Here is a 55888-nt window from a genome sequence, read left to right on the forward strand (position 1 = left end):
AGGCCCTGCAGACCCACACCGCCTACCCGGGGACCGGCTGGAACCCGGCGGCGACGCCGTCGCTGTGGAAGGACCTCGGGACCTGCGGGGGGACCGGGCCGACCACGCCGCCGCCGACCACGCCGTCGGGCGTTCCGTCCGCGCCCGCGAACCTGCGGATCACGGGAACGACCAACACCAGCCTCGCGCTGGCGTGGAACGCATCCACCGGTACCGTCACCGGCTATCGGGTCTATGAAGGCAGCACGGTCCGGGCCACCGTCACCGGGACCAGCACCACGGTGTCCGGGCTTTCGGCCGGCACCACGCACACCTACACGGTGAAGGCCTACAACGCGCAGGGCGAGTCCGGCGCGTCGAACAGCGTCACCGGCACCACGACTGGTGGCACGACCAACCCCGGCACGGGCACGGCGGCGCCGTACCTGTACATGGGCTGGGGTGACCCGCCGAACCCGCAGACGGTGCAGCAGGCCACCGGCATCAAGTGGTTCACGATGGCGTTCGTCCTGTCCTCCGGCGGCTGCACGCCGGCGTGGGACGGCAGCCGGCCGCTCACCGGCGGCGTCGACCAGACCGCGATCAACCAGATCCGGGCCGGCGGCGGGGATGTCGTCCCGTCGTTCGGTGGGTGGCAGGGCAACAAGCTCGGCCCGAACTGCTCCACCCCGCAGGCTCTGGCCGGCGCCTACCAGACCGTCATCAACGCGTACGGGTTGAAGGCGATCGACATCGACATCGAGAACACCGACGAGTTCGAGAACGACGCGGTCCGCAACCGGATCGTCGACGCCCTGAAGATCGTGAAGCAGAACAACCCGTCGATCAAGACGATCGTCACGTTCGGCACCGCGACCACGGGCCCCGGCTACTACGCGCAGCAGCTCATCTCGCGGGCGCAGTCGACGGGCGCGAACATCGACGTGTTCACCATCATGCCGTTCGACTTCGGTGGCGGCGCGAACATGTACCAGAGCACCGTCTCCGCCTCCGAGGGCTTGAAGAACATGCTCAAGTCGTCGTTCGGGTGGGACGACGCCACCGCGTACCGGCACATGGGCATCTCGGGCATGAACGGGCTGTCCGACCAGCAGGAGAACACCTCACCGGCGCAGTGGCAGCAGATCCGCGACTACGCCCAGAACAACCACCTGGCCCGCCTGGCGTTCTGGTCGGTCAACCGCGACCGTCCGTGCCCGGGTGGCGGCGTGGTGTCCAACTGCTCCGGGGTGTCGCAGAACAACTGGCAGTACACCCAGATCACGGCCACGTTCACGGGCTGAGCGCAACCGCACGAAGGGGGCTGGCGCCACGGCGCCGGCCCTCGCTTTTTATGTGAACGCGGCGGCCATCTCGGTGAACGACTCCTCCATCACCGACGAGAGTGGCGTCCCCTTCGGGCGGTCCAGCCACTCCCGCACCGCCACCCGCATCGCGACCAGCAGCGCCGCCGCCATCACGCGGGCCCGCACCGGCGGCACGCCCGAGCGGGCGATGACCGTGGCCGTCAGGTCGTCCTCCATCGCGGCGTACGTCGACACCTGGTGGGCGGCGAGGGCCGGGTGGCGGCGGACCAGGCGCACCTGCGTCACCCAATGCGGGTCGCGGGCGCCCAGATCCTCCTGGATCTCCAGGGCCGCGGCCGTCAGCGCCTCCCACGGCGGCTCGGCGAGGGGGCGGTCCCGCACGGCGTCGACCAGGCGGTGGACCCGCTGCCGGTCGCCGTACAGCAGCGCCTCCTCCTTGCTCGCGAAGTAGTTGGAGAACGTGCGCCGGGAGACCTCGGCGGCGTCGGCGATCGCCTCGACGGTGACCTTGTCCAGGCCGAGCTCGATCGACAGCGCCACGGCGGCCTCGTGCAGGGCCTGCCGGGTGGCCACCTTCTTGCGTTCCCGCAGGCCTGTTCCCACGTCCACGATGTTACCTAGTTCTCACTGGGCAAACTTGCGCAATGGGCAAGTTTTTTGGATGCTTGTATCAGGCAAGTATTGAGGGGAGGGGCGATGGAGCACGTCGACGTGCTGCGGGACGGGGTGCGCGCGCTGATGAAGGTCGTGCGCCTGCTCAAGCAGCAGCATCAGCACGAGCCGGGAGCCCTCGCGCCCGGCGTGGTCGGCCTCCTGGCCGTGATCCACGGCCAGGAGCGGCTCCACCTCAAAGAGCTCGCCGCGGCATGCGCGCTCGACCAGTCCACCACCAGCCGGGCGGTCAGCGCGCTCGTGCAGGACGGGCTCGTGCGCCGGGTCGCCGACCCGTGTGACGGGCGGGCGAGCTTCCTCGAACTGACCGAAGCCGGCATCGACGCCATGCGGCGCTCCGACGACTGGTACACCGGCCTGCTGACCGCGGCCCTGCGCGACTGGACCCGCGCGGACGTCGAGCTGTTCGGCGGCCTCCTGCAGCGATTCGCGCAGTCGCTGCTCGAAACCAAGGCACAGCAAGAACCACTGGAGGCAGCACGATGAGTCATCCCACCCATACCGAGGAGCCGATGACCCATCGGCAAGTGCTGGAGGCGCTCAGCGGCCTGCTGCTGGCGCTGTTCGTCGCGATGGTCAGCTCCACGATCGTCTCGACCGCGCTGCCGAAGATCATCGGGGCGCTCAACGGGACGCAGACGCAGTACACCTGGGTCGTCACGGCCACCCTGCTGGCGGCTACCGCGACCACGCCGATCTGGGGCAAGCTGGCCGACCTGTACAGCAAGAAGGTCCTCGTCCAGATCTCGATCCTGATCTACGTCGTAGGCTCCATGTTCGCCGGCATCGCGCAGAGCGCCGGCGAGCTCATCGCCGCCCGGGCGTTCCAGGGCATCGGCGTCGGCGGCCTCCAGGCCCTCGTGCAGGTGGTCATCGCCGCGATGATCCCGCCGCGGGAGCGCGGGCGCTACAACGGGTACCTCGGCGGCGTCATGGCCGTTGCCACGGTCGGCGGCCCGCTGCTCGGCGGCGTCATCGTCGACACCGACTGGCTGGGCTGGCGCTGGTGCTTCTTCGTCGGCGTGCCGGTGGCGATCCTGGCCCTCATCGTGCTGCAGAAGACGCTGCACCTGGTGACGATCCGGCGCGACAACGTGAAGATCGACTACGCGGGTGCGTCGCTGATCGCGGCCGGCGTGAGCGTGCTGCTGATCTGGGTGTCGTTCGTCGACGGATCGTTCGCGTGGGCGTCCTGGCAGACCGCCGTCATGGTCGGAGCCGGAGTGGTACTGCTGGCCGTCGCCGTGTGGGTGGAGTCCCGGGCCGCCGAGCCGGTCGTGCCGCTGAGCATCATCAAGGAGCGGACCACCGCCCTTTCGATCCTGGCGTCGCTCGCGGTCGGCATGGCCATGTTCGGTGGCGCCGTCTTCCTCGGCCAGTACTTCCAGATCGGCCGCGGCTACACGCCCACCGAGGCCGGCCTGCTCACCATCCCGCTGATGGCCGGCGTGCTCATCTCCTCGATCGTGGTCGGGCAGCTCATCACTCGGACCGGCAAGATCAAGCCGTACATCATCGCCGGCACCATCGTGCTGGTCGCGGGCTTCGGCCTGCTGGCGACCATCGACCACGAGACATCGCTGGTGTACGTCAGCGCCGGCATGCTCCTGGTCGGCATCGGCGTCGGCATGTCGATGCAGAACCTGGTCCTCGCGGTGCAGAACACGGTCCAGCTCAAGGACATCGGCGCCGCCAGTGCGACCGTCGCGTTCTTCCGCTCCCTCGGCGGCACGATCGGCGTCTCGGTCCTCGGCGCCGTCCTGGCCCGGCGGGTCACCAGCAACATCACCGAGTCGGTCACGGCCGCGGGCGGACAGGTCCCGGCCGGCGGCGAGACCAGCAACCTGAACCTCAACGCGCTGCCGGAGGCGTTCCAGCACATCGTGCGGGCCGCGTACGGCGACGCCACCGGGCACATCTTCCTCATCTCCGCGGTCATCGCGGTGGTGGGCGTGATCGCGGCCCTGTTCATGAAGCCGGCCACGCTGCGCAGCACCCTCGACCTGTCCGCGAAGCCGGACGAGGAGCGGGTCGGCGCGAACCGGTAAGAAATAAGACCCGATCGGGGCCGGCTCACCCCCTGGAGCCGGCCCCGATCGCTGCTATAAACAAACATGCCGCTCATCGCGCATCTCAGCGATCCGCACATCACGACCGGCGCGTTGTCCGCCGAGCCGGCCTCCGGCCTCTATAGAGCCCTGACCCGCGTGCTCGCGCTGGAGCCCGCCCCCGACTGCGTGATCATCACGGGCGACCTGGTCGACCACGGCCGGCCGGGGGAGTACGAGGTGCTCCGCGAGCTGATCGAGCGGTTCCCGCTGCCGGTCCACCTGGTCCCCGGCAACCATGACGGCCGCGAGGCGCTCCAGCGGGCGTTCGAGCTGCCGGAGACCTTCTACGCGGCCGAGTACGACGCCTTCTCGGTCGTCGTGCTGGACTCCCTCAACCCGACGCTCGGCGACGCCGGCATCCTCGGCCCGGACCAGCTGAGCTGGCTCGACACCACGCTCGCCAAACGGACGGATCGGCCGGCCTTCGTCTGCCTGCACCACCCGCCGATCCGCGTCGGCATTCCCGGCATGGACGCGATCCGGCTGGTCGACGGGCCGGAGCTGGCCGAGGTCGTGGGCCGCCACCCGCACGTCAGCCGGGTGCTCGCCGGCCACCTCCACCGCGTCGTGACGGCCGGCTTCGGCGGGACGATCCTCAGTGTCGCCCCGAGCACCTACCGTCAGGTCGACCTCGGGATGCGGGCCGACCGCCCGGTCTCGTTCGTCGCCGAGCCCACCGGGTTCCTGCTGCACCGCCTCGAAGGCAGCGAGTGCGTCACGCATTTAGTACAAGTCAGTCATACCGGAGCGCCCGTAACCGCCTATTAACCCCTGAAACGCGTGGCACGTTTCCCTATTTGGCCCATAACGCGTGGCACGTTTCCGGGATTTGGCGCTGGGCGGCGGACCGTACCTTGAATGCAGCGCACCTGAACCTGAACCCCGAGAGGAACCACCCCCATGAGCGACTTCGACATTCACGGCTCCGGCCACGAGCTGCACGGCGGCGAGGAGCACGCCTCGCTCGAGGCCGTCGACCAGAACCAGGGTCACGAGCTCGACCACCAGTCCCAGTACGGCATCCTCGAGCGCGACCACCAGAGCTTCGAGCACGAGGAGTTCGAGAACCTCAAGCACATCGAGTACACGGACGCCCAGGGCAACCACTACGAGATCACCGAGTACACGCACTACGAGCACACCGAGATCGAAGAGGACCACACCCTCATGGCCTACGGCCAGGAGAGTGGGGGCGACGCGGGCTTCGGCGCGGCCGACGGCACCGACGCCGGCTTCGGTGAGGCGGGCTTCGGCGAGTCCGGCTTCAGCTCGCACCTGGCCTCCAACCTGGACAGCATCACGTCCCGGTTCGAAAACTTCCTGGGCTCGGGCGTCTCCAGCGACAACGAGATCAACGACGCCAGCGCGTAGCCCGGAGCTCCTCTCTGGGTGAGATTGCGCTCACGGCGCCGGCCGGCGGGACCCCCGCTGACCGGCGCCGTTTCGTCGCGCGGGCGTTGTCAACCGGATTCCGCCCCGGAAATGGCCTGCGAACAGCGCGTTTCCGACGCAGACTGGGTCGCCATGAGCCTCGACGACGACTGGCACTACCTGCCCACCCGGACCCGGGCCGGCGCGCTGCAGCGCGGCCTCGGCCGGGGCGCGGTGCGGGCCGGACAGGACCCGGCCGCCCCGGAGCTGATCTACGCCTGCATCCGCCGCGACCATCGCTGGCTGCCGCTGGACGATCGCGGCGTCTACCTGGCCCGGCTGGTTCGCGACCTCGACCTGCCGGTGGGCCCGATCGTGGCCCGGCTGTTCACCGCCACCGACGAGACCGGCGAGTTCACGCACGTCCTGCGGGTGGCCGAGGCTCTCGCGCGGAGCGGGAGCGAGCCGATGGTGGAGAGTTTGCGGCGGTACGTCCAGATCGGCCACTACTGGCGCGAAGCCCTCACCGCGATCGCCGCCGGGGGCCGGCGCTGGCCGACTGCGTCTCTACCGACTGCGTCTCTACCGACTGCGTCTCTACCGACGAGGCCGGTGTCGCTGGAAACGCCCGCGAACTGGTGGGACGACCTCCTGACGGTCGCCGCCGACCGCCTCGCCTGCTCCGGCCGCCCCCTGCACCTGCCGCCGGGCCCGCCCTGGGGCGACTGGGCGGCCCGCGACGAGCGCATCCAGGCCGCCGTCGCCCACGGCCCCGAACCGCTGCGCGGCCTCGGTGAGCTGCTGAGCGCGGCCGATCTCTACGACGACGACCCGGCGGACGCCGACTCCGAACCATGCCTGGCCGAGCCGGCCGCCGACTCATTGGCTTCCGCCCGGCGCGCGGTCGAAGATCCGGCTTCCGGGGGGTACTGGCGCGGCCTGTGCGTGCTGGCCGAGCACGGGGACGAATCGGACGGGCCCGCGCTGCTGGCCGGCATCGACTGGCTGGACAAACGGGCCGACGACATGTGCGGCTACGACCGGCTCGTCGACGGGCTGGCCAGAGTCGGCGGTGACGCCGCCCGCCAGGCGTTGCCGAAGATCCGGTCGCTGTGGTTCAGCCCGCACTCCTACGAGCGCGCGGCCTACCTGCGGGCCCGGCTGGCACTGGAGCCCGACGCGTGCGCCGGCGCGCTCACCGAGGGGCTGTGGGACTGCGAGGCCGACGTGCGGCTGATCTCGGTCCGGCAGGTGCCCCTCGACGCGAAGCTCGAACGGCGCCTCGAATACCTCCGCGACGACCCGATCGAGCTCCCGGACGTCCGCGCGGCCGCCGCCGAGCGCCTGGCCCTGGAGGCCATGTTCCAGGTGTCGCCGGGCTGACACATCGGCGCAAGTGCGTGCCAAGTGGCCGCCAAGTCCGGTGGTGCAAGCTCATGCCAGCGCCACCGAAGAGGGCCCACCGCAAGGAGTCCTTGCACCACCTAGCTCGAGCTCGCGCTCGGTCCATATAGATATCTGAGCCAGCCCGGCGACACCCTTTCCTCCCCCGGTGTCGCCGGGCTCTCAGTTACTTCGCCTGGCCGCACGTCGCCTGCACCCGCTGGGTCAGCCGGTCGGCGAACGCCGGGTCGCTGATCACCCGCTGCTGGAACTGCTCGACCTGCGCCGCCGTGAGGTCCGTGTAGAGCGGCTGGGACGCGTACGCCGAGGCCATCGCGGCCGGGTCCGTGTACACCTGCGACTGCACCGAACACAGGTGCTGCGCGGTCGCGTCCAGGAAGGTCGTCTCGGGGCGGTCGGCCGCGGTCGCCGACGCCTTCGGAGCCTTCATCTCCTGGTTGGTGTTGTCCGGCCCATTGTTCGACGCTGACTTGCCACACGCGGAAATGCCCGCCGCCACGACGGCCAGGGTGGCCGCGGCGAGCAGGGCCCGGGAGCGGATCATCGAGTGTTGCCACCTCTCTGTGGACATGACGGCGGGCCGGCCGGTGCCGAGGCGACACCGACCGGCCCGATGCCGTTAGGCGACGACGAGCGTGAGCTCGTTCGTGTCGGTGGTGCTGCCGTACTTGAGGCTGACCGTCAGCTTGTAGGTCCCGGCGGCCACGTTCGTCGCGTCGAACTTGACCGCGGCGAAGTCGTCGGTGCCCACGGCCAGGCTGCTGCCCTTGCTCAGGGACGTGAAAGTGCCGGTGTTCTGCGGGTAGCTCACGACCAGGCCGGTCGGCCCACCGGAGACCGTCACCTGCAGGTTGTCCACGCCCGCCTTGCGCGACTGGAAGACCAGCTGCGACCAGACCGGGGTCGCCTTGGGCACGGTCACCTGGGTCGTCTTCTGCACCACGGCGTCACCGGAGACCGACACCACCGGGAGCGTCGCCGTGACCGAGCCGGTCTTGGCGGTACCGGTGCAGTCCGTCGCCCCGTCGGCCTTCACCGTGTAGGAGTAGCTGAGCTTCAGCGGCACCAGGGCGAGCAGGGTGTTGGAGTTCATCGTGACGTTGAACGCGGCGTAGTCCAGGTGCCCGGTGGCCAGCGAGTCGCCCTTGGACAGGGAGCTGTAGGTGGCGGTGTTGGTCGGGTACTTCACCGTGACGCCCGTGCCGCTCGCCGTGACCTTCACGTTGCAGATGTCGTCGCTCGCCGCCCACATCGTGCCCACCCAGCCCGTCTGCCCCGGCAGCATCGGCGCGAGCACCGGCACCACCAGCCCGAGCTCGGGCGTCGCGGCCGCGGCGGGCGTCGCCGCCGGGAGGATGGCGGCCGCACCGGCGGCGCAGGCGAGGGCGATGGAGGCGGAACGGCGCATCGGAGGGGTCCTTCCCAAGATGACTTGCTGTCGAGTGGCTGATCGGCGCGGCGGCCGGGCGGTTGAGCGAAGGCCGTGGTTCGGAACCGGTCCGTCGGGGCTCAAAACCGGTGCGGGAAGTCAGCTGCTCAGAGCGACCCACGACTCGTACTGGTGGACCGCGATGCCGGCGAACGCCGGGTAGCGCTGGGCGGCCGTGTCGACCGCCGACAGGGTCTTGTGCAGCTGCGCCTCCGTGGTGCCGTGGAAGCTGCAGTAGGAGCAGTCGCCGAGCGCCTGCGTCTCCGCGCCCAGCCGCACCGGTTTGGCCAGGGCGCCGGCCCGCCGGAGCAGGTCGTCGGCGACCCCGACGATCGAGTTGGCGCCGGTGGCGGTGTTGCGGTAGCTCATCACCGTGATCCCGGCCACGCGGGCGAGCACGGCGTCGGCGAGGTTCTGCCCGTCCGTGAGCGTGACCGTCGGCAGCCAGAACGGCACGTCGGCCTCCACCGGCAACTCGGTCGCCGCCGACATTTGCTGCAAAAGCGCCAGATATGGGGGTACCAATGCCGCCTGATCTGTTTGCCAGGACGGCAGCAGATAGGGCTCCACGTCCACGTGCAGGGCGTGGAAAAGGCCCGCCGCCGCGGCGCTGTTCGCCCAGGTCAGCGCGGTGGCATGGTCGTTGGTCCAGGACGGGTCGCCACCGAGCGCGTCGAGCATGATCCCGGCCTCGTCGCACAGGCGCTTCAGCGTCGCCAGCCGTTGGAGCTCGGCCGGGCCGGCCGCCGGGTCGTAGTACGCGAACAGCGCCCGCACCCCGTTCGCGGCCGCCCACTCGACCACCGGCCGCGGCGGCTCCGGCTTCCACAGCCACATGGCCCGCGTCCCCGGCGGCGCGACCGCGGTCTCCGGGGCCAGGCCCGGCAGCCGCAGGGGTGTGGCCGCGATCAGCGCGATCCACACGAGGAGCACGCAGAGCCCGGCCTGGGCGGCCGAGTCGAGGACGCGCCGCATATCCGCATCATCGGCCGGTCGTGGGGCATTGTGAGGGTCACGTTGACGATCCGGGGCCGGTGGGACAGGATTGCGCTGCGGTATGTGGAGGAACCCGGTGCGATTCCGGGACGGTCCCGCCACTGTGACCGGGGAGTTCGCACCTCAGCGCACGGACCACGGCCGGCGACGGCGGGAAGGTCGAGGGGCGGCGGCGATCCGGCAGTCAGGAGACTCCGGCCGCTGCGATACCAAGCCACCTCGCGGGCGCGGACCCGCCGAAGGGAAGAGTGCCCGTGACCCCGCCATACCCGTTCTCGGCCGTCGTCGGCCTGGCCGACCTGCGCCTGGCACTGCTGCTCACCGCCGTGTCACCGGCCATCGGGGGCGTCCTCGTCCGCGGCGAGAAGGGCACCGCCAAGTCGACCGTCGTGCGCGCCCTGGCGTCGCTGCTGCCCGACATCGACGTCGTCGCCGGCTGCCGCTTCGCCTGCGACCCGGCCGGCCCCGACCCCGACTGCCCCGACGGCCCCCACACCGTCGACACCGCGCTGACCTCGATTCCGGACGATCCCGGCCTGCCGACCGTCACCGTCGGCGTTGAGCTGGAGCTGGACGCCGTCGGGCCGGGCTCCCAGCGGCGGCGCTCGGCGCTGGTCGAGCTGCCCGTGGGCGCCACCGAGGACCGGGTCGTCGGCACGCTCGACCTGCAGCGGGCCCTCGGCGACGGGGTCAAGGCCTACGAGCCGGGCCTGCTCGCCGCGGCCAACCGCGGGGTCCTCTACGTCGACGAGGTCAACCTGCTCCCGGACCACCTCGTCGACCTGCTCCTGGACGCGGCCGCGATGGGCCGGGCCCACGTCGAGCGGGACGGCGTCTCGGTCAAGCACGCGGCCCGGTTCCTGCTCGTCGGCACCATGAACCCCGAGGAGGGCGAGCCCCGCCCGCAGCTCGTCGACCGGTTCGGCCTGGTCGTCGGGGTCGCCGCGCCGCAGGAGGCCGCACCGCGGGCCGAGGTCGTGCGCCGCCGGCTCGCCTACGAGCTCGACCCGGCCGCGTTCGCCGCCCGCTACGTCGCCGAGGACGCCGCCCTCGCCGAGCGGATCGTGATCGCCCGTTCGCGGCTGGCCGCGGTGTCCCTGCCGGACAAGGAGCTGGACCGGATCGCGAGGATCTGCCTCGCGTACCGCGTCGACGGCCTCCGGGCCGACATCGTGGTCGCCCGCACCGCCGTCGCGCTCGCCGCCTGGCACGGCCGGACCGTCGTCACGAAGGCCGACGTGCGCGACGCGGCCCGCCTCGCGCTGCCGCACCGCCGCCGCCGTGACCCCCTCGACCCGCCGGGCGCCGACCGCGACCGCCTCGAAGAGGTCCTCGAGCAGGAGGCTGGCCCCGACGACGACCCGCCGGACGGCGACGGCCCGCCACCACCGGACGACGGCCCCGACCCCACGCCCGGCCCGCTCGACAATTCGGATATGTCGGAATCGTCGGCGCCGCCGACCGTGCCGGAGCAGTCCGGGCCGCCGCCCGGGCCGGTCGATCCGCCCTCGCCACCCGTGCAGCGGCCACCGGTCGAGACCGACTCATCCGATAAGTCCGACTCGCTGCGCGAGTCTGACTTATCGGATTTATCGGATATGCCCGGTGTTAGCGCGCCGGGACAGCTGGCGTTCGCCGGGCTGCCGTACAAACCGAAGCTGCTCACCATCGCCGGCCGGGCCAACCGCCGGCCGGGCTCCCACGCCGGGCGCCGCTCGCCCGCCGTCTCCCGGCACGGCCGGGTCGTGCGGTCCCGGGCCCCGATCGGCGGCAAGCTCACGAGCCTCCACGTCCCCGACACGATCCGCGCCGCCGCCCTGCGCGGCGCCCGCCGGGCCGAGGCCCGCGACGTCCGGGAGGCGGTCAAGGTCGGCCGGGAGGCGAACCTCGTCCTGTTCGTCGTCGACGCCTCCGGCTCGATGGCCGCGCGGCAGCGCATGGCCGTGGTGAAGACCGCCATCCTGTCGTTGCTGCGGGACGCCTACCAGCGCCGGGACAAGGTGGGGCTGGTCTCGTTCCGGGGCCGCGACGCCGAGCTCGTGCTGGAGCCGACGGCCAGCCACGAGGTCGGGGTCGTGCGCCTGGCCGAGCTGCGCACCGGGGGCCGCACCCCGCTCGCCGCCGGCCTGCGCCGGGCCGCCCGCACCCTGCACGGCGAGCGCCGCCGCGACGCCCGCCGCCGCCCGCTGCTCGTCGTCGTCACCGACGGCCGCTCGACCAGCGGGCCGGACCCGCTGACCGTCGTACCGCTGCTGGCCGGGGTGCCCGCGGTGGTCGTCGACTGCGAGCACGGCCCGATCCGCCTCGGCCTGGCCCGCCGCCTGGCCGCCGCGCTCGAGGCGTCCTGTATTCCACTCAGCAGCCTGGGAGCCTGACAAAGTGCCGCAAGGGAAAGTCGAGAACGTTCCGGACGACGGGCTCACCACGCGCCAGCGGCGTCGGCAGCACGTGCTGGCAGTACACACGGGGCAGGGCAAAGGCAAGTCGACGGCGGCCTTCGGGATGGCCTTGCGCGCCTGGAGTGCCGGCTGGTCCATCGGTGTCTTCCAGTTCGTGAAGAGTCCGAAGTGGAAGGTCGGCGAGGAGACCGCCCTGCGCGCGCTCGGCGCGACCGGCCAGGGTGGCGGCGTCGTGTGGCACAAGATGGGCGAGGGCTGGTCCTGGATCCAGCGCCCCGGCACCGAGCGCGACCACGCCGCCGAGGCGGCCGAGGGCTGGGCCCAGATCAAGCGCGACCTGGCCGCGGAGACCTACCGGTTCTACGTGCTCGACGAGTTCACCTACCCGATCAAGTGGGGCTGGGTCGACATCGCCGACGTCGTCGAGACGCTGCGCGAGCGCCCCGGCAACCAGCACGTCGTCGTCACCGGCCGCGACGCCCACCCCGACCTCATCGAGGCGGCCGACCTGGTCACCGAGATGACGAAGGTCAGGCACCCGATGGACGCCGGGCGAAAAGGCCAGCAGGGCATCGAGTGGTAGCCCGGATCGTCATCGCGGCCCCCGCGTCCGGGCACGGCAAGACGACCGTCGCGACCGGCCTGCTGGCCGCGTTCGCCGCCCGCGGGCGCACGGTCGCGCCGTTCAAGGTCGGGCCCGACTACATCGACCCCGGCTATCACGCGCTCGCCGCCGGCCGCCCGGGCCGCAACCTCGACCCCGTCCTCGTCGGCGAGGAGCTCATCGCGCCGCTGTTCGCGCACGGCGCGGCCGGCACCGACCTGGCCGTCGTCGAGGGCGTCATGGGCCTCTACGACGGCCGAACCGGCGGCGGCGAGCTCGGCTCCACCGCGCACGTCGCCCGGCTGCTGCGGGCCCCGATCGTCCTGGTCGTCGACGCGACCGCGCAGGCCCGCTCGGTCGCCGCGCTCATTCACGGCTTCCGCACGTTCGGCGACGGCCTGCACATCGCCGGCGCCATCCTCAACCGGGTCGGCTCGGACCGGCACGAGCAGATCCTCCGGGACGCGTGCGCCGAGGTCGGCACCCCGGTCCTCGGCGTCCTGCGCCGCCACGACGCGGTCGCCGCGCCGTCCCGCCACCTCGGCCTGGTCCCGGTCGTCGAGCGCTCCGCCGACGCGGCCGCGTCCGTCGCCGCCCTGGCCGACCTGATCGCGGCGAGCGTCGACCTGGACGCGATCGAGGCCGTGGCCCGCTCGGCCCCGCCCCTGAGCGCCGCACCGTGGACGCCGTCGGTGGCCGCACCGGTCGCGGGCCGCCCGGTGGTGGCGGTCGCGGGCGGCCCGGCGTTCTCGTTCGGCTACGCCGAGACCGTCGAGCTGCTCACCGCCGCCGGTGCTCAGGTGGTCACGGTCGACCCGCTGCACGACGAGCGACTGCCGGACGGGGCGCGGGCGCTGGTCGTCGGCGGCGGCTTCCCCGAGGTGTACGCCAAGGAGCTCTCCGCGAACGCCGGCCTGCGGCGCGCGGTGGCCGACCTGGCCGCGGCCGGCGGCGTCATCGCGGCCGAGTGCGCCGGGCTGCTCTGGCTGTGCCGGACCCTCGACGGCAACCCGATGTGCGGGGTCCTGGACGCCGACGCGGCGATGACCCCGTCGCTGACCCTCGGCTACCGCGACGCGGTCGCGCTCACCGACAGCGTCCTCGCCCCGGCCGGCACCCGCGTCACCGGGCACGAGTTCCACCGCACCCGGGTCACACCGGCCGCCGATCCCACCTCCCCGGCCTGGGCCTGGCGGGACGGCCGGGACGGGTTCGTCACCGGCCACGTGCACGCCTCCTACCTGCACCTGCACTGGGCCGGGAACCCTTCGCTGGCCTACCGGCTGGTCGCCGCATGCGCCTAGTCGTCGGCCTCGGCGCCCGCTCGTCGGCCACCCCGGACGAGGTCCTCGCACTGCTGCGGGAGTCCTCTGTGGAGGATGATGCCCTCACCTTGTCCACAGTGGACTCCAGGCGGGCGTTGGCAGCGGTGGTGGCGGCCGAATTCGGGTGGGAAGTGATAGCATTCTCGGCGGAGGAACTGTCTCGGGTCCGGGTTCCTTCACCGTCATCGCGGGTGCGCGACGCTCTCGGCACGGCCAGCGTCGCGGAGGCTGCCGCGCTGCTGGCCGCGGGTGCGGGGAGTGCCGCCGTGCTCCTCGTCGGCAAGCGGTCGTCGGCCTCGGTGACCATCGCCGTCGCCGCGCCCGCGCCCGATGTCGTCGTGGTGGGCGTCGGCGCCGACGGCGATGTGAGCGCGGCGGGCAAGGCGGCGCTGGAGCAGGCCGACGTGGTCTTCGGCGGGCCGCGGCAGCTGGAGCTGGTCACGCTCCCCGGTGCGGACAAGATCGCCTGGCCTTCGCCGCTCGTGCCCGCGCTGCCCCGGCTCCTCGCCGAGCAGCACGGGAAGCGTGTGTGCGTGCTGGCGTCCGGCGACCCGATGCACTACGGGATCGGGACGACGCTCGTGCGGCTCCTCGGGGCTGCGCACGTGACGGTGCTGCCGCAGCCGTCGTCGATCGCCTTTGCCTGCGCGCGGCTCGGGTGGGCCGTCGAGGATACGGAAGTCGTCCGGTCCGTCGATGTATTGCCACGTTGCATCCACAATGGACGAAGGATTCTCGTGCTGTCGGCCGGGAAACAGACCCCGGGCGACGTCTGGCGGATCCTGGAGGCACACGGGTTCGCCGACAGCGACGTCACCATCCTGGAAGACCTCGGATCGGCCACGGAACGCATCCACCACGACCCCGCCGCCGCCCGGCCACTCAACATCGTGGCGATCGAGGCCCGCGGCGCCGGCGGCATCCAGGTCGTGCCGGGGATCGCCGACGACCGGTACGACAGCGACGGCCAGCTCACCAAACGCGAGATCCGCGCCGTCACCCTCGCCGCCCTCGGCCCCCGCCCCGGCGAACTCCTCTGGGACGTCGGCGCCGGCACCGGCAGCATCGCCATCGAATGGGCCCGCGCCCACCACAGCTGCCACGCCGTCGCCTTCGAACGCGACCCCGCCCGCGCCGAACGGATCGGCCGCAACGCACACACCTTCGGCGTACCCGGCATCGACATCGTCACCGGCCCCGCCCCGGAGGCACTGCGGGACCGCACCGACCGGCCCGACGCCGTCTTCATCGGCGGCGGGCTCACCACACCCGGCGTGTTCGACACGTGCTGGGCGGCCCTCGCCCCCGGTGGGCGCCTCGTCGCCAACGCCGTCACCGTCGAATCCGAGCGGCTCGTCGCCGAACTCCACGACCGCCACGGCGGCGAACTCACCCGCATCGCCGTCAACCGCGCCGCCCCCGTCGGCGGCTACCTCGGCTGGCGGCCCATGATGCCCGTGACCCAATGGACGGTACGGAAATGACCGTGTACTTCATCGGCGCCGGACCGGGCGCCGCCGACCTCATCACTGTCCGCGGCCGCGACCGCATCGCCGCCGCCCCCGTCTGCCTCTACGCCGGCAGCCTCGTCCCCGTCGAACTGCTCGCCCACTGCCCGCCCGGTGCCCGCCTCGTCGACACCGCCGACCTCGACCTCGACCAGATCATCGCCGAACTCGTCGCCGCGCACACCGCCGGGCACGACGTCGCCCGGCTGCACTCCGGCGACCCGTCCGTGTTCAGCGCCATGGCCGAGCAGCTGCGCCGCCTCGACGCGGCCGGCGTCCCCTACGAGATCGTGCCCGGCGTCCCCGCCTTCGCCGCCGCGGCCGCCGCGCTGGGCCGCGAGCTCACCGTCCCCGGCGTGGCGCAGTCGGTCATCCTCACCCGTACCGCCGCCCGGGCCACCCCGATGCCACCCGGCGAGCAGCTCGCCACCCTCGCCGCGAGCCGGGCCACCCTCGTCCTGCACCTCGCCGTCCAGCGCATCGACGCCCTCGCCCCGGAGCTCGCCGAGCACTACGGCCCCGGCTGCCCGGCCGCCGTCGTCGCCTACGCCAGCCGCCCCGGCGAGATCATCCTCCGCGGCACCCTCGCCGACATCGCCGGCCAGGTCCGTGCGGCCGGCATCAAACGCACCGCCGTCATCATCGTCGGCCCGGCCCTCGCCGCCGAGGCGTTCCCCGACAGCCACCTGTACTCGACCACCCGCGAGCGCCACCGCTCGGCCGGTTAGCCCAAGGCGATCCAGACGTCGTCGAGGGCACCGTGGAACTGGTCGTTGTTCAGCCCGTTGCCCTTGCCACCCACGCTCAGCGGCACCGAGTTGGTGATGGCCAGGGTCGCCGGGATCGCGGTCGTCGCGCGCACGGCGTCGTCGACCAGCAGCGTCAGCGTCGCGCCCGCGCGGCGGCACTCCAGCCGGTGCCACTGCCCGTCGGCGACCGACACGTCGGACTGGGCCACGTGAATACCGCGGACCACATTGTCCGCCATCACGCAGCTGGGCCGGCCGGCCGCCCCGTCGACCTGCAGCTTGTACTGGCTGCCGGCGGTGGAGTACCCCTTCTGCAGCACATTTTCGCCCTTGCCGGTCTGACCCTTCGCCAGCCGCACCGAGGCCCCGTAGCGGATCGGGCCGGTGCCCGGGTTGAGCTCGGGCGCGTCCGGGGCCTGCAGCACCGCGTGCGGGCACTTCTTGGCCTTGCCCTTGCACTTGGCCGGGAACGCCGCGGCCAGGCCCGCCGCGCCCGGTGACAGCTTGACCTTGCCGCCGTGGCCGCCGAACGGGAGCAGGTTGTGGCCGTGGCCCGAGTCGTCGGCAACCGGCCCGCCGGCCTTCACCGCGTCGAAGCTGTAGCGGGCGACGACCACCGGGGCCGGGGCGTCGGCCGCCGCGGCCATCGAGACGTCGAGCAGGACGGCGCCCCCGGCCAGCGTCGCCGTCAGAATCCCCCATGTCCTCATGTCCGAAATGTGCCATATCCCGGGATTCCCAAACATGACATTCCACCATCGTGTTGGTCACTCTCCGCGTCCGATCGGACGACGGGCGGTCACCCGGTCCGGGTGAGGGGGTGCGGCCCTGGCAGACTGGACGACATGCGATGGGCGGTGATCGTCACGGTTGTCGTCGTTCTCTTGGGGGCGCCGCAAGCAGCGTTCGCGAAGGTCGAAGGTCCCCAAGCGGCCTGCCGGATCACCGACCCCGCCGTCACCGAGGCGTCCGGCCTGGCCGCGCTGCCCGGCGGCGGCTACCTCGTCGAAAACGACTCCAACCCCGAGCCGCGCAAGACCCGCCTCTTCTCCCTCGGCCCCGACTGCAAGGTGACCCGCAGCGTGGGCTACCCGACGACGGCCCGCGACCCCGAGGACCTCGCGGTCGACAGCAAGGGCACGGTGTGGATCGCCGACATCGGCGACAACAGCCCGCTGACCGGCGGCTCCGGCAAGCGCCGGGAGACGATCGCGCTGTGGACCCTGGCGCCTGGGGCGAAGAGCATGAAAATCCATCGGCTGCGGTACCCCGACGGCGTCCCCCGCGACGCCGAAGCGCTGCTCATCGACGGCGCCGGCCGCCCGATCATCGTCACCAAGGACCCCAGCGGCCAGGTGTTCCGCCTCGACACCCCGCTGCCGACCGACAACACGGAAGGCGCCCCGCTGACCGCCATCGGCAAGTTCGAGGCGACACACAGCGGCACCAGCAACCCGTTCGGCTTCTTCGGCGACGGGTTCGTCACCGGGGCGGCCGTGTCGCCGGACGGCACCAGAGCGGTCGTCCGCACCTATGCCGACGCCTACGAGTTCGACGTGTCCGGCGGCGATGTGGCCAAGGCGATCACGTCCGGCCATCCGCGGGTGACGCCCTTGCCGGACGAGCCGCAGGGGGAGGCCATCGCCTACACCGCCGACGGCAACGACTTCCTGACCGTGTCCGACCAGGCGGGCCCGACGACCATCCTGCGATACACAGTGGACCGCCCGCGCCCTTCCTCACCACCCGCGTCGAGCCCGCAGCCCAGCGGCTCGGCCAGTGCCGGCAGTTCGGCCTCGGAAGCGGCGGCCGCCGTCCCCGACCGGCAGGGCAAGGTGGCGCTCCTCACCGGCGCGTTCGTCGTCGTGGCGGTCGGCCTGGTGGCGGCCGTGGCGAGGCGGGCCCGGCGGCGGTGAACTCCGCGTGTGCCGTTGCCGGGTCGTGGGGCGTCCGTCGTGGTGGCGGCGGTGAACGGGCAGTCCGGTGTCGACGGTCGTGCGTCCGCGTGACACGATCGTCACCGACGGACAAGGGGGAGGCGGTTCTGGGGTGGTGCGCATCGAGGTCGAACGCGCGACGACACGCGACATGCGCCGGCGCAACCGCTCGACGCTGCTGTCGGAGCTGTTCTTCCGCGGCCCGCTGAGCCGCCACGACCTGAGCCGCATCACCGGCCTCAGCGCCGCGACCGCGAGCAGCGTCACCGCCGAGCTGCTCCACGAAAACCTGATCATCGAGGCCGGCCAGATCGAGTCCGATGGCGGCCGCCCCCGCGTCCTGCTGCGGGTCAACCCCGACTTCGGCCGCCTGGTCGGCGCGGACGTCGGCGAGACCGGCGTCAAGGTGGAGCTGTTCGACCTGTCGATGGCCCGCCTGGCCGCGGTCGACGAGCCGCTGCCGTCCTCCCGCCCCGACCCGGCCGCGGTTGCGGGCCAGCTCGAGGCCGGCATCCGCGCCGTGCTCAAGGACGTCGACCCGGAGTCGGTGCTGGGCATCGGCATCGGCGTCCCCGGCACGGTCGAGCAGGCCGACCCCCCGCTGGTCTACGCCCCGACCCTGGGCTGGCGCGGCGTGTCCTTCCACACCCTGCTGCGGGAGCGCGGCATCACGGCCCCCCTGTTCGTCGAGAACGGCGCGAAAACCCAGGGCCAGGCCGAGATGTGGTTCGGCGCGGGCCGCGGCGCCGGCAACGCCGTCATCGTCCTCGTAGGCTCCGGCGTAGGCGCCGCGGTGATCACGAACGGCACCGTCTACCGCGGCGCGAGCAGCAGCGCCGGCGAGTGGGGCCACACAACGGTCGTCTACGGCGGCCGCCAGTGCCGCTGCGGCGCGCGGGGCTGTTTGGAGGCCTACGTGGGCGCCGAGGGCCTGCTGGAGCGATACCGCACCCTGGACCCCGACCACCCGGCCACCGACGGCGAGATAGCCGACGTGACCGCCCTGATCGCCGCCGACTCCCCGGCCGCCACCGAAACCTTGACCGAAACCGCCGGCATGCTCGGCGCCGGCATCGGCAACCTGGTCAACCTCTTCAACCCGGAACGAGTGGTCCTGGGCGGCTGGGCGGGCCTAGCGCTAGGCGCCCGCTTACTACCCCAAATCCGCGAGGCGGCCCGCGAACAAGCGCTGGAGCACCCCTTCGGCCAGGTCTCAATCGAACTGTGCGAACTGGGCCCCGACGCAGTAGCTTTCGGCGCCGCCACCCTCCCCATGGCCGAACTCCTACGCCGAGCCTCCCGCCCTTAACCCCGCAAACCCGCGAGGCGACCCGCGAGCAACCGTTGGAGCACCCCTTCGGCCAGGTCTCAATCGAACTGTGCGAACTGGGCCCGAACGCGGTAGCTTTCGGCGCCGCCACCCGCCCGTAATCCCGTCGGCGCGAACCAGCCGCGGCAACCGGCAAAAGGCCACCGCCGCCAATCCACAATCCGCAATCCGGCATTTCGTCGCCGCAGGCGCCCCCGAATCGCCACCACCGAATGTCGACCACAACGGACCGCGCAGCGACAGACGAACCTCAGCCAACAAACCGCACCCAAACAACGGCCCGGACCACGCTACCCGGTAGTTCCCATCGGCCGAGCCCACATCGCGGTGCCCCTCCAACCGCACGACATCTTCCTCCGACGACGCAGCGTCACAGGCGTCGTCAACATCGAGGGCGACGGACGCCGGCTCCTCCACCCGCCGCCGAGACGCCCAGACCCGCAGCCACTCCTCCTGGCTGACGGGCACGCGGCCGCCGAAGATCCGCCGAAGCTTCGCCTCATGCCGCCGTTCAAGTCCCCAGTCGCGTTGTTCTTTGTGCACGCGGCGGAACTCTTCCACGATCGGGCTGTATTTCCGCGACCGTGTCCGATCGCGCATTGTTGCCTCTTCGCTCTTGCTGAAAAAGCTCATCTGCCCGCGCATGTATTGATTATCCCAAACCTGGAGATCGAATGCATCCACCTATTCCGGCTCGTATTTGTGGCGCTCGTTACTCCGGCTGGAGGGGCACCGCAACGTGGGCTCGGCCGATGGGAACTACCGGGTAGCGTGGTCCGGACCGTAGGTTGGTTGCGGTTTGTTGGTTGCGGTCCGTGGAGAATGTGGCGGGTCCGTCGTGGTCATTTTTCGGTGGTAGCGATTCGTGGCGCCTGCGGCGACGAAAGCGGGTTTCTTCAGGATTTCGGCTCAGGGTTTTGGTGGGGTTACGAGGCCGGACTCGTAGGCGATTACGACCAATTGGGCGCGGTCGCGGGCGTGGAGTTTGGTCATGGCTCGGTTGATGTGCGTCTTCGCGGTTATCGGGGTGATCACCATGCCGGCCGCGATCTCGTCGTTGGACATGCCCTGAGCGACCAGGGTCACGGCCTCGCGTTCGCGGGTGGTGAGTTGTCGCAGCGCTGTGGTGGCGGTCGGGGATGGTGGGTGGGCCACGTAGCGTTCGATCAGGCGCCTGGTGATCGACGGCGCCAGGAGGGCGTCGCCGCGGGCGGCTACTCGGACGGCGTGCAGGAAGTCTTCCGGGAGGATGTCCTTCACCAGGAAGCCGGCGGCGCCGGCGCGCAGGGCGCCCAGCACGTACTCGTCGAGGCCGTAGTTCGTCAGGACCACCACGTGCACCGCGGTCAGGTCCGGGTCGGCGGCGATGCGCCGGGTCGCCTCGATGCCGTCCACGCCCGGCATCCGTACGTCGACGAGGACGACGTCGGGGTGGTGCTGCCGGGCCAGGGCCACGCCGTCGCCGCCGTCGCCGGCCTCGCCGACGACCTGGATGTCGTCCTCGGCGTCGAGCAGGGCCCGGAAGCCGCTGCGGATCAGGGGCTGGTCGTCGACGAGCAGGACGCGGATCACGGGCCGCCGTCCACGGGGAGTTCGGCCCGGACCGTGAAGCCGCCGCCGGGGCGGGGTTCGGCGCGCAGGCGGCCGCCGAGGGCGGTGACCCGTTCGCGCATCCCGAGCAGGCCGACGCCCGGGACCGGTGGGCGGTCGGGGGTGGCGGTGCCGTCGTCGTCGACCTCGACGACCACGAAGTGCGGGCGGCAGGAGATCCGCACGGAGGCGCTCGAAGCGGCCGCGTGGCGGGTGACGTTCGTCAGCGCCTCCTGCACGATCCGGTACGCCGTGCGCTCGACCACGCCGGCCGGGGAGGTGGGCTCGCCGTCGACGGCCAGGTGCGCGTCCAGGCCGGCGGCCCGGGCCCGCTCGACCAGGTCGGGGATGCGGTCCAGGCCGGGCGGGGGTGCGGTGTCGTCCTCGCGCAGGGCCTCGAGGGTCGTACGCAGTTCGCGGGCCGCTTCCCGGCCGGCGTCGCGGATCGCGAGCAGCGCCGGGGGGACGGGCTCGCCGCGCTTCTGGGCCAGGTGGACGGCCGCCTCGGCCTGGACCTTGATGACCGAGATCTGGTGGGTGAGGGTGTCGTGCAGTTCCCGGGCGATGTGCAGGCGCTCCTCGTCGGCGCGGCGGCGGGCGGCCTCCTCCCGGGTCCGTTCGGCGGCGTCGGCCCGGCGCTCGGCCTGGCGCAGCGCTTCACCGGCCGCGGCCGCCGCGATCAGCCAGGCCAGTTCGAGCACGCCCCGGGCCCGGGCCATGGCCGCGGCCGCGTCGGCGGACCCGCCGGCCAGGGCGGCCAGGGGCAGGCCGGCCAGCATGGCGACGCTGACGGCGGCGGTGGCGACGCGGTGGCCGGCCCGCATCGCGGCGTAGACGGCGACCAGGTAGGCCACCGCGAACACGTCGAAGCCCGCGGCCTGGTAGCCGGCCGCGCACAGGCCGGTGGCGATGAGCACCGGGACCGGCTGCCATCGCCGGGCGACGAGCGCGAGGCCGCCGGCGGCGAGCAGGGTGTAGGCGAGCGCGCCCGGGCGATGCTCCGCGGCCCCGCTGACGACGAGGATCGCAGCCACGCCCACGCCGATCACGACGTCCCAGACTCCGACCCGCCGAGCGCCCATGCGGGCACGATAGCCGCCGATCCGCCGCTGCGACTCCTGCCGCAGGACCGATGCGGACTGCTGCGTTCGCAGTAGCCCGGCGAAACCTGCCACCGGAGCAGCACCCGAAACTGCCGACTCGGGCACGACGACCGACCACGGCCCGGGCGGACACGATGGCGACATGAATGGATACCTGACCATCGATCGAATGGTGGCCACCGTGGCCGCGCTGGTGACACTCGCCGCGGTCATCGTCGGAGCGCTCGCGATCGCCCGCCGCGGCCGGTTCGGGCGGAACGCGTTGATGATCACTGCGATAGGCGGTGCCGCGGGCGCGGCCGTCGGCGTCCTGCTGCTGGCCACCGCGGACGGGGGCCCGGGAACCGGCAACGGTGTCGTCGGGGCCGGGGCGGCGGTGGTCCTGGGACTGGCGGCGGCGGTCCTGGGCGGCCTGGCGATCAGACGGGCCGATCAAGCACGCCGATAAGCAACGGCCTGGTCACGGCGGGTGGCGAGGCTCAAGGGGACCTTAACGGCACCCCTTTTTTTACCTCTTTTATTGACGCGTGATGGATCTGGTCATAGCCTGCCCTCAATCTGGAAAGGCGCTTAACAGATAGGTTGCCGGCCAGTTCTGCCGCGCGCCCGACCGGGGTCACCCTCATGTGAAAGGCCCCTCATGGCAAAAACCCGCCTGCTCCGCCGCGGAGTCATCGCCGCGGCCGCCCTCGCCGTCATCGGCGTGGTCGGTGTCGTGGCGATGAACTCCGCGTCCGCCGCCACGGTCGGCCAGATCACCGGCTTCGGCGGCAAGTGCGTCGACGTGGCCGCGGCCAGCTCGGCGAACGGCACGCAAGTGCAGCTCTACACGTGCAACGGTTCGAACGCCCAGCAGTGGACCATCGGCGACGACGGCACCATCAAGGCGCTCGGCAAGTGTCTCGACGTGAACGCGGCCAGCTCCGCGAACGGCACCAAGGTGCAGATCTACGACTGCAACGGTACGACCGCTCAGAAGTGGTCCCGCAACAGCGACGGCACCCTCCGCGCGCTCGGCAAGTGCCTCGACGCCACCGGCAACAGCTCGGCCGACGGCACCCCGCTGCAGATCTGGGACTGCTTCGCCGGCGCGAACCAGCGCTGGACGCTCCCCGGCGGCACCACCACGCCGCCCACGACCGGAGGGCCGACGTCCAACCCGCCGACCTCCAACCCGGCGATGGGTGCCGCGCCGTACGCGTACCTCGGCTGGGGCAACCTGCCGGACCCGCGCACCATCATGAGCGCGACCGGCATCAAGTGGTTCACGATGGCGTTCATCCTCTCCAACGGCGCCTGCGAGCCGCTGTGGGACGGCAACCGGCCGCTCACCGGTGGCCAGGACCAGACCACCATCAACAACATCCGCGGCGCCGGCGGTGACGTCGCCGTGTCGTTCGGCGGGGCCAGCGGACCGTGGCTGGAGCAGACCTGCAGCAGCGCGAGCGCGCTCGCCGCGGCCTACCAGAAGGTCATCAACGCCTACGGGCTCAAGGCGATCGACATCGACATCGAGGGCACGGTGTACAACAACCCGACCCTCCAGCAGCGCACCATCGACGCGCTGAAGACGGTCAAGGCCAACAACCCGAACACCGCCGTCTACGTCACGTTCCCCAGTGACCGCAACGGGCCGGACTCCACGATGATCAACCGGGCCGCGGCCAGCGGGCTGACCGTCGACGCGTGGACCATCATGCCGTTCGACTTCGGCGCGGCCGGGCAGAACATGGGCAACCTGACCATCCAGGCGGCCGAGGGCCTCAAGAACGCGGTGAAAAACGGCTACAAGTACACCGATGACCAGGCCTACCGGCACTCCGGCATCTCGTCGATGAACGGCATCACCGATGTCGGCGAGACGGTCACGGTGGCCGACTTCCGCACCATGCTCGCCTACGCGCAGCAGCACCACCTGGCCCGGTTCACGTTCTGGTCGGCCAACCGCGACCGGCCGTGCAACGGCGGCAGCACCAACGACGACACGTGCAGCGGCGTCTCGCAGAGCGCGTGGGACTTCACCAAGGTCATCGCCCAGTACAAGGGCTAGACCCACGAGCGGGTGCCCCGGTATGCGGACGGCCGGGGCACCATCCAATACCGGAGGGTGGCATACATCGGGGATCAAACGGTGCCGTGGCGGCCGTAGGTTGCTCTTCGTCCAACGAAGACACACCGCGAACGCACTTGCGGTACCACATAAAGGAATCCTTGATGTTCAAGCGTCTCCTGCCCGTCCTAGCCGTCTCCGGCGCCGCCCTCCTGCTGACCGCGGCGTGCGGCGACGACAAGCCGGAAGCCCCCAAGACCGAGTCCGCCGCCTCCGCCGCACCCTCCACCCAGGTGCCGGCCTCCGCGAGTGCCAAGCCGAGCGCGAAGGCGAGTGGCAACAACGGCAAGCTCGAGTTCTCCACTGTCGGCAAGCTGACCGGGGAGCTGTTCACCAAGGACCCCGACTGCCCGTTCGGGCAGTGGGACGCCAACTCCACCGGCGTGGAGGCCAAGTACCGCTCGGCCGTTGCGAGCTTCAAGCAGTTCGACTGCTACGAGAAGAAGGGCGCCGCGCTCCCGCACCGCGGGCAGCAGGCCGTCTTCGTGGAGTTCAAGGCGGCCAACGCGGCCAAGGCCTACGCGCAGGACCAGGCTTCGATGTATCCGACGCTGATCGTCGGCAGCACCGTCGTCGTGGGCGGCACCGGCCTGTCGAAGACCGACATGAAGGCCTGGCTCGCCTCCGTCAACGAGACCGCCGGCGGCGCGGGGGAGATCCTGGCCTGAGGGGTCGTCCCGCAGGGGGTGGGGACAGCGATCCGGACCCACCCCCTGAAGGGACAGGTAGTGACACCCTCCACCAAACGGCGGCCTCGCCTGAGGATCGGACTCGCCGTCGCGGCGACCGTCCTGGCCGCCGCCGGCATCGGCGTGTTCGCGATGACGAGCGCGTCGGCCGCGACCGTCGGCCCGATCACCGGCTATGGCGGCAAGTGCGTCGACGTGGCCGCGGCCAGCTCCGCGAACGGGACGCAGGTGCAGCTGTACACCTGCAACAGCAGCAATGCCCAGCAGTGGACGGTCGGCGACGACGGCACCGTCCGGGCCCTCGGCAAGTGTCTGGACGTCAACGCGGCCAGCGCCGCCAACGGCACCAAGGTGCAGATCTACGACTGCAACGGTACCGCCGCACAGCAGTGGTCCCGCAACTCCGACGGCACGCTGCGCTCCCTCGGCAAGTGCCTGGACGCGACCGGCCCGAGCTCGGCCGACGGCACGCCCCTGCAGATCTGGGACTGCTTCGCGAGCGCCAACCAGAAGTGGACGCTGCCGGGCGGCGTCGTCGTGCCCCCTACCAGCACGCCGCCGAACAATCCGAACAACCCCGACCTCGGGCCGAACGTGTCGGTCTTCGACCCGTCGATGTCCCAGGCGACGATCCAGAGCCGGCTCAACACGGTCTTCAACGGGCAGCAGAGCAACCAGTTCGGGGCTCAGCGCTACGCGCTGCTGTTCAAGCCCGGCACCTACAACGTCGACGCCAACGTCGGCTTCTACACCCAGGTCGCCGGCCTCGGCCTGTCGCCGGACCAGGTGACCATCAACGGGGCCGTGCACGCCGAGGCGGACTGGTTCCAGGGCAACGCGACGCAGAACTTCTGGCGCTCGGCCGAGAACCTGTCGGTCAACCCGACCGGTGGCACCGACCGGTGGGCCGTGTCCCAGGCCGCGCCGTATCGCCGTATGCACGTGCGCGGCAACCTGCAGCTCGACGACGGCGGCTGGTCGTCCGGCGGCTGGATCTCCGACTCGGCCATCGACGGGCAGATCCGCTCCGGCTCGCAGCAGCAGTGGATCACCCGCAACTCCACCATGGGCAGCTGGACCGGGCAGAACTGGAACATGGTGTTCGTCGGCGACACGAACGCGCCGAGCGGCAACTTCCCCAACCCGCCCTACACGCGGGTCGCGCAGACCCCGGTCGTGCGCGAGAAGCCGTTCCTCTACGTCGACGGCAATGGTGCCTACCAGGTGTTCATGCCCGGGCTGCGGACCAACTCGACCGGCAACTCGTGGCAGGGCGGGAACCAGCCCGGCGGCTCGCTGCCGATCAGCCAGTTCTTCATCGTGAAGGCCGGCGCCACCGCGGCGTCGATCAACGCCGCCCTGGCCGCCGGGCAGAACCTGCTCTTCACCCCCGGCGTGTACCACCTCAGCGACACGATCCGCATCACCCGCCCCGACACCGTCGTGCTCGGCCTCGGCCTGGCCACGATCGTGCCGGACAACGGCGTGACCGCGATGACCGTCGCCGACGTCGACGGCGTGAAGCTGGCCGGCATCCTGTTCGACGCGGGCACCGTCAACTCGCCGGTCCTGCTCGAGGTCGGCCCCGGCGGTTCGAGCGCCGACCACTCCGCGAACCCGACGTCGCTGCACGACGTGTCCTTCCGCATCGGCGGGGCCACGGTCGGCAAGGCCACGGTCAGCCTGCGGATCAACTCGAACAACGTGATCGGCGACCACACCTGGATCTGGCGGGCCGACCACGGCAACGGCGGCACCGTCGGCTGGAACACCAACACCGCCGCGAACGGCCTCGTCGTCAACGGCGCCAACGTCACGTTCTACGGGCTGTTCGTGGAGCACTACCAGCAGTACCAGGTGATCTGGAACGGCAACGGCGGCCGCACGTACTTCTTCCAGAACGAGATCCCCTACGACGTGCCGAACCAGTCGAGCTGGTCGAGCGGGGGCGGGGCGCAGGGCTGGGCCGCCTACAAGGTGGCCGCGAACGTCACGTCGCACGAGGCCTGGGGCCTGGGCAGCTACTGCTTCTTCTCCACCAACCCGGCCGTCGTCCTCGGCCACTCGTTCGAGGTGCCGGCGACCGCGAACGTCAAGTTCCACGACGTGGTGACGGTCTCGCTCGGCGGCACCGGCACCATCTCGCACGTCATCAACAACACGGGGGCCGCGGTGAACTCCGGTCACCAGGTGGAAGACCTGGTGAGCTTCCCGTAAACGGCCATAAGCTGGCCCGGTGCCGACCGTCCTGATCCTGGGCGGCACCGGGGAGGCCCGCCGGCTCGCCTCGGCGCTGCTGCCCCGCTACCGCGTGATCTCCTCCCTCGCCGGCCGTGTCGCCGACCCGGCCCGGCCGGTGGGGGAGGTCCGCGTCGGCGGCTTCGGCGGCCCGTCGGGGCTGGCAAAATATCTCCTGGACGAGCGGATCGACACGGTGGTCGACGCCACGCATCCGTTCGCCGCGCAAATGTCTTCCAATGCCGCAGTCGCAAGTGCCGCTTCGGGGGTACGTCTTGTGGTCCTCCGCCGCCCCGGATATGACCTGGATCCGAGCTGGCCCCGCGTCGACTCCCTGGCCGAAGCGGCCGAGCGGCTGCCGTCGCTGGGGGAGCGGGCCTTCATCACGACCGGGCGCCAGGGAATCGGATATTTCCGAAATATCGGAATCGCTGGCCTGGTCCGCTGCGTGGAACCGCCCGGCCCGCCCGAACTGCCCGAGCCGCTGCCCGCGAACTTCACCGTCCTGCTCGCGCGTGGACCGTTCACAGTGGACGGTGAAACGGAGCTCATGCGGGAGCACCGCATCGACGTCCTCGTCACCAAGGACAGCGGTGGCGCGATGACGGCGGCCAAGCTCGAGGCCGCCCGGAGCCTGGGGATCCCGGTGGTGGTCGTCGACCGCCCACCGGTCACCCCAGGCGTCCCCGTGCTGTCCACAGTGGACGAGGTGGCCCGGCTACTGCTTGCGTAGCCAGAACGTCAGGCCGGCCGCCTCGTTCGCGGTCGACCCTGGCCAGCCGTCCCCGGCCGCGAAGTCCGTGGCGAGGACCTCATCCGCGATCGCGGCGGCGTGCTCGTCCAGAGCCTCCGCGGTTTCGGCGTCGTCAGCGCGGTACCGCAGCGAGATCCGGTCCGTCACCTCGAGCCCGGTGGCCTTCCGGGCCTCCTGCACCTGCCGGATCACCTCGCGGGCGATGCCGGCCCGGCGCAGCTCGGGTGTGAGGGTCAGGTCCAGCGCGACCGTCGCGCCGGCGTCGCTGGACACCGCCCAGCCTTCGCGCGGCGTCTCGGTCAGGAACACGTCGTCCCGCTCCAGGACGACCGTCTCCCCGCCGACGTCGACGGTCGCCGTTCCGGCCTGCTGGAAGCCCGCGCTCAGCACCGCCGCGTCGGCGGCCGCGACCGCCGCGGCGATCTCCTGCACCCGCTTGCCGTAGCGCTTGCCGAGGGAGCGGAAGTTGGCCTTGGCCGTGGTGTTGACGAGCGAGCCGGTGAGCGGCTCGACCGCCTGCACGTTGAGCTCCTCGGCGAGCAGCTCCAGCAGCTCCGCGTCGAGCCCGTCGAGGCCCTGGGCGGAGACGAGGACCCGGGACAGCGGCTGGCGGGTCTTGACCGTCGCGTCGGCCCGCGCGGCCCGGCCCATCTCGACCAGCCGCCGCACGAGCGCCATCCGCTCCGACAGGGCCGGGTCGACCAGGGCCGGATCGGCGACCGGGTAGGGCGCCAGGTGGACCGACTCCGGCGCTTCGGAGTCGGTGGCCACCACCAGGTCCTGCCAGACCCGTTCGGTCACGAACGGGGTGAGCGGGGCCATGAGCAGCGTGACGGTCGTGACCGCCTCGTGCAGCGTGGCCAGGGCGGCCGGGTCGCCGCGCCAGAACCGGCGCCGGGCCCGCCGCACGTACCAGTTGGACAGGTCGTCGACGAACTGCGCGAGCAGCCGCCCGGCCCTCTGCGTGTCGAACGCCGCCATCGCCGCGTCGACGTCGCCGACGAGCCGGTTGAGCTCGGAGACGACCCACCGGTCCAGCACCGGCCGCTCGCGCAGCGGAACACTGCTCTCGGGCGTCCAGCCGGCGGTGCGGGCGTAGAGGCTCTGGAACGCCACGGTGTTCCAGTAGGTGAGCAGGACCTTGCGCACCACCTCCTGGATCAGCGTGTGCCCGACCCGCCGGGCCGACCACGGCGAGCCCACGGCCGCCATGAACCAGCGCACCGCGTCGGCGCCGTGGCGCTCCAGCAGCTCCATGGGGTCGAGGATGTTGCCGAGGTGCTTGGACATCTTGCGGCCGTCCTCGGCCTGGATGTGCCCGAGGCAGACGACGTTGCGGTAGCTGGACTTGTCGAACACGAGCGTGCCGACGGCCATCAGCGTGTAGAACCAGCCGCGGGTCTGGTCGATCGCCTCCGAGATGAAGTCGGCCGGGTAGCTCTTCTCGAACGTCTCCGTGTTGCGGTGCGGGTAGCCGTACTGCGCGAACGGCATGGCGCCCGAGTCGTACCAGGCGTCGATGACCTCCGGCACCCGCCGCGCGGTGCCGCCGCAGTCGCCGCAGGCCAGGGTCACCTCGTCGATGTACGGCCGGTGCGGGTCGATGCCGGTCACGTCGCGCCCGGCCCGTTGGCCGAGCTCGGCGAGGGATCCGACGCAGGTCAGGTGGCCCTCGTCGCACCGCCAGACGGGCAGCGGCGTGCCCCAGTAGCGGCTGCGGGACAGGGCCCAGTCGATGTTGTTCGTGAGCCAGTCGCCGTAGCGCCCGTGCTTGATCGACTCCGGGTGCCAGTTGGTGTGCTCGTTCTCCCGCAGCAGCGCGTCCTTGACCTGCGTGGTGCGGATGTACCAGGACGGCTGCGCGTAGTAGAGCAGCGGCGTGTGGCAGCGCCAGCAGTGCGGGTAGGAGTGCTCATACCGCACGTGCCGGAAGAGAGCACCGCTCTCGCCGAGCTGTTCGGTGAGCACTTCGTCGGCGTCCTTGAAGAACATGCCGCCGACCAGCGCGAGGCCGTCCTCGAACCGCCCGTCGGGCCGGATCGGGTTGACCATCGGCAGGTCGTAGGCGCGGCAGGTGGCGAAGTCGTCGGCGCCGAACGCGGGTGCCTGGTGGACGAGCCCGGTGCCGTCCTCGGTGGTGACGTAGGTGCCGAGGACGACGAAGTTCGCCCCCTCGAGCGGCACGAGGTCGAACGGCCGCCGATAGGCCCACCGCTCCATCTCCTTGCCGGTGAACGACTCCCCGGTCAGGGTCCAGCCCTCCCCGAGGGCCTTCCCGACCAGGGGTTCGGCCACGAGAAGCCGCTCATTGCCGTCCGTCGCAACGACATACGTGACATCCGGGTGTACTGCCACCGCCGTATTGGACACAAGCGTCCACGGTGTGGTGGTCCAGATCAGCAGAGCGGTGTTCCCGCTGAGCGGCCCGGAGACCAGGGGGAGCCGCACGTACACCGACGGGTCGGTGACGGTCTCGTAGCCCTGCGCCACCTCGTGGTCGGACAGCCCGGTCTGGTCGCGCGGGCACCACGGCGCGACCCGGAAGTCCTCGACCAGGAGCCCCTTGCCGAAGATCTCCTTGAGCGACCACCACACGGACTCGATGTACTGCGGGTCCATGGTCCGGTAGGCCCGGTCCATGTCGACCCAGTAGCCCATCCGCTCGGTGAGCCGCCCGAACGCGTCGGTGTGCCGGGTCACCGACTCGCGGCACTTGGCGTTGAACTCGGCGACGCCGTAGGCCTCGATGTCCTGCTTGCCGGTGAAGCCGAGCTCCTTCTCCACGGCCAGCTCGACCGGCAGCCCGTGGCAGTCCCACCCGGCCTTCCGCGCGACGTGGAAGCCCTTCATGGTCTTGTACCGCGGGAAGACGTCCTTGAACACGCGCGCCTCGATGTGGTGCGCGCCGGGCATGCCGTTGGCGGTGGGCGGGCCCTCGTAGAACACCCACTCCGGCCTGCCCTCGGATCGGGCCAGGCTGAGCCCGAACACATCGCGCTCCTGCCAGAGCGCGAGCACCTGATGATCCAGCGCAGACAGATCCACCTGCGCCGGCACCGGCCGATACATGATCTTCGTACCCCTCCGTCATTGGTCACGGCCGGAGGGACGAGGCTTCGCGCCCCGCGGTACCACCCTCCTTGGCTGTGCTTCGGCACAACCCACTCTTGTGTAGCCACGGCTCCGGGGTGATCTTCACCCGGCGCACACCGCCGGGCTCCCACCGTCCCCGGTTCGCTCTGGGCTGCGTGCTGGACTACTCGTCCCCATCAACACCTGCCCGAAGTATAGGCGCGCGCCCGCCGGCGTCGCCTCCCCATTGCCCCGGACCCGGGTGGCGCACTTTGGGGATACACCGCCGCGGCGGCGCGTCTACTGTTCTGAGCAACGACGACGACGAACAGGCGGACCACACCATGAGCGACTACGACGACGGCGGCCAGCTCGACTCGAGCTACACCGGCGACGACCAGCCCGACACGTTCGGTGCGGGCGACACCGACTTCGGCCACTTCCAGGTGGGCCAGGAGCACAGCGCGCTGGACCAGGTCCACGCGGACAGCGGCTCCGAGACCGACCTGCAGAACCAGTTCGGCGTCTTCGGACACGACTTCTCCCAGTCCGAGTCCACGGCGCTGGAGCAGGGCCAGCACGTCGCCTACAGCTCCGGCTACGACGAGGGCGAGCAGCCCTCCTTCACCGGCGGCGACATCGACGACCTGCACGCCCGCCTGGGCGGCCTGGGCGGCGAGGACGAGCCCGGCGCCTCGGCCGGCCTCGGCGTGGCCTCCAACTAAGGCCACCGCAGCGCAAGCAACCGCAGCTTCAAGCCCCGGCCGGGCCCGCTCCCGGCCGGGGCTTCCGCGTGCGTGAGCCGGATCAGGCGCTGAGGTCGAGGGCGATGTCGACGAGCTGGTCCTCCTGCCCGCCGACCAGGCCGCGCCGGCCGGCCTCCAGCAGCAGCGCCCGCACGTCCGGCCCGTACCGGTCGGCGGCCAGTTCGGCGTGGCGCAGGAAGCTCGAATACACGCCCGCGTAGCCGAGGGTCAGCGTCTCCCGGTCGACCCGCACCGGCCGGTCCTGCAGCGGCCGGACGAGGTCCTCGGCCGCGTCCTGCAGCGCGAACAGGTCGCAGCCGTGCGCCCAGCCGTCCAGGGTGGCGGCGGCGACGAACGCCTCCAGGTTGCAGTTGCCCGCGCCCGCGCCGTGACCGGCCAGGGAGGCGTCGACGCGGGTGGCGCCCGCCTCGGCCGCGGCCAGGGAGTTGGCGACGGCCAGGGAGAGGTTGTCGTGGGCGTGGATGCCGACCTCGGTGGCCGGGTCGAGGACGTCGCGGTAGGCGCGGACCCGCTCGCGGACGCCGCGTCCGGTCAGGTGGCCGCCCGAGTCGGTCACATACACGCAGTGCGCGCCGTACGACTCCATCCGGCTCGCCTGCCGGGCCAGGTCGGCCGGGGCGGCCAGGTGGCTCATCATCAGGAAGCCGGAGACGTCCAGGCCGAGTTCGCGGGCGGTGGCGATGTGCTGGGCGGCGATGTCGGCCTCGGTGCAGTGGGTGGCGACGCGGACCGAGCGGACGCCGAGGGCGACGGCCCGGCGCAGGTCGCGGACGGTACCGATGCCGGGCAGCAGGAGTGTCGTGAGGCGGGCGTTGGTGATCGCGCCCGCGACCGCCTCGATCCAGTCGGCGTCGGTGTGGCTGCCGGGGCCGTAGGTCAGGCTCGTCCCGGCCAGCCCGTCGCCGTGCGCGACCTCGATCGCGTCGACACCGGCGGCGTCCAGCGCGGCCGCGATCGCCGCCGCCCGCGCCGGGGTGAGGATATGACGGGTCGCGTGCATGCCGTCACGGAGGGTCACGTCCTGGATGTACAGTCTCATCGCCGCACCGCCAGTCGCTCGCCGACGCGGACGGCGGCCGCGGTCATGATGTCGAGATTCCCGGCGTACGCGGGCAGGTAGTGCCCCGCCCCTTCCACCTCCAGCAGCACGGTGATCTGATGCGTCACCCCGGCGGCCAGGGTCGACACGTCGCCGCGGACGGGCTGGACCTGCACCGCCTGCTTGAGCCGATACCCGGGCACGTACGCCGCGACGTCCTTCACCATCGCCTCCACCGCCGCGACGACCTCGGCGGCAGCTGAACCGGTCAAGTCCACCAGGCAGCAGACGGTGTCCCGCATGATCAGCGGCGGCTCCGCCGGATTGAGCACGATGATCGCCTTGCCGCGCCGGGCCCCGCCGACCGTCTCGATGGCCCGCGCGGTCGTCTCGGTGAACTCGTCGATGTTCGCCCGCGTCCCCGGCCCGGCGGAGCGGGCGGCGATGGAGGCCACGATCTCCGCGTACGCGACGGGCACCACCGAGCGGACCGCCGCCACGATCGGGATGGTCGCCTGCCCGCCGCAGGTCACCATGTTCACGTTGCGGGCGTCCCGATGGGCGTCGAGATCCACGGCCGGCACGACGTGCGGCCCGAGGGCGGCCGGGGTCAGATCGACGAGCCGGATTCGGGGGTACCCGCTCAGCGCCGCCGCATTCACCCGGTGCGCCGCCGCCGAGGTAGCGTCGAACACCACCTCGACATCGCTGAACCGCTGCAGCTTCAGCAGCCCCTCGACACCGCCGGCGGTGGTTTCGAGCCCGAGCCGCGCCGCCCGGGCCAGCCCGTCGGATTCGGGATCGATACCGGCCATGGCCAGCGGCCGTAGCACTCCTGAACCCCTGAGGAGCTTCACCATCAGGTCGGTCCCGATGTTCCCGGACCCGATGATGGCGGCCCCAATACCTTGGGCGGTCATGCGAAGGCCGCCGATACGGTCCCGATGCCGTCGATCGTGGCCTCGTAGTGCTCACCGGCCCGCAGCGGCACCATCGGCCCGAGCGCACCGGAGAGCACGATCTCGCCGGCCCGCAGCGGCACCCCGAGCGCCCGCGCGGTCGTCGCGAGCCAGGCGACGGCGAGCAGCGGGTCGCCGAGGCAGGCCGCACCGGACCCGGCCGACACCGGCGCGCCGGAGCGGGACATCGTCATCGTGCACGCGGGCAGGTCGAGGCCGGCCACGGCGACGCGGGCGGCCCCGAGGACGAACAGCCCCGACGAGGCGTTGTCGGCCACCGTGTCCACGATGTCGATCTCCCACCCGGCGATGCGGCTGTCCACGATCTCCAGCGCGGGTGCGACGGCGGCGGTCGCGGCGGCCACCTCGGCCGGCCCCAGCTCCGGCCCGTCGAGATCGGCACCGAGGATGAACGCGACCTCGGCCTCGATCCGCGGCTGCAGCAGCTCGCCGACGTCGATCGGCCCGGGGCCCGAGCAGTCCATCCACGACAGCAGGGTGCCGAAGTCGGGCCGGTCGACCCCGAGCTGGGCCTGGACGGCTGGGTTGGTGAGCCCGATCTTCCGCCCCACGACGCAGGCCCCGGCCGCGACCTCGGCCTCGACCCACGCGGCCTGCACCGCGTAGGCCGCACCCAGATCCCCGGCCGGCAGCAGCCCCCGCACCGGCGGGCACGGCCTCCCGGTCGCCCGCGCCTCCACGAGACTCGACAGTGCGTCCATCTCAGCTCACCTCGAACGTCGTGCCGATGGCCATGCCGGTGATCCATTCCGGGACCGGTTCGTAGCTCGTCCAGGCCAGCGGGCGGCCGGCCGCGGCGAGGCCGATGAGCCACGTGCGGACCTCGTGGCCGCCGCGGCCCGCGTCCTGCTCCAGGCCCTCGTCGCCCAGGCACACGACCGCGTCCACATCGGAGCGTCGCAGCCGCTCCAGGAACCAGGCGTCCCAGGCGGCGTTGACGGGGGCGTCGGGGTTGCCGGCCAGGGCGCGGACGCGGGGCTCGCGGACGGCGGAGAACGCGGCGACGTCCCGGCGGCCGTGGATCATCGACGCGCGGCGGTCGGCCGGCACGCCGGGGTCCCGCGGGTCGTTCGACGGCAGCCAGTGCGACAGCCCGCCGCTCGCGACCAGCAACACGCGGCCGGGGTACGGCGAGCGCCGCACCGCCGCACCGAGCGCCCGTCCGAGCCCGGCACAGCGGCCCAGCGCCGGCAACGGGGGCGCGGCCGTGTTCACCACCAGCGGTACCAGCGGAATCTCGGCATCGCCGCGGACCATCTCGTAGCTCTGCACGATGCCGTGGTCGACGGTCAGCGCGAACGACAGGGCCAGGTCGAAGCCGTCGGCGAGGCCGTCCCGCACCGACCAGGCGAGCTCCTCGGCGACCGGGAGGCGACCGCGGCGGCTGTCGAAGTCGCCGAACGCGTGGGCCTCCTCGACGCCGAGCACGAACGGTGGCATGGCGTCGTAGAAGTTGGCGTGGAAGTGGTCGGGGCCGATGACGACGAGCGCGTCCGGCTCGAGGGCCGCGACCGCCGCCGCGACCTTGACCGTGTCGGCGAGGAACCGGCCGCCGGGCGCGTCCGGGTCCGTGGGCGGCATCATCGTCGCGAACGGCGAGTGCGACATCGCGACCAGACCCAGCAGCTCGCTCACGACGGGTCTCGCCGGTCGCGCAGGAACCGGCGATGGATCTCGAGGTACCGCTGCGGCTTCTCCCACTGCGGCCAGTGCCCGGCGTCCTCGATGACGACCAGCCGGGCGTCCGGGAGCCAGCCGAGCAGCAGCTCGGCCTCGTCGAGGCCGCCGGTCGGGTCATGGTCGGTCCACAGCAGCAGCGTCGGCGCCGTGATCTTGCCGACCCAGCCGGGGTCCCACGCGAAGTCGCGGCGCACGGCCGGGTCCTGCAGCACGAGCGTGTTCTCGATCGCCCGCACGAAGCCAGGGCGGCTGTAGACGGCGCGCCGCAGGTTGACCAGCTCGTCGGTGACCATCTCGGTGTGGTGGAACAGGAACTCGACCCGGCGGCGGACGGTCTCGTCGCTGGGGTCGCGGACCGCGGCCCGGGTGGACGCCTTGAGCCGCTCCATCACCTCGGGCTTGTTCGCGATGTTGCCGGGCGTGTTGAGGACCAGCCGGTGCACCCGGTCCGGGTGGTGGGCGGCGGTCCACGCGGTGACCCAGCCGCCGAGCGACTCGCCGGACAGGTGCGCGGCGTCGATGCCGAGCGCGTCGAGCAGGCCGAGCAGGTGCGCGGCCAGGACGTCCACCGTGTACGGCGTGTCGGGCAGGTCGGACCAGCCGTGGCCGACCATGTCGTAGGCGGTCACGGTGAAGTCCTCGGCCAGGCCGGCGATGTCCCGCGCGTACGCCTCGAGGTGCCCGCCGGTCCCGTGCAGCAGGACGAGGTCCGGTCCGCTCCCGGCGCGCAGGACTCGTGTCCGTACCCCCGCGATGTCCAGGTGTTGCAACTGATGGTCGGTGTCGGCCAGCTCGGCCCAGATGGAGATGTGCTCTGGCAGGTCGGTCATGTGCGCTCCTCCGGGCCGCCGTGCGCGATTCTGGCTTCCTCGACCGTGACCAGCCCGGCACTCTGGCGCCGGGCGAGGCCCAGGGCGGCCAGCAGGCGGGAGTTCTCGATCGTCAGGAACTCGACCGGCTCGTCGGCCGAGTCGTTGTAGTGCCGGTGCCACGTCCACGGCGGCGTGTAGATGAAGTCGCCGGTCGCCCAGGACTCGGTGTCGTCCTCGACGTCGCTGTGGCCGCGCCCGGCGATGACGTAGTGGACGGTCTCGTGGTAGTGCCGCTGCATGTCGGAGCTCTCGCCCGGCGGGATGCTCTGCCGGAAGATCTCGAACGTCGCCGTCGGCAGCTTTCCGGCGATCGCGAGGGTCGTCGGGTTGTGGATCTGCCCGGCCGGCAGGGTTTCGAGCTCATCGGCGTGCACGACCACCGGCCGCGCGGTGCTCGGGCGCACCGTGTCGCTGATCGCGCCGAGGAACTCGCCGAGGTCGAAGCCCGCTCCCGAGGTACCCATCAGATGGTTTCCGTCCTTCCGCCGTCGACCGTGAGCACGGTCCCGTTGATGTAGCTCGCGTCCGGGGATACCAGAAACGCCACCGCCGCCGCGATCTCGCCGGGGTCGGCGGCCCGCCCGGCCGGCACCGTGCCGGTGTCGAGGCGGTCGAGCGTGTCGATGTCGCGGCCGGTGCGCGCGGCCCGGGCGGCCAGGATCTCCCGGCGCCGGGCCGTGTCCGTCGGGCCGGGCGCGACGCAGTTGACGGTGACGCCCTGGGCCGCGTACTCCAGCGCGAGCAGTTTCGCGGCCGCGGTGACGGCGGCCCGGAGCACCACCGAGACGGCCAGGTCGGGCTGCGGCTGGCGGACGGCGGTCGAGGTGATGAACACGACCCGGCCGAAGCCCCGCTCGGCCATCGCCGGCAGGGCGCCGCGGGCCAGGCGCAGCGGCCCCGTCAGCAGCAGCTCGGCGCCGCTGCGCCAGGCCTCGTCGCCGATGTCGAGGATCCGCCCCGGTGGCGGGCCACCCGCGTTGAGGATCAGCACGTCCGGCCGCAGCGGCGGCGGGTCGGTGATGTCGGCGACCAGCGCGGTCGCGCCGATCCGCTTCGCGGCCGGCTCCAAGGTTTCGGCGTGGCGGCCCATGATGGTGACGTCGTGGGTGGCGGCGAGGCGGGCGGCGATCGCGAACCCGATGCCGCTCGCGCCGCCGCCGACGAGAGCTTGGATGGCGGCCTCCTCAAAGCCGTGCGGTTCGCTTAGCCTGACCCCCATGCGTCAGTGGAACCAACGATGAGTCCCGCTGAGCGGGACGGTCCCGCGGAGGGTGCGCTCGACCGGGCGGCCGCGATCCTGGCCGCGTTCGACCCGGCCCACCGCGAGCTGACCCTGGCCGCCCTGGTCGCCCGGTGCGGCCTGCCGCGCTCGACCACGCACCGCACGGCCGAGAAGATGATCCGGCTGGGCTGGCTGGACAAGCCCGCCGACCGCTACCGGGTCGGCAACCGCCTGTTCGAGATCGCCGGCCTGGCCCCGATCCGCCTGGAGCTGCGCGAGGCCGTCCTGCCGTTCCTGCAGGACCTCCACCACGCCACGAAGATCACGGTGCAGCTGGGCGTGCTCGACGGCGCCCAGATCCTGGTCGTCGACAAGATCACCGGCCATCGCGCGATGCCGATGCTGTCGCAGGTCGGCGGCGCGATCCCGGCCTACTGCTCGGCTCTGGGCCGGGCGATCCTGGCCTACTCCCAGCCCGAGGTCATCGACGCGGTCCTCGACGGCGTCCTGCCGGCCCGGACCCCGCGCACGCTCACGAACCCGGTCGCCATCATGCGCGAGCTGACCGCGATCCCGCAGCGCGGCTGGGCGGTCGACCGTGAGGAGGGCAACATCGGCGTGAGCTGCGTGGCCGCCCCCATCTTCGGCCCGCTCGGCTCGGTCGTGGCGGCACTGTCGGTGACCGGTCCCAGCCCGATGGTGCGCGCGGACCGCATCGGCCCGGCGGTGCGGATGGCCGCCGCGGCGGCGTCGCGCGCCTACAGCAGCCGCCGGTAGCCGTCCGGCAGTCCCGCTCACCGGGACGGTCCATTGCGGGCCGCTCCCGTCGGCGCCCACGCTGTGACACCAGGCACACCCCACAGCAGAGGGAGACGACGATGACGCTCGGCGGCGGGTACATGCTGCCCTCCCGCGAGGGAACCCGGATCGCGGCGATCGGCCTCGGCATCACGATGAAGGCGAACGGCAAGACGACGCACGACGCCTACTCGCTGTTCGAGTACGCGATCCCCGCGCGCACCGACGGCCCCCCGCCGCACCTGCACACCCGCGAGGACGAGTCGTTCATCTGCCTGGCCGGCCGGCTCGACTGCTTCCTCGGCGGCGAGCGCTTCACCATCGGGATGGGCGACTACCTGTACCTCCCGCGCGACGTCGTGCACACGTTCCGCAACAGCACCGACGAGGAGGCCCGGGTCATCTCGGTCGTCTCCCCGGCCGGGCTGGAGGGCTACTACCAGGCCCTGGCCGAGCTGCCGCCGGGCCCGCGGGACATCGGCCGGATCAAGCAGATCATGGCCGACTTCGGCCTCGAGCTGCGGCTGCCGCCCGAGGTGAGCTGAGCATGCGCGTCGGCGTCATCGGGGCCGGTGTGGCCGGCCTGTCCACCGCGAAGGTCCTGCAGCAGGCCGGCCACGAGGTGATCGTCTACGACAAGGCCCCGGACGTGGGCGGGGTGTGGAGCGCGACCCGGCGCTACCCCGGGCTGACGACGCAGAGCCCGAAGGCCCAGTACTCCCTGTCCGACTTCCCCATGCCGCGCGCCTATCCGCAGTGGCCGACCGGTGCCCAGGTGCAGGAGTACCTGGCGTCCTACGCGGCCCACTTCGGGCTCACGCTCCGCCTCGGCACCGAGGTGACCGCGGCCGAGCCCGATCCCGGCGGCGGCTGGACGCTGACGACGGCGGCCGGAGCCGAGCTTTTCGACAAGCTCGTGGTCGCCAACGGCATCTTCTGCGAGCCCCTCGTCCCCGCCTACCCCGGGCGCGCGGAGTTCGAGGCGGCCGGCGGCCGGGTGCTGGCCGGCACCGCGCTGCACGACGTGGAAGCCGCGGCCGGCCGGCACGTCCTGGTGGTCGGCTACGGGAAGTCGGCCTGCGACGTGACGGTGCCGCTGAGCGAGGTTGCCGCCAGCACCGACGTGATCGCCCGGCACCTGCTGTGGAAGGTGCCGCGCAAAGTCGGCGGGGTCCTCAACTTCAAGCTGCTCCTGCTGACCCGGATGGGCGAGGCGCTGTTCAAGTACCGGGTCCTGCGCGGCGTGGAGAAGTTCCTGCACGGGCCGGGCAAAGGCCTGCGCGGCTCGATGCTCAACTCCATCGGGACGGTGTCGGTCCGCCAGTTCGGCCTGCGGCGCCTCGACCTGGTCCCGCCGGGCCGGATGGAGGACATCGTGCGCGGCGCGATCGGCCTGGCCACGGAGGGCTTCTTCGAGGCCGTGACCGCGGGCCGCATCACGGTGCGCAAGAACCGGACGATCGCCCGGCTGGCCGCCGGGGTCGCCGAGCTCGACGACGGCACCCGGTTGCCGGCCGACCTGATCGTCTGCGCGACCGGCTTCACCCAGGGCCTGCCGTTCTTCCCGGCCGAGCTGACCGGGCGGATCCTCGACGAGCGCGGCAACTTCCAGCTGTACCGCCAGATCCGCCCGACCGACGTGCCGGATCTGTACTTCAACGGGTACAACTCGTCGTTCTTCAGCCCGTTGAACGCGGAGATGGCCGCCGTCTGGATCGCCGCCGACCTGGCGGGCGCCGTGGCGCTGCCGCCGCCGGCCGAGATGCGCGAACGGATCACCGAGCAGCTGGCCTTCATGGATGCCGCCACGGACACCCACCACAGCCGCGGCGGCAAGATCATCCCGTTCTCACTGCACAACGTCGACGAGGTGCTGGCCGATCTGGGCCTCAACATCAGCGCCAGAGTCCGCGCGGGCCACTGGCTCAACCCGGTCGACCCGGCCGCCTACCGCCGCATCACCCCGACGGTGCTCAGTCGCCTTCCGGCGCCGCCGTCAAGTCGTCCTCAGTCGCCCCGCGCCGCCAGTACCCGCTGAACCTCACCCGCCGCTTGTCGAATCCGCGCTCCCGCACCAGATGCCGGCGCAGGGCGCGGACTTCGCCCGACTCCCCGGCGATGAACGCGTAGGGCGTGCCCGCCGGCAGCGCGGCGCCCCGCACGGGTGCGAGCAATCCGGCCGGGCAGTGCACACCGCCCGGCTCGCACCGCGCGGGCGCGGCCGCGATGAACGTGTGGACCGGAAGCTGATTGCCGATGTACGACCGGATCGCGGCCAAAGCCGGCACCGCGGTCTCGTCGCCCGCGAGCAGGACCCAGTCGGTGCCCGGCGGCGGCTGGAAGTCGACGCCGCCGTTGTCCGTGACCGTAGGGCCCAGCACCAGCAACGGGTCGCCGACCCGCGCGGTGGCGGCCCACGCACTGGCCGGGCCGGTGACGCCGGGGTGCAGCGCGAAGTCCACGTCGAACCCATCGGGACGGTGCTCGGCGACCGTGTACGTCCGCATGATGCCGCGCACGGCCGGGTCCATCGCGCGCCAGTCGAGGTACCAGTCCGGCGTGCGCGGGACGATCGCCTCCGCCTGGCCGGGGGCCGCGAAGAACAGCTTGAACCGCTGGTCCCGGCCCCCGCTGACGAACGACGACAGGCCCCGACCGGTGAAGGTGACCCGGACCGCCGAGGGTGTCAGGACCGACACCGCCGACACCCGGACGTCGAAGAAGTCGTAGGTCACGCGGCGACCTTCTTTGCTCCCGTCAGCGCCTTGGCCAGGGTGTCCAGGGCGCCCGCGCACCCGGTGTAGCTGAACCGGGGCTCGCTCTGCCACGGCACGATCTGACCCGCCTTGACCGCGGGCAGGTTCGCCCAGGTCGGCTTCGACGTCAGGTCCTTGGGCTGCAGCGCCTGCGCGCGGTTGTCGAGCAGGATCACGTCGGCCTTGTACTTGTCCGCGTTCTCCCAGCTCAGGTTCTCGAAGTAGCCGCCGGAGACGGCGGTCGGCGCGATGACCTCGACGCCGAGCTCCTGGTAGTGGCTCAGCTCGCCGTAGACCTTGGGGTCGGAGACGTACAGCAGGTCCGGGCTGGCCGAAGCGGCGAGGACCTTCAGCCCGCCGTTGGCCTTGACGGCCGCCTTGACCGCCTCCGCGGCCGTGTCGAACTGCGCCTTGCCGGCCGTGGGGTCGCCGCCGAGGGCCTTGGCGAGGTCGGCGTAGCGCTGGATGACCTTGGCGAGCGACGTGCGCGAGACGGTGACGCCGAGGCTCGGCGCGAGGCCGAGGATCTTGTCCTTGCTGTCGTCGGGGACGTACCACAGCTGGTTCGCCTCGTACATGTTCGTGATCAGCAGCTCGGGGCGCAGCGCCGCGTACTTCTCGATGTTGAACTCGCCCCACGCGTTGCCCAGCGACTCGACCTTGGCCGGGTCGAGGCCGCCGGCGAGCGGGTCCTTGCCACCGTCGGTGGTCTTGAGCGGACCGAACGTCCCTACGAACGACGAGGTGACGCCGAAGTCGTGCAACGCGGCGGCGGTGCCGACGTAGGCGACGATCCGCTTCGGCGCGGCCGGCAGGTTGACGGCGGTGCCGCGGTCGTCGGTGAAGGCGAACGGACCACCGGCGGCGCCGCTCGCGGCCGGGCCGGTGCTGTCGCTCTGGTCATCGCCGCAGGCGGCGAGCGCGCCGAGGCCGAGGACGCCGGCGAGCAGGCCGCGGCGGGAAACGGTCAAGGACATGGTGAGTTGCCTCCTCATACGTGAGAGCTTAGGGTAGCCTCACTTAACTTATTCGTGTCAAGGCGGTACCTTTGCCCCCGTTTGTGCGCCTGGCCACCGCGGTCGGCGTCCTCGTGCTGGTCGCGGTGGCCAGCCTCGCGATCGGCGCCCGTGCCCTCGGCCCGGCCGAGGTCTGGCGCGGCCTCACCGACGCTTCCGCGGCCGGCGCCACCGTGGTCCGCGACCTGCGAATGCCCCGCACCGTGCTCGGCCTGCTGGTCGGGGTCGCGCTCGGCCTGGCCGGCGCCCTCATGCAGGCCCTGACCCGCAACCCCCTCGCCGACCCGGGCCTGCTCGGCGTCAACGCCGGCGCCTCCGCCGCCGTGGTGAGCGCCATAGCCTTCCTCGGCGTGACGGACCTCTCCGGCTACGTCTGGTTCGCCTTCGGCGGGGCGGCGCTGGTGTCCGTCGTGGTCTATGCCGTGGCCGGCGGGCGCTCCGGCTCCCCGGGCAGCCTGGCCCTCAGCGGTACCGCCGTGAGCGCCGCCCTGTACGCATACGTGGCGGCGGTACAGCTGCTGGACACCGCGTCCCTGGACCGGATGCGGTTCTGGACCGCCGGCTCCCTCGCCGCCGCCCGCCCCGGCACGTCGGCCCTGATCGCCCCGTTCGTCCTGGCCGGGGTCGTGCTCGCGGCGGTGCTGGCCCGCCCCCTCGGTGCCCTGGCCCTCGGCGACGACTCGGCCCGCGCGCTCGGCGCCCACCCCGGCCGCATCCGCGTCCTCGCCGCCGTGTCGATCGTCCTGCTCTGCGGGGCCGCGACCGCGGCCTGCGGACCGATCGTGTTCCTGGGCCTCATGGTGCCGCACCTGGTCCGCTCGTTCACCGGCGCGGACGTCCGGCTGCTGCTGCTGTACAGCGCGATCCTGGCCCCGGCCCTGCTCCTCGCGGCCGACGTCATCGGCCGGGTCGTGGCCCGCCCCGGCGAGCTGCCGGTCGGCGTCGTCACCGCGGTCCTGGGCGGCGGCTTCTTCCTGGCCATCGTGCGCAAGCGACGTGCGGCATGAGGCGGCGCGCGTTCGGGGTGAGCGTCGTGCTGGCCGCGGTGGCCGTGCTCATCGCGCTGGTCGCGATCGGCAGCGGCGACTATCCGATGAGCATCGCGGACGTGGTGCGGACGCTCGGCGGCGGCGGCACCCCCGCCGAAGCCTTCATCGTCCAGGAACTGCGCCTGCCGCGGGTCGTCACCGCGCTCGCCACCGGCGGTGCCCTGGCCCTGGCCGGAGCGCTCTTCCAGTCCCTGGTCCGCAACCCGCTCGGCAGCCCCGACGTGCTCGGCTTCACCCAGGGCTCGGCGACCGGCGGGCTGATCGCCGTGGTCGCGTTCGGCGGTAGCACCACCGCCGTCGCCACCGGCTCGGTGCTCAGCGCCGTCGCCACCGGCGTCGCCATCTACTGCCTGGCCTGGCGCGGCGGCGGCCACGGCCACCGGCTGATCCTGGTCGGCATCGGCGTCGCCGGCATCCTCACCGGCGTCAACAGCTACCTGCTCATCCGCGCGAACATCGTCGACGCCGCCCGCGCCGTCCTCTGGCTCACCGGCAGCCTCGACGGCCGCGGCTGGGGCAACGCCGCGATCGCCGGCGGCGCGCTCGTGCTCATCACCCCGATCGTCGTCGCCCTGTCGCCGGCCCTGGCCAATCTGGAGCTCGGCGACGACCCGGCCCGGGGCCTCGGCGTCAACGTCGGCTTCGTCCGGGTGGCCGCCCTGGCCTGCGCGGTCCTGCTGGCCGCCGCATCGGCCGCCGCGGCCGGCCCGGTCCTGTTCGTCGCCCTCACCGCACCCCAGCTGGCCCGGCGGCTCACGGGCGCGGCCGGGCCGAACCTGATCCCCAGCCTGTTTATGGGCGCCGCGCTGCTGACCGGCGCCGACGTGCTCGCCCAGCGCCTCTACCCGAGCCACCAGCTCCCGGTCGGCGTGGTCACCGGCCTGCTCGGCGGCGGCTACCTGATCCTGCTGCTGGCCCGCACCGCAAGGAGAGCCCGTGTCTGACCGCCTGCGCGGCACCGACCTGACCCTCGGCTACGACGGCCGCACGGTCACCGAGGGCCTCTCCATCGACATCCCCGACGGCTCCTTCACCGTCATCGTCGGCCCCAACGCGTGCGGCAAGTCGACGCTCCTGCGCTCCCTGGCCCGGGTCCTGCGCCCCAGAGCCGGCACCGTCCTGCTCGACGGCCGCGACATCGCCACCCGCCCGGCCCGCGAGGTCGCCCGCACCCTCGGCCTGCTCGCCCAGACCGCGATCGCCCCCGACGGCATCACCGTCCACGACCTCGTCTCCCGCGGCCGCTACCCGCACCGCGGCCCGCTGAGCACCTGGAGCGCCGCCGACGAACAGGCCGTCCGGTGGGCGATGGAGGCCACGTCCGTCACCCCCCTCGCGTCCGCGTTCGTCGACGAGCTCTCCGGCGGCCAGCGGCAACGCGTCTGGATCGCGATGGTACTGGCCCAGGAAACCCCGCTGCTGCTGCTGGACGAGCCGACCACGTACCTGGACATCGCCCACCAGATCGACATCCTCGAACTGTGCGCCCGCCTGCACCGCGACCACGGCCGCACCCTCGTCGCCGTCCTGCACGACCTCAACCTGGCCGCCCGCTACGCCACCCACCTCGTCGCCATGCGCGACGGCCGCATCCTGGCCGAGGGCCCGCCGGAGGCGGTGGTCACGGAGCCGATGATGGAAGCCGTCTTCGCCCTGCCGTGCCGCGTCATCCCCGACCCGGAAACCGGCACCGCCCTCGTCATTCCCCGCCGCCGCGCCCGCTCCACCCAGCCGACGGTGTGACCGGCCGCACCGCCGGCAACGGCGCGACCGGGCGGCCTTCGTACTGCGTGGACAGCACCACATGGGTCCGGAGCTCGCCGAGCGTGCCGATCTGCTCGACCACGCCCTCGAAGTGCGCCAGATCGCGGGCCCGGACCTCCAGCAGGGTGCAGTACTCGCCCGAGAGCCGGTGGACGGCCGCCACCTCCGGATAGTCGGCGTCCGAGGTGGTGCGCAGCAGGCAGGAGCCGGGCCGGCAGCGCAGCTGGACGAAGGCCCGCACCGCCTGCCCGACGGCCGCCGGGTCGACGGCCGCGTGATACCCGGCGATGACCCCGGCCTCCTGCAGGCGCCGCACCCGCTCGGCCACCGCCGGCGCCGACAGGTGCACGCGCCGCGCCAGCTCGTTGAACGACAGCCGCGCGTCGGCCTGCAACTCGCGCAGCAGCCGCCAGTCGACCGCATCGGGTTCGAACGATCGTGAAGTCCCCATCCGCGATACGTTACGAGCGCAAGGTCCGGCCCCGCCGATCGAGGCGCGCCGCCCATGTGCCGCCCGGGCCGATCTGCCTACCGTGATACGGCATGACCTGGTTGTGGATGGCCGCCCTGCTCGGCGGATGCGCGCAGTCCCTCGCCGGTGCGGCCGGCGCGTTGCTGGCCGTGCGAGTCGGTGGCGGGGCGGCGGTGGCGGGGCTGCCGCAGGCCGCGCTCGTGGCCGGTGCGGCCCTCGCCGCGTTCGTGCTCTCGGCGCTGACCCGGCGGTTCGGGCGGCCCCGGGCCCTCGCCGCCGGGGCCCTCGCGGCGGCGGGCGGCTGCGCGGTCGTCGTGGCCGCCGCGCACCTCGGGAGCCTGCCGCTCGTGCTGGCCGGGACGCTGCTGTCCGGGGCCGGCAACACGGCGGTCATGCTCACCCGCTACGCGGCGGCCGAGCACGGCGGGACGATGACGGCCGTCCTCACCGCCACCGCCGCCGGGGCCGTCGCGGGGCCGCTGCTGCTCGGGGTGGCCGACCCCTACGTCGTGGCCGCGGCCGGGTTCGTGCTGGCCGCCCTGTGCTACCGGCCGGTCCGCGGCCGCCCGGTCACGCCCGAGGCGGCGGGCGGCATCGGGGCGCGGGGCCGGGCCGGGCTGGCCATCCTGTCCGCGGCGAACCTCGTGATGGTCGGTGTGATGACCTTCGCGCCGGTACACCTGGCCCACACCGGAGCATCGCGGACGGCGATCGGTGCCGTGGTGAGCGCCCACATCGCCGGGATGTTCGCGCCGTCGGTGCTCAGCACCCGGCTCGTCGCCGCGGCCGGCGCCGCCCGCACGGCCGGGCTCGGGGCGTCGGTGCTCATGCTGGCCTGCATCACCGTCGCCGCGGGGGAGCCGCGGGCGATGGTCGCCGGGCTGGTGCTGCTCGGGGCCGGCTGGAACTGCTGCCTCGTCGCCGGGAGCACGCTGCTGGTGACCGGCGCGCACGGGACGGCCCGGGTCCGCGGTGAGGCCTGGGGCGAGGTCGGCATGGGCGCGGCGGCCGCGGCCGGCGGCGGGCTGTCCGGTCCGCTCGCCGCGGCGGCCGGCTATCCGGGCCTGGCGTGGGCGGGCGCGGTCGTGGCACTCGTGTTCGCGGCCGGTGTCCTGGCGATGCGACCCGGCCGGGTCGGCGTGCGCCCGGCCGGGGACTGAGCGACCGCGTCAGCTGGAGGTGACGCTCGGGCCGCCCTCGGTGTGCACCTCGGTGCCCTCGGCGAAGGCGCCGTCGAAGCGCTGCTGCAGGGCGTCGAGCTCGTTGAACTCGGCCTGGTGCGAGGACTCCGAGCCCTCGGCCGCGAAGACGTGGTCGTCCTCGGACGCGTCGTGGCTGAAGTTGGTGAAGTTGTCCTGCTCGAGGTGCCCGCCGTGCTGCTCGATCTCGACGTGGTTGCCCTGCGCGAAGTCCGTCGACTCCTGGGCGTGGTGGTCCTGCTCGAAGACGCCGAACTGGCTGTCGTGGTCGGCCTCGGAGCCACCGGCGTGGTGGAGCTGGTCCAGGGCGTCGTGCTCCTGGCCGGTCGAGAACTGCCCGAAGTCCACGTCCTGACCGTGGCCGTAGGTGTCGGGCTGGTCGTTGCCGGTGTACGTCTCGTCGATCTGTCCGCCGTCGTCGTAGTCGCTCAAAGTCTGCCCCTTTTGGAATTCGGCGTTGTCGCCGAGGAGCACCCTAAAGCGGACAACGCGTTCTTCGCGGTTCTGTCGTCTACCCGACCTCACCCGCGGCGGCGAGCTTCGCCGGCGCGGCCGCGGGTAGCGCCGAGGCCATGCTGACGGTCCTGCAGGAGATCGAACCGCCCGCGCTGCCGGTGGGTGCGCACGTGATGACGGTCGTCGTCGAGTATCCGCCCGGCGACCCCGGCACCCCGCCGCACCGGCACAGCGGCCCGGCGTTCGGCTACGTCCTCGAGGGCGAGATGGTCTTCGAGCTGGAGGGCGCGCCGCCGCGGATCATCAAGGCGGGTGAGGTGTTCTGGGAGCCCGGCGGCGACGTCATCCACTTCCAGGACGGCAACCACCGCGACGACGTCCCGGTCCGGTTCACCGTCACCATGCTGTGCAATCCGGGCCAGCCGATGCTGACCCTGGTGCCCGACGAGGAGCTGGCCGCTAGGCGGGGTATCGCCGCGGCGTCCACACCACCGGCGCGGCCCCGTCCCGGTCCTGGCGGCGGGTCTGCGACGAGCCGATGATGAGCAGCGTCCGCATGTCCACCGCGGACGGTTCGAGGTCGGCCAGGCGCACCACCCGCACCGACTCCTCCGGGCCGCCGACGTCGCGGCCGAGGACGACCGGGGTGTCGGCCGCGCGGTGCTCCAGCAGCAGCGCCTTGGCCGCCTCGACCTGCCAGGTCCGCGACTTCGAGCCCGGGTTGTAGACGGCGATGACGAGGTCGGCCCGGGCCGCGGCCTCGAGGCGCCCGGCGATGACGTCCCACGGTTTGAGCCGGTCCGACAGGGACAGCACGCAGAAGTCGTGGCCGAGCGGCGCACCGACCCGGCTGGCGACGGCCTGGGCCGCGGTCAGGCCGGGCAGGACCCGGACCGGAATGTCCTTCCAGCGCGGCTCGGCCGCGACCTCGAGGACGGCGGCGGCCATCGCGAACACGCCCGGGTCGCCGGAGGAGACGACCGCGACCCGGCGGCCGTCCCGCGCCAGGGACAGGGCGAACTCGGCCCGCTCGGCCTCGACGCGGTTGTCGGAGGCGTGCCGGCGCTGCCGGGGGTTGCCGGGGACCCGGGCCAGATACGGCCCGTAGCCCACGAGGTCGTCGGCGGCGGCCAGGGCGGCCTGCGCCTCCGGGGTGAGCCAGTCGCGGCCGGCCGGCCCGAGCCCGACGACCACGACCTCACCCTCCCGCACCTCGGCCGGAGCCGACGCCAGCCGTGCGGCGGTCTCGTCGTGGACGCGGGACGGCAGGATCGCGATGGAAAAGTACGGCACCGAGTCGGCGTCCACATCGGACAGCGGGGCGACGCGCTCGCCGGTGGTGGTGGCCCGCTCGACATACCAGGCCTCGTCCAGCCGGCCGGCCCGCTCGAGGGCGTCGCGGACCTTGCCGAACGTGCGGCCCAGCTTCATCACCGCGGCCGAGTCGGTGGCGGCCAGGCGCTCGGCCAGCACGTCCGCGGGCAGGGTGCCGGGCAGCACGGTCAGGACCTCGTCCCGCTCCACGAGGGGGCGGCCGAGCACCGCCGACGCGCCCGCCACGGACGTCACGCCGGGGACGACCTCAGTGGGGTACCGATGCCGCAGTCGCTTGTGCATGTGCATGTATGAGCCGTAGAACATCGGGTCGCCCTCGCACAGGACGACGACGTCGCGGCCGGCGTCGAGGTGCGCGGCCAGGCGGGCCGCCCAGGCGTCGTAGTGCTCCTCGATCACGCCCCGGTAGTCGGTGGTGTCCTCGGTGGTCACCGGGTAGACGAGAGCCTCTTCGATATGGTCCGGCCGCAGGTACGGCGCGGCGATCGACCGGGCGATGCTGCGCCCGTGGCGGGCACTGTGGTAGGCCACGACCGGCGCGGCCGTGATGAGCCGGGCCGCCTTCACCGTCATCAGCTCCGGATCGCCCGGCCCGAGCCCGACGCCGTAAAGCCGCCCACTGTCCACAGTGCTCATTCCTTCTCGCTCGCGATCGCGTTGACGGCGGCGGCCGTCATCGCGCTGCCGCCCCGGCGCCCGTGCACGACCAGGTGTTCGAGGCCGGACGCGGCCAGGGCCGCCTTCGACTCGGCGGCGCCGATGAACCCGACCGGGATGCCGAGCACGGCGGCGGGCGTGCCGGCCCCCTCGGCGACCAGCTCCAGCAGCCGGAACAGCGCGGTCGGGGCATTGCCGATGGCGACGACGGCCCCGTCGATCCGTCCCCGCCACAGTTCGAGCGCGGCGGCACTGCGCGTGTTTCCAAGCTCCAGAGCCAGCGTTGGTACTGCCGGATCCCGCAACGTGCACACAACGTCATTGTCCCGGGGCAACCGCGCCCGCGTCACACCGGAGGCGACCATCTCGGCGTCACACAGGATCGGCGCACCCGAGCGCAGCGCGGCCCGCGCCGCCCGCACGACGCCGGGGGAGTAGCCGACGTCGGCCGGCAGGTCGACCAGGCCGCAGGCGTGGATCATCCGCACGGTCACCTGCGCCACATCGGCGGGCAGTCCCGACAGGTCGGCCTCGGCCCGGATGGTGGCGAACGACCGCCGATAGATCTCCGCCCCGTCGCGGATGTACTCGGTCACGCCACGACACCACGTTCGTAGCCGGTCGGCGTTGCCACCATCTCCACGTGCCTTCCCTTCGGTGCGCCGCAGCGGCGCTCGCAGCCGACCCAGTGCGCCGGCTCGGCGGTGCCGGCGGCGACCGCGGCCCGGGCGTCGGCGCGGACGTCGGCGAGCGACTTGGCGCAGCCGGGCCGGCCGGCGCAGGCGGTGACTCCGGCCCACGGCGAGGTGGGGTCGGCGACGAGCCCGGACTCCACAGCGTCGGCCATGGCCGCGGCCGGGACGACAACGGTCCGCCACGGCGTGACGATGATCTCTTCCAGCGCGGCCAGGGCGGCCGACTGGGCGGCGGTGAGCAGGCCGAGCGGCACCGCCAGGACCGCGGACGGGCCGTGGACCCCGGGCGCGGGCGGGTCGCTGCGGTTCGGGGCAAAAGCCGCGATTCGCGTGCCGAGGCGGGCGGCGACGCTGCGCGGTCCGTCGACCAGCTCGGCCAGCCGCCAGGCGTTGGAGTGCTGCGCGGCCCGCTCGGCCAGGAACGCTTCCGCGGCGCGAACGAGCAGCTCGGGGCGGCCGCGGGCCTCAGTCGGTACCCCCGCCAGAAGTAATTGGGCATCGTGCAGGCCGACGTCACCGAGCAGCGGGGTCACGTCCCCGCGGCCGTCGTCGATCGTCGCCAGGAACCGGCCCGGCAGCGCGGCCAGGGCGGGCTGCGCGCACAGGAGCGCGTCGAACTCCGCGACCAGCGGCCGGACGGCGGGGCTCAGCGGGCTCGCGACGATGTTGCGGACCCGTTCGTGGGTGGCCGAGGGGAGGAGCCCGGCGTCGGTGAGCCGGGCCGCCAGTTCGCTCTCGGCTCCCGGCGGCAAGGCTCTGACCTGCACGTTTCCGCGCGAAGTGAGCTCCAGTGCGGGGTCGCCGAGCTCGGCCGCGGCGGTGCGCAGGACGGCCAGCTGGGGCCCGGTGATCCGCCCGCCGGGCAGCCGGACGCGCGCCAGGCCACCGTCCGCGGCCGCGTGGACCTGGACGGCACCCGGGCACCGGTCCGAGAGCTCACGTCGGGTCGCAGGTGGCACGGCCGGATACTACCTGCGCAACGGAGGTGCACCACGCTCGCTTGACGGGGTACGGGCCGTTCAAGGAGAGTTGACGGCGCTGTGAGCACGGCGACGAGTGGAAGGAACCCGGTGCGAGTCCGGGGCGGTCCCGCCACTGTCACCGGGGAGCCCGACCCGGCGCCAGGCCGACTGCGTCTTGACCGACGAGGCCTGTGTCGCCTGACCGTCTCTTCGGGAGCCAGGAGACTTCTCCGCCGCCGGAACCGACCACCGACTTGGGGCGCGGACCCCGAGGGAGGAACACCGGCGTGATCCTGCTGCTGTCCACGTCCGACACCGACCTGCTCAGCGCCCGCGCCAGTGGCGCCGGCTGGCGGCTGGCCAACCCGTCCCGCACCGCCGTCGACGACCTGACCGGGCTCGCGGAGGGCGCCGAGCTGATCGTGGTCCGGTTCCTCGGTGGATACCGCGACTGGCCGGACGGCTTCGACAAACTCCTGGCGACGGGGCGGCCGGTGGTCATGCTCGGCGGCGAACAGGCACCCGACGCCGAGCTCATGAGCCACTCCACGGTCCCCGCCGGTCTCGCCGCGCAGGCCCACGCCTACCTGGCGTTCGGCGGCCCGGACAACCTCGCCGAGCTGCACCGCTTCCTCTCCGACACGATCCTGCTCACCGGCCACGGCTTCGCCGCCCCGGTCGAGATGCCCGCCTGGGGTGTCCTGGAGCGCACCGCCGCCGACGTGGACGGCCCGACCGTGGCCGTCATCTACTACCGGGCGCACCACGTCTCGGGCAACACCGCGTTCGTGGAAGGGCTCTGCACCGCGCTCGAGTCCGCCGGTGCCCGCCCGCTGCCCGTGTATGCCGCGTCGCTGCGCACCGCCCCGGCCGAACTGCTCGACACGCTGCGCCGGGCCGACGCGCTGATCGTGACGGTCCTGGCCGCCGGGGGCACCCGCCCGGCCGCCGCCCAGGCCGGTGGCGAGGACGAGGCCTGGGACGTCGGCGCGCTCGCCGCCCTCGACGTGCCGATCCTGCAAGGTCTCTGCCTCACCAGCAGCCGCGAGACCTGGGACGCCAACGACGACGGCCTGTCACCCCTGGACACCGCGACCCAGGTGGCGATCCCGGAGTTCGACGGCCGGCTCATCACCGTCCCGTTCTCGTTCAAGGAGATCGACGAGGACGGCCTCACCGTGTATGTCGCCGACCCCGAACGCGCGGGCCGGGTCGCCGGGATCGCCACCGCCCACGCGCGGCTGCGGGGCCTGGCGAACAAGGACAAGCGGATCGTGGTGATGCTGAGCGCGTACCCGACGAAGCACTCCCGCATCGGCAACGCCGTCGGCCTCGACACGCCCGCCAGCGTCGTGCGGCTCCTGGCGGCGCTGGAGGAGGCCGGGTACGACCTGGGGGAGGGCTTCCCGAAGGACGGCGACGCGCTCATCCACGAGCTCATCGCCGCCGGTGGTCAGGACGTCAACTGGCTCACCGAGGAGCAGCTGCGGGGCAACCCGGTGCGGATCGCCGGCTCCCGCTACGCGCAGTGGTTCGGGGGACTGGACGCGGGCCTGCGGGCCGGCGTCGAGCAGCACTGGGGCGCGGCCCCCGGCGAGCTGTTCGTCTCCGACGGTGACATCGTGCTGGCCGCGCTGCGGCGGGGCAACGTCGTCGTCATGGTCCAGCCGCCGCGCGGCTTCGGGGAGAACCCGGTCGCCATCTACCACGACCCGGACCTGCCGCCGTCGCACCACTACCTGGCCGCCTACCGCTGGCTGGCCGACGAGTTCGGCGCGCACGCCGTCGTCCACGTCGGCAAACACGGCAACCTGGAGTGGCTGCCCGGCAAGACCGTCGGGCTGTCGGCCGGCTGCGGCGCCGACGCCGCCCTGGGCAACCTGCCGCTGATCTACCCGTTCCTGGTCAACGACCCGGGCGAGGGCACCCAGGCCAAGCGCCGGGCCCACGCCACCCTCGTCGACCACCTGGTGCCGCCGATGGCCCGGGCCGACTCCTACGGTGACATCGCCCGCCTCGAGCAGCTCCTCGACGAGCACGCCACGATCGCGGCCCTCGACCCGGCGAAGCTGCCGGCGATCCGGGCCCAGATCTGGACGCTGATCCAGGCGGCCAAGCTCGACCACGACCTGGGCCTGGACGACCGCCCGCACGACGCCGAGTTCGACGAGTTCATCCTGCACATCGACGGCTGGCTGTGCGAGGTCAAGGACGTGCAGATCCGCGACGGCCTGCACGTGCTGGGCGTCGCCCCGTCCGGCCCGGCCCGCGTCGACCTCGTCCTCGCCATGCTGCGGGCCCGCCAGATGTGGGGTGGCCAGGTCGCCGCGCTGCCGGGTCTGCGGGAGGCGCTCGGTCTCGACGAGTCGAGTGTTTCACGGTCCAATGTGGACGAGGTTGAGGCGCGGGCGCGTGCTTTGGTGGCGGCGATGGAGGCGCGCGGCTGGGACAAATCTGACATTTCGGATTTGTCGGATAATCCTGATGTGTTGCGGGTTTTGCGTTTCGCGGCCACGGAGATCGTGCCGCGCCTGGAGCGGACCACGGATGAGCTCACCATGGTGCTGCACGCGCTTTCGGGTGGCTATGTCCCGGCCGGTCCCAGCGGTTCACCCCTGCGGGGCCTGATCAACGTCCTGCCGACCGGGCGCAACTTCTACTCGGTGGACCCGAAGGCGGTACCGTCGCGACTGGCTTGGGAAACCGGGCAGGCGATGGCCGAATCCCTCCTGTCCCGCTACCGCGCCGACCACGGCGAATGGCCCCGCTCCGTCGGCCTGTCCATGTGGGGGACCAGCGCCATGCGCACCGCCGGCGACGACATCGCCGAGGCCCTGTCCCTGCTCGGCGTCCGCCCGGTCTGGGACGAGGCGTCCCGCCGGGTCACCCACCTCGAGCTGATCACCCTGGCCGAACTGGGCCGCCCGCGCATCGACGTGACCATGCGCATCTCCGGCTTCTTCCGCGACGCCTTCCCGCACGTCGTCGCCCTCCTCGACGACGCCGTCCAGCTGGCCGCCGGTGCCGATTCGGAGACGGACGAGGACAACTACGTCCGGGCCCACGTGGCCGCGGACGTGGCCGAGCACGGCGACGAGCGGCGGGCCACGCTGCGCGTCTTCGGCTCCAAACCCGGCGCCTACGGTGCCGGCATCCTCCCGCTGATCGACAGCCGCAACTGGCGCGACGACCGCGACCTGGCCGAGGTCTACGCGGTGTGGGGCGGCTACGCCTACGGCCGCGGCGTCGACGGTGTCGCGGCCCGCACCGACATGGAGGGCGCCTACAAGCGGATCAGCGTGGCCGTGAAGAACACCGACACCCGCGAACACGACATCGCCGACTCCGACGACTACTTCCAGTACCACGGGGGCATGGTGGCCACCGTCCGCGCCCTGACCGGCCGGGCCCCCGCCGCCTACGTGGGCGACAGCACCAACCCGGACGCCGTACGCACCCGCACGCTGAGCGAGGAGACCGCCCGCGTCTTCCGCGCCCGCGTCGTCAACCCCCGCTGGCTGGCCGCGATGCGCCGCCACGGCTACAAGGGCGCCTTCGAACTGGCCGCGACCGTCGACTACCTGTTCGGCTTCGACGCGACGGCCGGCGTGGTGGCCGACTGGATGTACGAGAAACTGGCCGAGTCCTACGTCTTCGACCCCGACAACAACAAGTTCCTGAACGAATCCAACCCGTGGGCCCTGCACGGCATCACCGAACGCCTCCTGGAAGCCGCCGACCGCGGCCTGTGGGAGTATCCGGAGCAGTCGACCCTCGACGGCCTCCGCGAGGTGTACCTCCAGACCGAAGGCGACCTCGAGGACGACGACTGACCGGCACACCGCGCCAGCCTCTCGTTCGTGACGGCGACGTTTGACCCTCGTTCGTGACGGCGACGTTTGACCCTCGCTCGGCGGGATATCGAGCCATGTGAGGGCCCGTCGATGAGGGATGTGCGACGCGTATGGTCAGGACACGGCTCGGATGGGTCGCGGCCGCCGCGGTGACGCTGGTCGCCGGGCTGGGCTGCGCGATCGGCACGGTCCCGTCGCAGGGGGACGGCAACGGCGCGGCCGGCCGGGGTTCGGCGCCGTCCGCCGACGAGGCCAACGCCACCGTCCGCGCCGCGATCGGCGACGTCGAGCGGTTCTGGACCGCCGCCTACCCCGAGCTGTCGGGCGGCGCGGCGTTCCGGAAGGTCTCCGGCGGGTATCACCCCTACACCAAGCAGGACCCGCCACCGGCGTGCGGGGGGCAGCGGCCCGAGTACCAGCCCAACGCGTTCTACTGCCCGACCGGTGACTTCATCGCCTGGGACGCGGAGGTGCTCATCCCGCAGCTCGCCGCGGACTACGGGCGACTGCTCGTCGCGGTGGTGGTCGCACACGAGTACGGCCACGCCGTCCAGGAGCGGCTCGGCCTCACCGAGCAGCCGACGATCGTGCTGGAGCAACAGGCGGACTGCTTCGCCGGCAGCTGGATCGCCGACGTGGCGGCCGGGCACTCCGACGCGTTCACCGCCCCGCAGCCGCAGCAGCTCGACAACACCGTCGCCGGGCTGCTCTCCCTGCGCGACCAGCCCGGCGTGCCGGCGCAGGCGCCGCAGGCCCACGGCAACGCCTTCGACCGGGTCCGGGCGCTGCAGGAGGGCATCGAGCAGGGCCCGGCCCGGTGCGCGAAGTACTCCGCCGACAACCTGCCCGTCACCGAGATCCCGTTCAGCAGCCGCGACGAGGCGGCCAGCGGCGGCGACCTACCCTACGGGCGGGCCGTGACCGAGCTCGGCAACGACGTGCAGGCCTACTGGCAGCGGGTCTTCCCGCAGCTGACCGGCTCGGCATGGTCGCCGCTGAAGGTCCAGCCGTTCGACCCGGCGTCGGCGCCGCAGTGCCGCGACCGCCAGCCGGCCGCTGCCGAGTCGGCGTTCTACTGCCCCAGCGGCGACTTCGTCGCGTTCGACAACCGGCAGCTCGGGCCGCAGCTGTATCAGCACATCGGCGACAACGCCGTGGGCATGCTGCTCGGCGACCTGTTCGCGCGGGCCGTACAGGTGCGGCGGGGCCGGTCCGCCGACGGGCGCGCGGGTCAGCTGACCGTCGACTGCCTAGCCGGCACGTGGGCCAACGACCTGCTGCACCGCGGCCCCGGCGACGGGCTACGCCTGTCCCCCGGCGACCTCGACGAGGCCGTGGCGGCACTGCTGGTCTTCGGCCGGGCGGGCACCAGCGGCGACGCGAGCGCGTTCGACCGCATCGGCGCGTTCCGCAACGGCGTCCTCGGCGGCCTGCGCGGCTGCGCCTGAAGCGCCGCGCCCGGCCGACCCGCACGATTTGGGCGCCGGAAGGTCGTGGCGACACTTACCGCGCGCTGCGCGGCTGGGCCTGAGTGTCGCGCCCGGTCGACCCGCGCGATCCTGGGCGCCGGAAGGTCGTGGCGACACTTACCGCGCGCTGCGCGGCTGGGCCTGAAGC

51 protein-coding genes and 2 riboswitches (1 of these 53 cut by a window edge) are annotated in these 55888 nt (G+C 72.3%); of the genes, 29 read left to right on the forward strand and 22 right to left on the reverse strand.

Annotated elements, in window-relative coordinates:
* Positions 1-1283, forward strand: partial view of a carbohydrate-binding protein gene (locus tag ACIA8L_RS18200; RefSeq protein ID WP_395905724.1) — the 3' portion only. Its footprint begins 196 nt before the window's first position; the window shows 1283 of its 1479 coding nt (coding positions 197-1479); the start codon falls outside the window, past its left edge; its stop codon occupies positions 1281-1283.
* A gap of 48 nt (positions 1284-1331) precedes the next feature.
* Here the strand turns inward: ACIA8L_RS18200 and ACIA8L_RS18205 are convergent, their stop codons facing one another.
* Positions 1332-1910 carry a TetR/AcrR family transcriptional regulator gene (locus tag ACIA8L_RS18205; RefSeq protein ID WP_395905726.1) on the reverse strand — a complete coding sequence of 193 codons (579 nt, stop codon included), beginning with the start codon at positions 1908-1910 and terminating at the stop codon, positions 1332-1334.
* A gap of 93 nt (positions 1911-2003) precedes the next feature.
* Between ACIA8L_RS18205 and ACIA8L_RS18210 the strand changes: the two genes are divergently transcribed.
* The 5 genes from ACIA8L_RS18210 to ACIA8L_RS18230 all read left to right on the forward strand — a co-directional run bounded on the left by ACIA8L_RS18210 (position 2004) and on the right by ACIA8L_RS18230 (position 6844).
* Positions 2004-2465 carry a MarR family winged helix-turn-helix transcriptional regulator gene (locus tag ACIA8L_RS18210; protein ID WP_395905728.1) on the forward strand — a complete coding sequence of 154 codons (462 nt, stop codon included), beginning with the start codon at positions 2004-2006 and terminating at the stop codon, positions 2463-2465.
* Positions 2462-4027 (forward strand): MDR family MFS transporter, encoded by a 1566-nt coding sequence (locus ACIA8L_RS18215; RefSeq protein WP_395905730.1) that lies wholly within the window; start codon positions 2462-2464, stop codon positions 4025-4027. Before ACIA8L_RS18210 ends, ACIA8L_RS18215 begins: the two co-directional genes overlap by 4 nt.
* A 66-nt stretch (positions 4028-4093) precedes the next feature.
* Entirely contained in the window at positions 4094-4858 is a 765-nt protein-coding gene (locus ACIA8L_RS18220) for a phosphodiesterase (RefSeq protein ID WP_395905732.1), read from the forward strand.
* A 132-nt stretch (positions 4859-4990) separates the two neighbouring features.
* The gene (locus ACIA8L_RS18225; protein WP_395905734.1) at positions 4991-5461 is read left to right on the forward strand and encodes a hypothetical protein; all 471 of its coding nucleotides are present in this window, start codon (positions 4991-4993) and stop codon (positions 5459-5461) included.
* Between the two features lie 153 nt (positions 5462-5614).
* Positions 5615-6844, forward strand: coding sequence for a hypothetical protein (locus ACIA8L_RS18230; protein ID WP_395905736.1), 1230 nt, complete (start codon positions 5615-5617; stop codon positions 6842-6844).
* A gap of 187 nt (positions 6845-7031) precedes the next feature.
* On the opposite strand, the gene ACIA8L_RS18235 is transcribed toward ACIA8L_RS18230, so the two are convergent.
* The 3 genes from ACIA8L_RS18235 to ACIA8L_RS18245 all read right to left on the reverse strand — a co-directional run bounded on the left by ACIA8L_RS18235 (position 7032) and on the right by ACIA8L_RS18245 (position 9269).
* Positions 7032-7409 carry a hypothetical protein gene (locus ACIA8L_RS18235; RefSeq protein WP_395905738.1) on the reverse strand — a complete coding sequence of 126 codons (378 nt, stop codon included), beginning with the start codon at positions 7407-7409 and terminating at the stop codon, positions 7032-7034.
* A 75-nt stretch (positions 7410-7484) separates the two neighbouring features.
* A complete protein-coding gene (locus ACIA8L_RS18240) occupies positions 7485-8273 on the reverse strand; it encodes a hypothetical protein (protein ID WP_395905740.1) in 789 nt (262 codons plus the stop codon).
* A 120-nt stretch (positions 8274-8393) separates the two neighbouring features.
* Positions 8394-9269: a hypothetical protein gene (locus ACIA8L_RS18245; protein ID WP_395905742.1), complete on the reverse strand. Its 876-nt coding sequence runs from the start codon at positions 9267-9269 to the stop codon at positions 8394-8396.
* Positions 9270-9356: 87 nt separating this feature from the next.
* Positions 9357-9485: riboswitch (cobalamin riboswitch) on the forward strand.
* Positions 9486-9544: 59 nt separating this feature from the next.
* On the opposite strand from ACIA8L_RS18245, the gene ACIA8L_RS18250 reads away from it, so the two are divergent.
* The 5 genes from ACIA8L_RS18250 to cobM are packed head-to-tail and all read left to right on the forward strand — an operon-like array spanning position 9545 to position 15854.
* On the forward strand, positions 9545-11665 hold the full coding sequence (locus tag ACIA8L_RS18250; protein ID WP_395905744.1) for a VWA domain-containing protein: 2121 nt from the start codon (positions 9545-9547) through the stop codon (positions 11663-11665).
* Positions 11666-11669: 4 nt separating this feature from the next.
* Positions 11670-12272 carry a cob(I)yrinic acid a,c-diamide adenosyltransferase gene (gene cobO, locus ACIA8L_RS18255; protein ID WP_395905746.1) on the forward strand — a complete coding sequence of 201 codons (603 nt, stop codon included), beginning with the start codon at positions 11670-11672 and terminating at the stop codon, positions 12270-12272.
* Entirely contained in the window at positions 12266-13597 is a 1332-nt protein-coding gene (locus ACIA8L_RS18260; protein WP_395905748.1) for a cobyrinate a,c-diamide synthase, read from the forward strand. The genes cobO and ACIA8L_RS18260 overlap by 7 nt, the downstream gene beginning before the upstream one ends.
* Positions 13588-15102 carry a precorrin-6y C5,15-methyltransferase (decarboxylating) subunit CbiE gene (gene cbiE, locus ACIA8L_RS18265; RefSeq protein WP_395905750.1) on the forward strand — a complete coding sequence of 505 codons (1515 nt, stop codon included), beginning with the start codon at positions 13588-13590 and terminating at the stop codon, positions 15100-15102. The genes ACIA8L_RS18260 and cbiE overlap by 10 nt, the downstream gene beginning before the upstream one ends.
* Positions 15099-15854, forward strand: coding sequence for a precorrin-4 C(11)-methyltransferase (cobM, locus tag ACIA8L_RS18270; protein ID WP_395905752.1), 756 nt, complete (start codon positions 15099-15101; stop codon positions 15852-15854). Before cbiE ends, cobM begins: the two co-directional genes overlap by 4 nt.
* Here cobM and ACIA8L_RS18275 read toward each other — a convergent pair.
* Positions 15851-16585 carry a laminin G domain-containing protein gene (locus ACIA8L_RS18275; protein WP_395905754.1) on the reverse strand — a complete coding sequence of 245 codons (735 nt, stop codon included), beginning with the start codon at positions 16583-16585 and terminating at the stop codon, positions 15851-15853. The two genes, cobM and ACIA8L_RS18275, sit on opposite strands and share 4 nt — an antisense overlap.
* A 135-nt stretch (positions 16586-16720) precedes the next feature.
* On the opposite strand from ACIA8L_RS18275, the gene ACIA8L_RS18280 reads away from it, so the two are divergent.
* Positions 16721-17791, forward strand: coding sequence for a hypothetical protein (locus ACIA8L_RS18280; RefSeq protein ID WP_395905756.1), 1071 nt, complete (start codon positions 16721-16723; stop codon positions 17789-17791).
* 133 nt (positions 17792-17924) lie between these two features.
* Positions 17925-19121 carry an ROK family protein gene (locus tag ACIA8L_RS18285; protein WP_395905758.1) on the forward strand — a complete coding sequence of 399 codons (1197 nt, stop codon included), beginning with the start codon at positions 17925-17927 and terminating at the stop codon, positions 19119-19121.
* Positions 19122-20051: 930 nt separating this feature from the next.
* Here ACIA8L_RS18285 and ACIA8L_RS18290 read toward each other — a convergent pair.
* Complete coding sequence (locus tag ACIA8L_RS18290; protein ID WP_395905760.1) at positions 20052-20714, reverse strand: response regulator; 663 nt, start codon at positions 20712-20714, stop codon at positions 20052-20054.
* Positions 20711-21814, reverse strand: coding sequence for a sensor histidine kinase (locus tag ACIA8L_RS18295; protein ID WP_395905762.1), 1104 nt, complete (start codon positions 21812-21814; stop codon positions 20711-20713). The genes ACIA8L_RS18290 and ACIA8L_RS18295 overlap by 4 nt, the downstream gene beginning before the upstream one ends.
* A gap of 163 nt (positions 21815-21977) precedes the next feature.
* On the opposite strand from ACIA8L_RS18295, the gene ACIA8L_RS18300 reads away from it, so the two are divergent.
* The 5 genes from ACIA8L_RS18300 (at position 21978) to ACIA8L_RS18320 (ending at position 27605) form a co-directional block, all read left to right on the forward strand.
* The gene (locus tag ACIA8L_RS18300) at positions 21978-22283 is read left to right on the forward strand and encodes a DUF6223 family protein (RefSeq protein WP_395905764.1); all 306 of its coding nucleotides are present in this window, start codon (positions 21978-21980) and stop codon (positions 22281-22283) included.
* A gap of 192 nt (positions 22284-22475) precedes the next feature.
* A complete protein-coding gene (locus ACIA8L_RS18305) occupies positions 22476-23885 on the forward strand; it encodes a ricin-type beta-trefoil lectin domain protein (RefSeq protein WP_395905766.1) in 1410 nt (469 codons plus the stop codon).
* A gap of 164 nt (positions 23886-24049) precedes the next feature.
* A complete protein-coding gene (locus tag ACIA8L_RS18310; RefSeq protein WP_395905768.1) occupies positions 24050-24613 on the forward strand; it encodes a hypothetical protein in 564 nt (187 codons plus the stop codon).
* 60 nt (positions 24614-24673) lie between these two features.
* Entirely contained in the window at positions 24674-26851 is a 2178-nt protein-coding gene (locus ACIA8L_RS18315) for a ricin-type beta-trefoil lectin domain protein (RefSeq protein ID WP_395905770.1), read from the forward strand.
* 19 nt (positions 26852-26870) lie between these two features.
* Positions 26871-27605: a cobalt-precorrin-6A reductase gene (locus ACIA8L_RS18320; RefSeq protein ID WP_395905772.1), complete on the forward strand. Its 735-nt coding sequence runs from the start codon at positions 26871-26873 to the stop codon at positions 27603-27605.
* Here the strand turns inward: ACIA8L_RS18320 and ileS are convergent.
* Positions 27591-30695, reverse strand: coding sequence for an isoleucine--tRNA ligase (ileS, locus tag ACIA8L_RS18325; protein WP_395905774.1), 3105 nt, complete (start codon positions 30693-30695; stop codon positions 27591-27593). The two genes, ACIA8L_RS18320 and ileS, sit on opposite strands and share 15 nt — an antisense overlap.
* A 347-nt stretch (positions 30696-31042) precedes the next feature.
* Between ileS and ACIA8L_RS18330 the strand changes: the two genes are divergently transcribed.
* Entirely contained in the window at positions 31043-31423 is a 381-nt protein-coding gene (locus ACIA8L_RS18330) for a hypothetical protein (protein ID WP_395905776.1), read from the forward strand.
* Between the two features lie 82 nt (positions 31424-31505).
* Here the strand turns inward: ACIA8L_RS18330 and dmpG are convergent, their stop codons facing one another.
* The 7 genes from dmpG to ACIA8L_RS18365 are packed head-to-tail and all read right to left on the reverse strand — an operon-like array spanning position 31506 to position 37255.
* Entirely contained in the window at positions 31506-32504 is a 999-nt protein-coding gene (gene dmpG / locus ACIA8L_RS18335; RefSeq protein WP_395905778.1) for a 4-hydroxy-2-oxovalerate aldolase, read from the reverse strand.
* Positions 32501-33424 (reverse strand): acetaldehyde dehydrogenase (acetylating), encoded by a 924-nt coding sequence (locus ACIA8L_RS18340; RefSeq protein ID WP_395905780.1) that lies wholly within the window; start codon positions 33422-33424, stop codon positions 32501-32503. The genes dmpG and ACIA8L_RS18340 overlap by 4 nt, the downstream gene beginning before the upstream one ends.
* Positions 33421-34185, reverse strand: a complete 765-nt coding sequence (locus tag ACIA8L_RS18345; RefSeq protein ID WP_395905782.1) for a 2-keto-4-pentenoate hydratase — start codon at positions 34183-34185, stop codon at positions 33421-33423. Before ACIA8L_RS18345 ends, ACIA8L_RS18340 begins: the two co-directional genes overlap by 4 nt.
* 1 nt (position 34186) lies before the next feature.
* Complete coding sequence (locus tag ACIA8L_RS18350; protein WP_395905784.1) at positions 34187-35119, reverse strand: 2,3-dihydroxyphenylpropionate 1,2-dioxygenase; 933 nt, start codon at positions 35117-35119, stop codon at positions 34187-34189.
* Positions 35116-35994, reverse strand: coding sequence for an alpha/beta fold hydrolase (locus ACIA8L_RS18355; protein ID WP_395905786.1), 879 nt, complete (start codon positions 35992-35994; stop codon positions 35116-35118). Before ACIA8L_RS18355 ends, ACIA8L_RS18350 begins: the two co-directional genes overlap by 4 nt.
* Entirely contained in the window at positions 35991-36500 is a 510-nt protein-coding gene (locus tag ACIA8L_RS18360; RefSeq protein ID WP_395905788.1) for a cupin domain-containing protein, read from the reverse strand. The genes ACIA8L_RS18355 and ACIA8L_RS18360 overlap by 4 nt, the downstream gene beginning before the upstream one ends.
* Complete coding sequence (locus ACIA8L_RS18365) at positions 36500-37255, reverse strand: SDR family oxidoreductase (protein ID WP_395905790.1); 756 nt, start codon at positions 37253-37255, stop codon at positions 36500-36502. Before ACIA8L_RS18365 ends, ACIA8L_RS18360 begins: the two co-directional genes overlap by 1 nt.
* Before the next feature lie 18 nt (positions 37256-37273).
* On the opposite strand from ACIA8L_RS18365, the gene ACIA8L_RS18370 reads away from it, so the two are divergent.
* The 3 genes from ACIA8L_RS18370 (at position 37274) to ACIA8L_RS18380 (ending at position 40094) form a co-directional block, all read left to right on the forward strand.
* Positions 37274-38035 carry an IclR family transcriptional regulator gene (locus ACIA8L_RS18370; RefSeq protein ID WP_395905792.1) on the forward strand — a complete coding sequence of 254 codons (762 nt, stop codon included), beginning with the start codon at positions 37274-37276 and terminating at the stop codon, positions 38033-38035.
* Between the two features lie 101 nt (positions 38036-38136).
* Positions 38137-38601, forward strand: coding sequence for a cupin domain-containing protein (locus ACIA8L_RS18375; protein WP_395905794.1), 465 nt, complete (start codon positions 38137-38139; stop codon positions 38599-38601).
* A gap of 2 nt (positions 38602-38603) precedes the next feature.
* Entirely contained in the window at positions 38604-40094 is a 1491-nt protein-coding gene (locus ACIA8L_RS18380) for a flavin-containing monooxygenase (RefSeq protein ID WP_395905796.1), read from the forward strand.
* Here ACIA8L_RS18380 and ACIA8L_RS18385 read toward each other — a convergent pair.
* Together ACIA8L_RS18385 and ACIA8L_RS18390 are read right to left on the reverse strand one after the other, a co-directional pair.
* The gene (locus tag ACIA8L_RS18385) at positions 40030-40791 is read right to left on the reverse strand and encodes a siderophore-interacting protein (protein ID WP_395905798.1); all 762 of its coding nucleotides are present in this window, start codon (positions 40789-40791) and stop codon (positions 40030-40032) included. The genes ACIA8L_RS18380 and ACIA8L_RS18385 overlap by 65 nt on opposite strands.
* Positions 40788-41789: an ABC transporter substrate-binding protein gene (locus ACIA8L_RS18390; protein WP_395905800.1), complete on the reverse strand. Its 1002-nt coding sequence runs from the start codon at positions 41787-41789 to the stop codon at positions 40788-40790. Before ACIA8L_RS18390 ends, ACIA8L_RS18385 begins: the two co-directional genes overlap by 4 nt.
* A gap of 50 nt (positions 41790-41839) precedes the next feature.
* Here ACIA8L_RS18390 and ACIA8L_RS18395 point away from each other — a divergent pair, with 50 nt between their 5' ends.
* The 3 genes from ACIA8L_RS18395 to ACIA8L_RS18405 are packed head-to-tail and all read left to right on the forward strand — an operon-like array spanning position 41840 to position 44620.
* Positions 41840-42835 carry a FecCD family ABC transporter permease gene (locus tag ACIA8L_RS18395; protein ID WP_395906326.1) on the forward strand — a complete coding sequence of 332 codons (996 nt, stop codon included), beginning with the start codon at positions 41840-41842 and terminating at the stop codon, positions 42833-42835.
* Positions 42832-43821, forward strand: coding sequence for a FecCD family ABC transporter permease (locus ACIA8L_RS18400; protein ID WP_395905802.1), 990 nt, complete (start codon positions 42832-42834; stop codon positions 43819-43821). Before ACIA8L_RS18395 ends, ACIA8L_RS18400 begins: the two co-directional genes overlap by 4 nt.
* On the forward strand, positions 43814-44620 hold the full coding sequence (locus ACIA8L_RS18405; protein WP_395905804.1) for an ABC transporter ATP-binding protein: 807 nt from the start codon (positions 43814-43816) through the stop codon (positions 44618-44620). The genes ACIA8L_RS18400 and ACIA8L_RS18405 overlap by 8 nt, the downstream gene beginning before the upstream one ends.
* Here ACIA8L_RS18405 and ACIA8L_RS18410 read toward each other — a convergent pair.
* Entirely contained in the window at positions 44577-45092 is a 516-nt protein-coding gene (locus tag ACIA8L_RS18410; protein WP_395905806.1) for an Lrp/AsnC family transcriptional regulator, read from the reverse strand. The genes ACIA8L_RS18405 and ACIA8L_RS18410 overlap by 44 nt on opposite strands.
* A 92-nt stretch (positions 45093-45184) precedes the next feature.
* Between ACIA8L_RS18410 and ACIA8L_RS18415 the strand changes: the two genes are divergently transcribed.
* On the forward strand, positions 45185-46273 hold the full coding sequence (locus tag ACIA8L_RS18415; protein ID WP_395905808.1) for a hypothetical protein: 1089 nt from the start codon (positions 45185-45187) through the stop codon (positions 46271-46273).
* Positions 46274-46282: 9 nt separating this feature from the next.
* On the opposite strand, the gene ACIA8L_RS18420 is transcribed toward ACIA8L_RS18415, so the two are convergent.
* Complete coding sequence (locus tag ACIA8L_RS18420; RefSeq protein ID WP_395905810.1) at positions 46283-46744, reverse strand: hypothetical protein; 462 nt, start codon at positions 46742-46744, stop codon at positions 46283-46285.
* Positions 46745-46884: 140 nt separating this feature from the next.
* Here ACIA8L_RS18420 and ACIA8L_RS18425 point away from each other — a divergent pair, with 140 nt between their 5' ends.
* Positions 46885-47310 (forward strand): cupin domain-containing protein, encoded by a 426-nt coding sequence (locus ACIA8L_RS18425; protein ID WP_395905812.1) that lies wholly within the window; start codon positions 46885-46887, stop codon positions 47308-47310.
* On the opposite strand, the gene ACIA8L_RS18430 is transcribed toward ACIA8L_RS18425, so the two are convergent.
* The 3 genes from ACIA8L_RS18430 to ACIA8L_RS18440 are packed head-to-tail and all read right to left on the reverse strand — an operon-like array spanning position 47228 to position 50414.
* Complete coding sequence (locus tag ACIA8L_RS18430) at positions 47228-48739, reverse strand: precorrin-2 C(20)-methyltransferase (RefSeq protein ID WP_395905814.1); 1512 nt, start codon at positions 48737-48739, stop codon at positions 47228-47230. The two genes, ACIA8L_RS18425 and ACIA8L_RS18430, sit on opposite strands and share 83 nt — an antisense overlap.
* Positions 48736-49356 (reverse strand): precorrin-8X methylmutase, encoded by a 621-nt coding sequence (locus ACIA8L_RS18435; protein WP_395905817.1) that lies wholly within the window; start codon positions 49354-49356, stop codon positions 48736-48738. Before ACIA8L_RS18435 ends, ACIA8L_RS18430 begins: the two co-directional genes overlap by 4 nt.
* Positions 49353-50414, reverse strand: coding sequence for a precorrin-3B synthase (locus ACIA8L_RS18440; RefSeq protein WP_395905820.1), 1062 nt, complete (start codon positions 50412-50414; stop codon positions 49353-49355). The genes ACIA8L_RS18435 and ACIA8L_RS18440 overlap by 4 nt, the downstream gene beginning before the upstream one ends.
* Positions 50415-50515: 101 nt before the next feature.
* Positions 50516-50645, forward strand: a riboswitch (cobalamin riboswitch).
* Positions 50646-50704: 59 nt separating this feature from the next.
* On the opposite strand from ACIA8L_RS18440, the gene cobN reads away from it, so the two are divergent.
* On the forward strand, positions 50705-54250 hold the full coding sequence (gene cobN / locus ACIA8L_RS18445) for a cobaltochelatase subunit CobN (RefSeq protein ID WP_395905822.1): 3546 nt from the start codon (positions 50705-50707) through the stop codon (positions 54248-54250).
* A 131-nt stretch (positions 54251-54381) separates the two neighbouring features.
* Complete coding sequence (locus ACIA8L_RS18450) at positions 54382-55719, forward strand: neutral zinc metallopeptidase (RefSeq protein ID WP_395905824.1); 1338 nt, start codon at positions 54382-54384, stop codon at positions 55717-55719.
* Positions 55720-55888 lie beyond the last annotated feature (169 nt).

Origin of the sequence: Dactylosporangium sp. NPDC051541 (assembly GCF_044454505.1) — a bacterium.
Lineage (GTDB): Bacteria > Actinomycetota > Actinomycetes > Mycobacteriales > Micromonosporaceae > Dactylosporangium.

What these genes read in the sequence shown, in the direction of transcription:
- ACIA8L_RS18210 (WP_395905728.1), top strand. Translation starts at nt 2,004, where the DNA reads ATGGAGCACGTCGACGTGCTGCGGGACGGGGTGCGCGCGCTGATGAAG.
- ACIA8L_RS18215 (WP_395905730.1), top strand. Translation starts at nt 2,462, where the DNA reads ATGAGTCATCCCACCCATACCGAGGAGCCGATGACCCATCGGCAAGTG.
- ACIA8L_RS18220 (WP_395905732.1), top strand. Translation starts at nt 4,094, where the DNA reads ATGCCGCTCATCGCGCATCTCAGCGATCCGCACATCACGACCGGCGCG.
- ACIA8L_RS18225 (WP_395905734.1), top strand. Translation starts at nt 4,991, where the DNA reads ATGAGCGACTTCGACATTCACGGCTCCGGCCACGAGCTGCACGGCGGC.
- ACIA8L_RS18230 (WP_395905736.1), top strand. Translation starts at nt 5,615, where the DNA reads ATGAGCCTCGACGACGACTGGCACTACCTGCCCACCCGGACCCGGGCC.
- ACIA8L_RS18235 (WP_395905738.1), bottom strand. Translation starts at nt 7,409, where the DNA reads ATGATCCGCTCCCGGGCCCTGCTCGCCGCGGCCACCCTGGCCGTCGTG.
- ACIA8L_RS18240 (WP_395905740.1), bottom strand. Translation starts at nt 8,273, where the DNA reads ATGCGCCGTTCCGCCTCCATCGCCCTCGCCTGCGCCGCCGGTGCGGCC.
- ACIA8L_RS18245 (WP_395905742.1), bottom strand. Translation starts at nt 9,269, where the DNA reads ATGCGGCGCGTCCTCGACTCGGCCGCCCAGGCCGGGCTCTGCGTGCTC.
- cbiE (WP_395905750.1), top strand. Translation starts at nt 13,588, where the DNA reads ATGCGCCTAGTCGTCGGCCTCGGCGCCCGCTCGTCGGCCACCCCGGAC.
- cobM (WP_395905752.1), top strand. Translation starts at nt 15,099, where the DNA reads ATGACCGTGTACTTCATCGGCGCCGGACCGGGCGCCGCCGACCTCATC.
- ACIA8L_RS18275 (WP_395905754.1), bottom strand. Translation starts at nt 16,585, where the DNA reads ATGAGGACATGGGGGATTCTGACGGCGACGCTGGCCGGGGGCGCCGTC.
- ACIA8L_RS18280 (WP_395905756.1), top strand. Translation starts at nt 16,721, where the DNA reads ATGCGATGGGCGGTGATCGTCACGGTTGTCGTCGTTCTCTTGGGGGCG.
- ACIA8L_RS18295 (WP_395905762.1), bottom strand. Translation starts at nt 21,814, where the DNA reads ATGGGCGCTCGGCGGGTCGGAGTCTGGGACGTCGTGATCGGCGTGGGC.
- ACIA8L_RS18300 (WP_395905764.1), top strand. Translation starts at nt 21,978, where the DNA reads ATGAATGGATACCTGACCATCGATCGAATGGTGGCCACCGTGGCCGCG.
- ACIA8L_RS18305 (WP_395905766.1), top strand. Translation starts at nt 22,476, where the DNA reads ATGGCAAAAACCCGCCTGCTCCGCCGCGGAGTCATCGCCGCGGCCGCC.
- ACIA8L_RS18310 (WP_395905768.1), top strand. Translation starts at nt 24,050, where the DNA reads ATGTTCAAGCGTCTCCTGCCCGTCCTAGCCGTCTCCGGCGCCGCCCTC.
- ileS (WP_395905774.1), bottom strand. Translation starts at nt 30,695, where the DNA reads ATGTATCGGCCGGTGCCGGCGCAGGTGGATCTGTCTGCGCTGGATCAT.
- ACIA8L_RS18330 (WP_395905776.1), top strand. Translation starts at nt 31,043, where the DNA reads ATGAGCGACTACGACGACGGCGGCCAGCTCGACTCGAGCTACACCGGC.
- dmpG (WP_395905778.1), bottom strand. Translation starts at nt 32,504, where the DNA reads ATGAGACTGTACATCCAGGACGTGACCCTCCGTGACGGCATGCACGCG.
- ACIA8L_RS18340 (WP_395905780.1), bottom strand. Translation starts at nt 33,424, where the DNA reads ATGACCGCCCAAGGTATTGGGGCCGCCATCATCGGGTCCGGGAACATC.
- ACIA8L_RS18345 (WP_395905782.1), bottom strand. Translation starts at nt 34,185, where the DNA reads ATGGACGCACTGTCGAGTCTCGTGGAGGCGCGGGCGACCGGGAGGCCG.
- ACIA8L_RS18355 (WP_395905786.1), bottom strand. Translation starts at nt 35,994, where the DNA reads ATGACCGACCTGCCAGAGCACATCTCCATCTGGGCCGAGCTGGCCGAC.
- ACIA8L_RS18360 (WP_395905788.1), bottom strand. Translation starts at nt 36,500, where the DNA reads ATGGGTACCTCGGGAGCGGGCTTCGACCTCGGCGAGTTCCTCGGCGCG.
- ACIA8L_RS18365 (WP_395905790.1), bottom strand. Translation starts at nt 37,255, where the DNA reads ATGGGGGTCAGGCTAAGCGAACCGCACGGCTTTGAGGAGGCCGCCATC.
- ACIA8L_RS18370 (WP_395905792.1), top strand. Translation starts at nt 37,274, where the DNA reads ATGAGTCCCGCTGAGCGGGACGGTCCCGCGGAGGGTGCGCTCGACCGG.
- ACIA8L_RS18375 (WP_395905794.1), top strand. Translation starts at nt 38,137, where the DNA reads ATGACGCTCGGCGGCGGGTACATGCTGCCCTCCCGCGAGGGAACCCGG.
- ACIA8L_RS18380 (WP_395905796.1), top strand. Translation starts at nt 38,604, where the DNA reads ATGCGCGTCGGCGTCATCGGGGCCGGTGTGGCCGGCCTGTCCACCGCG.
- ACIA8L_RS18390 (WP_395905800.1), bottom strand. Translation starts at nt 41,789, where the DNA reads ATGTCCTTGACCGTTTCCCGCCGCGGCCTGCTCGCCGGCGTCCTCGGC.
- ACIA8L_RS18400 (WP_395905802.1), top strand. Translation starts at nt 42,832, where the DNA reads ATGAGGCGGCGCGCGTTCGGGGTGAGCGTCGTGCTGGCCGCGGTGGCC.
- ACIA8L_RS18410 (WP_395905806.1), bottom strand. Translation starts at nt 45,092, where the DNA reads ATGGGGACTTCACGATCGTTCGAACCCGATGCGGTCGACTGGCGGCTG.
- ACIA8L_RS18415 (WP_395905808.1), top strand. Translation starts at nt 45,185, where the DNA reads ATGACCTGGTTGTGGATGGCCGCCCTGCTCGGCGGATGCGCGCAGTCC.
- ACIA8L_RS18425 (WP_395905812.1), top strand. Translation starts at nt 46,885, where the DNA reads ATGCTGACGGTCCTGCAGGAGATCGAACCGCCCGCGCTGCCGGTGGGT.
- ACIA8L_RS18430 (WP_395905814.1), bottom strand. Translation starts at nt 48,739, where the DNA reads ATGAGCACTGTGGACAGTGGGCGGCTTTACGGCGTCGGGCTCGGGCCG.
- ACIA8L_RS18450 (WP_395905824.1), top strand. Translation starts at nt 54,382, where the DNA reads ATGGTCAGGACACGGCTCGGATGGGTCGCGGCCGCCGCGGTGACGCTG.